A 57,671-nucleotide genomic window follows, 5' to 3' on the forward strand; every position below is an offset into this window, starting at 1 on the left:
CCATGCAGCACCTGTCTCAGTGCTCCCGAAGGCACTAAAGCATCTCTGCAATATTCACTGGATGTCAAGGGATGGTAAGGTTCTTCGCGTTGCATCGAATTAAACCACATGCTCCACCGCTTGTGCGGGCCCCCGTCAATTCCTTTGAGTTTTAGTCTTGCGACCGTACTCCCCAGGCGGTCAACTTAATGCGTTAGCTGCGCCACTAAGAACACAAGGCTCCCAACGGCTAGTTGACATCGTTTACGGCGTGGACTACCGGGGTATCTAATCCCGTTTGCTACCCACGCTTTCGCACCTCAGCGTCAGTTTTGGACCAGAGAGCCGCCTTCGCCACTGGTATTCCTTCAGATCTCTATGCATTTCACCGCTACACCTGAAATTCTACTCTCCTCTTCCAAACTCTAGTTACCCAGTATCAGAGGCAATTCCCAGGTTGAGCCCGGGGCTTTCACATCTGACTTAAATAACCGCCTACGCGCGCTTTACGCCCAGTAATTCCGATTAACGCTTGCACCCTCCGTATTACCGCGGCTGCTGGCACGGAGTTAGCCGGTGCTTCTTCTAAAGTTAACGTCAAGGCTAGCACTATTAATACTAAACCCTTCTTCACAATTGAAAGTGCTTTACAACCCTCAGGCCTTCTTCACACACGCGGCATTGCTGGATCAGACTTTCGTCCATTGTCCAATATTCCCCACTGCTGCCTCCCGTAGGAGTCCGGGCCGTGTCTCAGTCCCGATGTGGCTGATCATCCTCTCAGACCAGCTATAGATCGTAGCCTTGGTGAGCTCTTACCTCACCAACTAGCTAATCTAACGCAGGCTCATCCAATTGCACAAGGTCCGAAGATCCCCTGTTTTCCCCCGTAGGGCGTATGCGGTATTAATCCGGATTTCTCCGGGCTATCCCCCACAACTGGGTAGATTCCTACGCGTTACTCACCCGTCCGCCACTCGTCAGCACTAGCAAGCTAGCCTGTTACCGTTCGACTTGCATGTGTTAAGCATGCCGCCAGCGTTCAATCTGAGCCAGGATCAAACTCTTCAGTTAAATTTGTTCACAACATAAATGCTGTGTAAATCAGGTCGAAGCGTTTAAAACTAACTATATACGTATAATCAAAAATTTAACGTTTTGTTAGGTTCTTTGCTTCTTGCAGTATTTTTTGCAAGCTACAAATTCCCACACAAGTTATTTGGTCTATATTGTTAATGTAGCGCCTGCGATCTCTACCGCAGGAAGGAGGCGAATTATATATAAGCCTCAGATCTTGTCAACGTTTTTTTGAACTTTAATTCGATTAAACACTCAACCGAACCGAACAACAAAACACCGACCTAATACTGATGATCAATCGAGGAAAAACCAAGATCTTTCAATCACTTAAGATGCAGTTCAACTGAACAACTTCCGTCTCAAGAGCGGCGCATTATAGACAGATCTGAGCACCCGTCAACACCTTAATCACGCTTTTATTGAATTAAACTCAACTGGCTTGAAGTTGTACTTTTTATTGCTATAAATCACTTATTATACTCAACTAACGAACAACCTATACTGTAATTCGTTATTACCTAATAAGCTTACTCAATACGCCTTAACACTAGTACATAGCTAAAGCATATAATTCTAAAGTACCTAGCACTCTATATGTATTCATCTATCAGCTACGTGACTTACTGTAACCCCCACAACTAATACATATACAGCAATGTGCCAACGCCCTGTATGTATGTGGCTTTTTCATGTTACATACTTAGGTAGCCACAAAAGGCTACTACCAGATATCTATAAACATCCTTATCTAACCACAGCAAGTTATCCAGCGAGACCTAACCATAGAATACGTAACATCTATAAATAACTAGGTGATAGCAATACTAACTTTCAACGCTTACTCTTAATTTAAACTAGCGTGGCTAACCTATGACAAGTACTAACTTTTAGATTATGGCTTACAGCTTTCCTCTTCCACCTCAATACTACAACCGTCCGTTGCTCGTAATGTAATATCATCTATATCACCCATCTCATGAAATCCAGCATCATCCATATCATCATAGTTTGGGCAGCTATCTTGCTTTATCACGAGCGGGTCAGCAGGGCCTGTCCAACCTTCGGGCTTTTCGATAACCAATCGCTCGAAAACAGCAGTACAACCTTCACCATAAAAAACGGTGTGCGAGACCAGGTCTATAGCCTGTAACCCTGACATAACTGCAGGGTTACCTTGTATGTAACGCAGCATTGTATTGAGATCATCTGAATTTTGGTGCTGAGGGGGTAATGCGGCTTGTGATAGAGAACTGCAGGACAATACTGCAATCGCTAACCATTTAGCCTTCTTACTAACCATCAAACCTTTTGTAGGTTGCATATAGCAAACTCCTTTTGCCAACTAGCGTGTATTACTTAAGATTTAAAATTGTACCCGCTGTTATATCAACATTTCTTTTCAGTTACATGATAAATAAGTATCTTAGCGCTATTTAATTAGGATATACCACTCACGGTGTGACTTAGGGCTCTAATATTTAAAGGTAACTGTGCGATTTATTGACAAGCAAATAGTATGTAAGCCTCTGCAAAGACGACGACATAACCCACCACAAACAGACACTGATGCAAAAAAAGCATGGCGCCGTTTTAATAAGCAGGCAATCCGTAAAACCTGCTACAAACAGCAATTCGGGTTATGTGCATACACCGAGCTTTCTTTAGATGACGAACAGCTAGGCTGTCACTTAGAACATATCGCCCCTCGCAGCCGATATCCTGAACGTACTTTTGAATCCACCAATATCATTTTAGCGTCAATGGATGAGTGCTATTCAGGTCAACTAGAAACACATGAGCAGTTTGGTGGACACTTTAAAAGTGCACTCTATGGCGATGATTGGTTTATTGGACCTTTCGATCCGCGCTGTGAGTTATTTTTCCAATACTGCGCGACGACAGGTCGAGTCTTTGCTAACGACAAGATAGACATAAACGATCAAGCAAACACGGCTAGAACGATTGAAGTACTCAACTTGAATTGTGACTACCTTATCACCAAACGTCGAGACCACTTGCGGGCTTTAACTGAAGCTATTAACTCATTGATGAGTAGAGGGTCGCAAAACTTTAATACAGAAGAAACTAATTTCGAATCACTAAGGAGAGTGACGCTAGAGAAAGTAGGGAAGTCGCTACCTGTCTTTTACAGTGCAAAGAAGCAGCTGTTCGATAAATATAAGAAAGACGGCTTTTCAAAAAACCACCCGCCACTAAATACATAGTGGCGGGTCGATTAAAAACGTGCCAAAGCTAAGATCATGGGCAAATGATAATAGACCAAGGTGGTTCACGCTAAAAAGTTCACACTAGCAATAACGCTATATAGTAAACCTCAGGGCATCACAGTTATTTTATTTATTGTGTGATTTTGTACCGTTGGTAAACATTGTCACTATTGTTGGATAGTGATTTAATTGTCGTCACAAACTTATTTATACCAACCACTGACTGAACAATAAATGAACAAAAACTAACCTAGCTTCAACGGTAGCAAACACAAAAAACTAAGTGTTTGATTCATCTATAATATCTTTATATTGTCACATCAAATATTTTACAAAAAACTTTAAGCTAGCATAAACACTATTCTTCATTTGCTATTGCTATACGCTCCAAACGTTCTTCCTCTTCTCTCGCTGCTTCTTGAATCTGGAGAACAACATCATCAACATCTGCGGCTTCTTCGTTAGCTTCAAACTCACCCGTTAGAATAGTATCTGGTCGTAGCTCACCGTCTTCATACAGTTTCCAGATCTCTTCTCCGAAAAAAGTATCCAGCAAATCAGGACAGAACTGTCCGAAGTAATTAGTCATGTTTTCTACATCACGCAACAACATAGACTTTGCATTGTTATTCGCTGATGCATCTACTGCTTGAGGAAGATCAATAATGACGGGGCCATACTCATCAAGAAGTACATTAAATTCAGACAAATCACCATGTACCAAACCCGCACAGAGCATTCTAACCACGTCTTGCATGATAAATGCATGGTTATGAATGGCTTCATCTTCAGTCATAGTAACGTCGCCTAAACGAGGTGCAACACCACCTTCAGCATTTGTCACTAACTCCATAAGCAATACACCGTCTAAACAGCCGTACGGCTCAGGAACACGCACATTAGCATCCGCTAGGCGATACAAGGCATCGACTTCAGCATTTTGCCAAATCTGCTCTTGCTCCTTACGACCAAACTTAGACCCTTTTTCCATAGCACGGGCACGACGAGAGTTACGTACTTTGCGTCCTTCGGTATATTGAGCAGCCTTTTTAAAACTTCGCTTTGCCGCCTCTTTATATACTTTGGCACAACGAAGCTCTTCACCACTACGCACGACGTAAACGTCAGCCTCTTTACCACTCATTAACCGACTTACAACTTCATCTACCAAGCCATCTTCAACGAGTGGTTGTATTCTCTTAGGAATTTTCATCGCGTCTTTTTACCTTATTTGTTGCGATGATGGAATACTTTCTAAACATTTTATAATTTTCTCTCCCCTTCATCAGACTTTATGAAAGACAACTTAAAAACCATTGTTACCCATATCTACCGCAGCCTATTTATACTTAAAGCATACTAACAAGAGTACTGCGGGAAGCTACCTGTAGTCAAAACCTATCCCTTTAAACGCTTAGCGACTAGGTTTTTAATATTTCCCGTATTTAGAAGATAACTAACAACAAGGAAAATACCAAGGCCCGATATTATTTGGAGCAGTAACCACGACCATCCACGATGATCTTTCAGATAGTACAAGCATACTCCCATTAACACTGCCGCGAGGATAACTTTACTCACCTCTTTAACTGGAAATGGAATTGGAAATACGCGCCGACCAAATATAAAACCAAGACTGACACTCACCATAAACGACAGTAACGTCGCAATAGCTGCACCTTGCATACCCATTTTAGGGATCAACCAGTAATTCAGTAGCAGATTTAATACCGCAACCACACCCGCAATCTTAAATATCCCCATATTATTATTGCCCAGCTGAAAAGGTAGATGCGTATAGAAGGCACCCGCTCCCATAAAGAAAATGGCGCAGGACACCCAAGGTAGTAATAACGTGACTGACTCTCGATACGCATCCCCAATGACCAAGTCGATAATGTTTGGGCCGACCAATGACAGACCGACAACCGCAGGAATTGATACACCAAATAGCAAGACTGCATATGTTTTAAAGTACGCCAAGGCAGCCTCTTTGCCTTTTGTATCAAGTAGCTTAACAATCATAGGATATGCAGCTAAATTAACCGCATTCATGATCATCAATATCGAGTTACCTGCAAGGTCATAACCCACCGCATACTTACCCGCCTCTGCCTCACCTGATAGCCACGCCAGCATGTAACGGTCTGACACATTCGTCACTTGATCCAATAAAAAGGAAGCCGCTAAAGGCATGCCATAAATAACTAACTGCTGTGTTAACTCTGGTGAGAAAAGGGCAGGATTGTAACGAAGCCATATTTTAGTTGTTTGCACCATTGAGGGTATGAGCATACCGATCCCAACACCGAGCAATACTCCAAACGGCCCCCAACCTAAATAGGCAAATAATGCCCCAAAGAATAGTGCCAAAATGGAATAGCTAATAATCATCACTGCATAGCTAGTCGGCTCCATTTGGGCTGACTTAAGCATCAAACCAAAACGATGAGACACAAAGCCCACTAACAGCATTAACCCTGCCAGCACATAACGAATATTGTCTGACTCAACAGTGAAGGTGATGATCACCACCAATAAAATAACAGGCAATGACAGGCAGCGGTACAACATACCCATGGTTGAGATAAACGTATCTTCCGAGTATTTCCCTCCCGGCCAAAAGCGCACCATGCCGACGGGTAACCAATTAAATAAAGTGGCATTCAGAAACATCGCAGCGGCAAAAATGAGGGTATAAACACCATACTGCTCGGGCGTCAGTAAGTGTGTGTACACAGAGAGTGCAGTAAACGCTAGTAAACCAGGGATGATTTTAGCGAGCATGTAGATACCGCTACTTTTAAGTAACATAGCTTGTTTTATCTCAACTATTTAAGGACGACAGCCAACCATATCCACAAGCATCCATATGTCGCTATAGGTAGCGCTGTAATGGCTGTGTACACCAGATAGAGGGATACTAACTTGTTACCTTGAAACGCTCGTTATACCACTTAGTACTGTCCGCAAGGTGAACCTTAGCTTTTTGGATATCTTCTTCAGAAATAGTCGGTACTTTCCCTTCTTTGAAGAAGAACTTTTTAATACCCAACCCCTTAAGAGTGTCGATAACGCCAGACAAGCCGTTTTTAACTAAAAAGCGTGTCACCATGTAAGCACAACGCATAAGTAATGGGTTTCTGCTTGTACTAGTACCCGCAGAGTTCACCTTATGATCAAACTCATAGGTACTACTAAATGGCACACCAATAACATCACATGTTTTTTTCATGAACGATCGAGGGTCTTGCTTTAACTCGCTGTAGTCTAGAAAAAACACATTCTCTTCGCCAAAAGCTTCAACCCACTGATCAACATATTCATCATACTGACTGCCTTGAATAATGCGCGGGTGTTCTGCAAGTAAGTCACTAAAGCCGGTGTAACGATAGCCGTGTCTAATATGATGTTTCACGTGCGAACTGAAGCGTTCAATAGGATCACGCAAGGTCATGATGATTTTTACGTTTGGATTATCTTTCTTGATGCGCATCATCGCGACATCACGAATCATATATGACGGAGCCACATCAATAGTGACTTGGTGCTCAGTACTTACAGGAAAGTGCCTTAAGTACCAATCTTTACCTTTTTCATAATAGTCATCGTAATAAAAAAGCTCTTTGACCGGCTCACTCGTTGCTACATTTGGGTGATGCAAAAAGTAGTCATAGATATAGCTCGTGGCCGTCTTTAAAGGACCAATAAAAATAACATCGGGGAATCTTGCTTCATTATCCATTTCTCTGACCCTTTAAATAGTAACCGACTAGGTTTACTTACAGGGTCATCTTTAAACTTTAGTGTGTGCTCAATATGAACTGAGTATGGAGATAATGTGGAGACTGAGCGTTAGCTAAAAATCACGGTTTTATTACCATCTAAAAACACACGATGTTCAGCATATAGCTTTACTGCTTTTGCAAATGCCACCGTCTCTGTATCTCGTCAGATCGCCGTTAACTCTTTTGGCTCATAGGTATTGTCAACACTTTGAACTGACTGATAGATAATTGGACCTTCATCAAAGCTTCTTCTTGCTCAGGCTTATTCTCTTCATTAACGGGCAAATAGATAAAACGTATATCTTATCGCTCCGCCATAGGACGTAGGGTCAAATGGTTAGACACAATCGCTGTAATCTCTATCGCTAACTCACTAATCTAACAACCTCGACTAGCCAAATAAGTAGCGACACCCGCTACAACACCATTAACCGCGGGAGAGTTATATTTCAAAACAAAGAATGGGCTTTTCAACTTACGCATAACAATCATCAGTTAATGTAAAAATACTATGTTAAACATTTATACAAAATGGGATAGGGGGTTTCTTCTGAAATAGTAATTTGGTCTTATTTATAGGCGTTGGTCGGATAGTTACCCTATATAAACTAAAGTTCATCTTTAAATACTTGTCCTCTATGCTATCTACCGTATATTCTAAAACTATCTCTTATGTTAAATATTGCCTAAGGAGGTGCCCCACCCAAAAAAGTTACAGCTGCTATTGCTCGACAAATAATAAATAGTAAAAAAGCCGGCTCAACATACTAGGGGAATAAAATGAATATTTCAAAAATTGCGATTTTTGTAGATGTAGAAAACTTGACCCATTGGGTTAAAAACAGCGGACCTGATGATCTCTTAGATGAATTAAAATCCAAGGGCTCAACGATTGTGCGCAAAGCGTACGGTAACTGGTCACAACCAAGTATTAGTTCATTGCAGGTCAGCCTCGACCGTTTAGGCTTTGACCTTGTTCACAGTTTTCACCCAGTCAGTGGTAAAAACTCTGCCGATATACAATTAACAATTGATGTCATCGAGTGTGCGCTGAGTAGACCTGACATTGACTGCTTCATACTCGCAACGGGCGACTCTGACTTCTCATCGTTATTCCGTAAGCTACGCAGTATGGGAAAAAATATAATCGGTGTCGGACCTAAATCACCATTAAGCAAAAGTGTCGCGTCCTCTTGCTCACGCTATATTTTTACAGACACGCCTGTACGCTCCAACCGCTTAACCAGCAGTGGTTATAACAAAGCCTCTGCACTAGCGCGCAATACACTCCGTAGCTTAAATGGTTATGCCGGATGTGCTGAACTTAAAAAACGCATGTTAGAGGTCGATCCGACCTTTGATGAAAAAAAACATGGCTTCACAACGTTTCGTAAGTTTCTTGAGCGCATCTCAGCCATCAAAATAACACCAGTGACTGGCAGTAGTGACGTCATGGCTTATATCGAGATCAAAGCCACGCCAGCAAAATCGAACGCTACTCAGGTTGACAGCAATACACCGGTAGTTAGACAGCAGTTACTAGAGAATAAAGAGTCTACGCTTGATATGTATAAGCGCTTTTTGCGCTCACATGAATGGCAAGTCGTCCCTAAGCACCAACTTATCCGTGCTTACCATTTGGTTTCAACAATGGAGCCGATGACTCGCTCAGATATTGAATATCAAGTCGCCAATGACTTAGTGCGTGAGTTAGATATCAATACTGTTCGCCAGTGTATTAATATTTTTGTAAAGTCTGGCCTACTCGATCTAACACTGGAAATAGATGAAGCGGGTAATGACCATAAGTTATTAAGCCTAGAAAAAAATGTTAACTACCTAAAGGATGTGGATTTTTCTATGCTGACTCGCTTACTGCAATCTATTGAGGATAAACAACAGGAAGTGGATGAGGCTGTTATCGCCCAATCTTTGTACAACAATTACTCAGATGAAGTACTCAGTAGTTTAATTGCCGATGCACGCACTAGTTTGTCGTTATTACGCGGTTAATTAAGAACATTTTTCATCTCTAGTTATTAGTAAAATAATGTAGACTAGGTGGCCGGAGTCGTGAGACTCCTCCCCACCAACCTAGGATACGCCCCGTGAGCCAAACCGATTTTTCATCTCTACAACTTCGCCCTGATTTACTAGAAAACCTAAAATCATTAGAATATCTAGAAATGACACCGATCCAAGCACTAAGCTTGCCGAGTATTTTGGAAGGTAAAGATGTTATTGGGCAAGGAAAAACGGGCTCTGGTAAAACGGCAGCGTTTGGCTTAGGACTCCTAAATCGCTTAGAAGTGAAGAAATTTCGCATTCAAGTATTAGTCATGTGCCCTACACGTGAACTAGCGGATCAGGTTGCCAAGGAAATACGCAAACTAGCACGCGCTATTCATAATATTAAAATACTGACGCTATGTGGCGGTATGCCATTTGGCGCTCAAAAAGGCTCCTTGGAGCACGGCGCTCACATCATCATCGGTACGCCTGGGCGTATTGAAGACCACCTACGTCGAAACACTTTGTCACTAGAACATGTGCATACACTGGTACTAGACGAAGCTGACCGTATGCTTGAGATGGGTTTCCAAGACACGATCGATGCAATCATCGAAAAAATGCCGTCACAACGTCAAACTATGTTGTTTAGTGCAACGTTCCCTAAGCAAATCAAGAAAATTGCTAACGCGATCATGGTTGACCCGGTGATGGTTAAAGCACCTGCGCTACATGACAGCACAGTGATCAAACAGCACTTTTACTCTATTACCGAACCTTATCGTCTGACGGGTTTACGTTTGATACTGCAACACTTCCGCCCTGAATCTGCGGTAATTTTCTGTAACACCAAGCATGACACTCAACATGTTGCTGATGCATTAGTCGAAAACGGCTTTAGCGCGATAGCACTTCACGGCGACTTAGAGCAACGTGATCGCGATAAAATGTTAGTACGCTTTGCGAATAAAAGCGCTTCAATCTTAGTTGCAACCGATGTTGCAGCACGTGGTCTAGATATCGATGCGATTGACGTCGTGGTTAATTACCATATTGCGCATGACCCTGAAATACATCTACACCGTATCGGCCGAACAGGTCGTGCAGGTAGTAAAGGTGTCGCTTGCTCACTTTACTCAGATGAAGAAGCGCATCGTGTCGCGATGATTGAAAGTGGCATTGACTCAATAAATGACACCGAAGAATTACCGCCAATTAGCTTGCTAAACCAAGCTCCTGTTACGCCTCTAATGACTACCGTGCTTATCGATGGTGGTAAAAAGCAAAAGATCCGTCCTGGTGACATTTTAGGTGCTTTGACTGGAGACAACGGGATCGAAGGTAAGCAAGTCGGTAAGATTCATATCTTTGATAACTGGTCATATGTTGCTGTCGCTTTAGATGCCGTAAGACCTGCACTACGCAAATTAAGCACGGGTAAGCTAAAAGGCCGTACCTTCCGAGCACGACAAGTCAGAGACTAGGAGCTGAGACCCCAACAATGTTTGTGTACGCAATAAAAATTAGCGGGCTGCCGCTAGAAATTGATGCAAAATCAATCTTAAACCAGCACTTTCCTGACTCCCTAGGTGAATCAGGTGATGCTGTGCTTACTGGCGATCAGATCACCATTAATTTGCCCGAGCGAGATGGTGAGCTATTCTTTAGCAAAACACTGCGAAAAATGGGTGACTCATTTACTGAGTTGTCCCGCAGCGGTTGGTGCTTTCTTGTCTTAAGAAAGCGCTTTGACGAGAAATATAAACTTGTCGCTAGCTACGATGAAAGCCTGAAAATTGGTCGTCGAGCATGGCGTGACGAGCGCCATAGAGTAGAAGCTGCCAGTGAATCGCTTGAGTCGTTTCTGAATAAGAAAGCGACTGCCGAGGACATGGAAGTATTACGCCCGTTATTTCCAAAAAACATTGGTCAACTCCTTCGCAATAAAGGTAAAAGCATCGATGCAGGTGCAGAGGTATTGCAACAAGCACTGCCGACATTAAAGACCTCGGATGGCCAACGCATTTTCTCCCAAATGCAGTCTCTGTATGAAAAGCGCGCGGGAAAATGGAAAAATCGTTTTGGCTGTGCATGGGTATCTGTGTATTTCCTCATGTCAGTGTTTCTCGCATTCGCCATTTTCGATGGGCTAACGAGTGGTTTTTCTTGGTATGGCTTAATCGCAGCACCTATCGCAATGATTATCGCATTGTTGCCCATCATCGGCTCTGCAGCAGCCAGTTTTTCAGCGGTTAATGTTTGGAGCTGGTCGACAGGTTTTTCAGTGCTGATCTTTTTTGGATATTACATACCGATTGCCTACGTCATTGTTCGTATTGGCTTTGCTGCTTTTAAAGGTGAGGGTATTGCTACATGGAACAAACTACTCAGCAAATAAAGTGTCGATGATAAAGAATAGTCTTAGCTAAATGGAGTCAGTCCGATGTCAGAAATCAGTCTCACGAATGCGCAAAAAGATGACTTCGTTGATAAGCTACAGAAGTACTTCGACAAAGAATTAGACCAAGATATTGGTCGTTTTGATGCGGAGTTTTTGGTGGACTTTATTAGTGAGGAGTTTGGCGCTCACTATTATAACCAAGGACTGACTGACGCTCGTGCTGTCGTTGCTAAGCAAGTCGACAGTATTACTGAAGCCATTTACGAGATTGAAAAACCTATCTCATAAGGCTACATTGCCAATTATTCTGTCCTATTTTTAACCAAAAAAGCCTTATTTAACATTACTGTAACAATGCACGTATATGGTCTCAGGGATCAAAAACTACCCCCCAATATACTTATGCAAGCTTCTGTTGAAAAAGAGACTCAATCCATACATGACATCATGGAGCAACTCTCCCGCCACTTAATGAGTTGCCACACCGGCACATTCTTAATAGCGACCAATGATAACCACTCCTGTCGAATGTCACTTACAGCGGGCCGCGTCACGCACTGCTCGTTTGGTCGAACTCATGGAGATGAGGCGCTTCAAAAAATTACTAAGATCAGCGCTGGTAACTGCTCATTCGTAAAGAATGCTAGATATCCTTTCAAAGAACGCTCCGAAGTAAAGAAGAAACATGGGGTTGATCAATTAATTGCCACACTAAACCAATCCTCACACGGCAAATCAGAGTCTTCAAGAAAGCACAAATTACCGTCTGGTTTGACGGATAGACAGATGGAAGTATTGTTCGGTAAGTTTCACTTCGAATAAACGCAACTGGCAAAGATGTGCGTGTCAGCACAAGCTTAGGTATAATGCATACCCCAAACATCAAAAACTATAAGCAATGTCAGAGCCCATCGAACACCATATCAGCACAGTTACCGATGACCAATTAGCCATCGATTGCCTCGCTGAGGCTACTGGCATTTCCAAACAGAAGCTTAAAATGGCCATGCAGAAAGGCTGCGTTTGGTTAGAGAAAAAAGGAGCAGGGAAGCATTATACCCAACGTCTTAGACGCGCCAAGCGGCCATTGTCTCTGGGTGAAACACTGCACATTTATTATGATTTGAAGGTCTTAACCGCAGTGCCACCATCAGCTACTTTAATTAGTGACGAGGGCGCTTATAGTATCTGGAATAAGCCTTCCGGCATGTTATCGCAAGGCTCTAAATGGGGTGATCACTGCACTATTTATCGCTGGGCGGAGCAAAATTTACAGCCCGAGCGACCTGCTTTTATTGTTCATCGACTAGATCGTGCCGCTAATGGACTGATTGTTTTAGCGCATAAAAAACAAGTGGCTGCGCAGTTCTCTAAAATGTTTGAAGAGCATCAGCTTGAGAAGCATTATCGCGCGACAGTCACAGGTAACTTCTCCACGGTTATGGATGGTGAAGGTAATATTGATAGCCTCATAGGCAAGACAAAAACGATTCGCGACAATATCGATGATAAGTCCGCGTGCAGTCACATCACACTACTGAGTTATGATGACGCTCAAGACGAATCAACTGTCGATGTTCTTATCGAGTCAGGTAGAAAACACCAAATTCGTAAACACTTATCAGGCGCAGGCTTTCCGATTATTGGTGATCGTTTATATGGCGCCCCTGAAAAATTAGATGAAAGAGACTTACAACTCAGAGCACACTCACTTGCCTTTAACTGCCCTGTTACGGATGTCGCTAAATACTTTGAGCTATAAAACAAGAGACTCTAGGCCACCTTTTTGATTACGTTATTAGTGACATGCTTTACTGATTACCACTGCTAAGGCAGAATGGTCTTTCATAATACTCACATCAATTAGCAACAATTAGGGATTACTATGGATCGCAAACTGATCTCATCTGGCTCAGATTTTGAATCAAAAATTGGCTACTCGCGCGCTGTCGTTGACGGCGACTATGTCTTTGTTTCTGGCACAACTGGCTACAACTACGACACGATGTCTATTTCTAGTGACGTTGTTGAGCAAGCCGAGCAGTGCTTCAAGAATATTGCAAAAGCACTTGAAGAGGCGGGTACAACGTTAGACAAAGCAGTTAGCGTAACTTATGTGTTTCCTAATAAAGCTGACTTCGAACCTTGCTGGCCAGTATTCAGTAAGTACCTAGGTGAAGCAAAACCTGCTGCAATGGTATTTATCGCAGGCTTGCTTGATGACGAGATGAAGCTTGAGATTCAAATCACCGCACGTATTCACGAGTCTGGTTACTCTTACTAAACACTCGTATAACACCTAAAAGTCTCACTGGCTTCTAGGTGTTTCAGCACGTCTTAAGTCGCTAGACTACCGCAACACCTCCTCATAACCTCAGTCACGGCAATCTTTCCCTTTTATCAATATCATATGACCATTGGTATAAGGCTCTATCTCATTCCTCATCTGCTAAGTTTATAACGTCATCTAAATTATAAAATTAGGCCGCATGGCCAACTCCCCCGAATTGTTGGATGACAATGAAATGAATAAGCGACCTTCTTTAGCATGGCCTCGGCTCTTCGCCTGCCTGATCCCCCTATTTTTAGCATGGAGCGCTGTAAGCTCTGCTGCACAACCTGATGCATTCAACAATTGGGCAAAGACTGCCAAGATTGGTGGTGCTGCTGTTTCAGTTGGCATGAGCAGTACTGAAATCGAAACCATGCTAGATACGCTCCAAGCACAGCACGTGACTGTCATTGAAGCGGATTCTGACCTTTCTAATTACCAATCTGATGCACAGTTTGATCTTGAGCTAGCGTTGATGCGCCAGTTTGCAGACGCTGCACACAAACGTGGCTTACGCGTTGTTTGGTATATACCGGCACTGGAAGTCATTACCCTCAACGGTAAAAATATTGCCAACACAATGGCGAAAGACCATCCGGACTGGGTTCAAATTGGACTTGATGGTCAGGAAAATGTCTTTTACGGCGGTGGCGGTCAAGTATTCTGGGTAGAAGATGATGCAGAAAGCGCATGGATGTCTCCTAGCTCGACTGGCTATCGTGAGTACTTTTTTAGCCGTATCAAACAAATGGTTGCGACAGGCATTGATGGCCTGTGGGCTGATGTTCCAATCTATGCGGACTTCGGTGGCACAAAATGGAGTGGCTTTAATGCAGAAGCAATCACTCGCTTTCAATCAGATACTGGCTTTGCTAAACCTGTCGCTGAAAACTGGGATGACCCAGCATGGCGTCGATGGATTCACTGGCGTCACCAAGAGCTTGCACGTTTCCTAACGGACTTAACCACGGAAGCACGCTCAGTAAACTCTGAGTTTTCAATCTACGCTGAGACACTTCCAACAGACTACAACGGTGGAACAATCTACGGACTAGATGCTGGCTTTATCAAAGGCGTTGAAGGCTTAACCGAAGTGTGGGAAATAGACACCATGAGCAACAACGTAGGAATGCGTAATGCTCAAAGTGATGACTGGATTTCGTTTATCTCAGCATTAAAGTATGCCCGTGGTGCGACAGGCGAAAAACCATCTTGGACATTCACCTATGGTGTTGATGCAGATGATGCTCAGCAGGTTATGGCGCAAGCGATGATTGCGGGTAACAACCCATACGAGCTGAAAGTACCAGAGATGGCAACGACGGTAGGCGATGCTTTCCGTAAGCGTATGTTTAACTGGAGTAAGGTCAACGCGCCATACTTGTTTGAAACAGAGTCAGCCGCTACAACCGGTATTTTGTACTCTTCAGCAAGTCGTGACTATGTAGACAAATTCACTGGCCTAGGTATGTTTGCAACTACCGATGGTGGAAGTGATGAACTTTGGTGGGCAGAAAGCACGATTGATAGCGTGTACTCACGTGACTACCTTGCTGAACACCGTGGTGTATTGAAAGTACTGGTCAATGAACACATTCCATTCAACGTGCTGCTTGTACCAGAGCAAGATGAACTGAATAAATACCAAACGATCTTCCTACCGAATATCGAAGCGATTTCTGATGCAGAAGCTAGCAAGCTGCGTGCATTTGTAAATCAAGGTGGCCACCTCATCGTCACTGGGCCAAACCCAACAGGTATGGATGAGTACGGTAATAACCGTAGCAGCTATGCATTGTCAGACCTACTTGGTTTTGATATTGGTGATACGCAGCCAAACTCAAACGTTCAAAGCTACGGTGCTGGTCAAACACATTACTTCTCAACTCGTTTGGGTAAAGAGTACCTGACTAACAACACGACATCGGCTCGTACACTGCTAGCGAATAAAGTACGCGCCAATAGTAGCGTCAATGTAACAACCAATGCTGATGACCGTATCTATGTAGAAAGCTCACGTATCGGCCAACAGGCTGCGCTACAGTTTACTAACTTCATTGGTTTAGACGGCACGTTCTCAGTTGTCCCTAGTAACATCAATGTCACTTACACTGTACCAACCGGTGAGAGTGTGACTGGCGTTACTTACACGACACCTGATACAACGGATACGTCTAAGACTGCACTAAGTTTTACTCAGTCAGGTTCGACTATTAACTTTAACTTGCCACTAACTCAGTACGCGTTAGTTGTAGTTTCATTTAATGGCGCACAGACACCGAGCAGTAACCATGTACCTGCGGCAGGTAATAACTACTTCCAAACTGACACTGGTACCGCACTTACATTCACTAGTGCAACGTTACTAGCAAATGATGGTGACTTAGACGGCAATACGGTTTCTGTAGCCAATGTATTTGCGACATCAGCAACTAACGGCACAGTCAGTAACTTAGGGGGCGGAAGTTACCGTTACACTCCGACGGCTAACTTTGTGGGTACTGACAACCTGATTTACACCGCGACAGACGGGCAGGGTGGTCAAACGGTTGCTCAGATCAGTATCTATGTTGGTCCTCAGTCGAGCTTTTCTACGCCAAGCTCAGTCACAATTACTCAAGGTATAGAAGACACTACTGAACTCACCAACTTTGCCTCGGTTGATGAAGCGACCTACGACATAACATCTGTCGCATCAGGTTCGCAACACATTGTAGACTGGAATGCGACGACGACAGTCTCTGAAGACATTGCCGATATCAGTGAAATCAAGATAACGCACGTCGGACAGTACTCTATCGCGAACATTACTCAAACTTCGTATATTTATAACTACTCAACCACATCATGGGAGTTATTTGATACGGCGGTTGTGGGTGATGAGTATATGTACCCAGCGGTTAAGCGTATTAATAGTAATATAGATAACTATGTATCAGCGACCAAACAAGTACGTATACGTATTCGTGGCGTAGGAACATCAGGTACGTTTTATAGTTGGACAGATCAGTTAGTCTGGGAAGTTATCCCAGTTGTTACAACAACTATCCCTGTTAATGATAACACCACCAGTAACCCTGTTAACGCTAGTCGTTTTAACATAGATGGTAACTTAGCAGACTGGGCTGGGCTCACTTCATTTGGTCTCGATGGCGATGATATAAGTACTTCTGGCGCTCAAGTTGACTGGTTAGAAGGCTGGATGGCGCACGATGACCAAAACCTTTACCTAGCGTATGAAAATGACGGTCCAATCAACACCGCTACATGGTGGCCTTGGGCAGTTTACTTAGACACAGATACCAACACAGGTACTGGTTTTAAGATTAATAACGCAATGGGTGCTGACTACCTGTTTGATGGCTGGAGTATTTACCGTTACACAGGCACAGGCTCAAACTGGTCGTGGGCTTATGTTGCATCTAACATCCAATCAACCGCGCAAGGTAACTTTGCAGAAGCTGCTATTCCGCGTACTGCGATTGGTAGTCCGAGCAAAGTACATGCCTTCTTCGTGGGTGACAATACGACTTTCGTTGGTACGCAAGTGGTTGATGTTTACCCGAACAGTTGGAATGAGTTCCATGCTTACAACCTAAGTACTGCGGCTCCAGCAACAAGTGTCTTCTCAAACTCATTAACACCAACATTAGACAGCGTACTCAGTGATTGGGCATCTGTTCAATCATTTGGTGATGATGGTGCTGATATGACGGTCGCTGGCGCTCAAGCTGACTGGCGTAATGCGTGGATGGCACACGATAGCAATAATTTTTATCTAGCTTATGAAAATGAAGGCACGATCAATAATAGTCTGCGCTGGGCATGGCAGGTGTTCTTAGATACTGACGCCAATGCTTCAACGGGCTTTATTGTCAGTCCTGCAATGGGCGCAAGTTACATGGTGCAGGGCAATAGTCTGTACCAGTACACCGGTTCTGGCTCAGATTGGAGTTGGACTTACCTAAGTTCAGCGAGCGCATGGAGCACGAGTAATATTGCGGAACTAAACTTCTCTCGTAGCTTACTTGGCGGAGCGACTGACTTGAGGGTTGTCTTTAGAGCGGCTAACTGGCCGTTTAATAACAACTACGACACAGCAGGCTATGACTATTTCCCAAGTAGCGCAGCAACGGATAGCAATAGCTACTTTAGCTATAAAATCCAGTAAAACGTAAGACCTGCACTAGCGGTGATCTTTATCATCGCTAGTGCTCTTTCCTCTAGCTTCTCTCTCAGTGACTCCTCACTTCTCCCTTACATTACTCCTCGCTCATACTAAAACTCTTTTCAAGTCACTCCACACGCTATATGCTAGCTAATCACGATGGCCTCATCTTTAGCCTATCGTTTACCTCCTTCCTCATTTCTACGTAATACTACGTAGTATTTTCCTGAAAATAATAAAAACTAAGTGTTATTACGAATAGTTCAATAATACCGATAAAGGCACAATCCTCCTCGTTCCACCAAAAAATCTATGAGGAAATCAAATGTCTATACGCACTCGCTTGGCAATCGTTGCCAGTGCTGCAGTTCTACTTATCAGTGGTACAGCAACAGCAGCAGATAAAGTCTACCGTCTAAAACTTGCAGAAACATGGGGACCTAACTTCCCTATCTTTGGCGACTCCACTAAAAATATGGCAGCTATGGCAAATAAAATGTCAAATGGCCGTCTAAAAATCACAGTTGATTCAAGCAACAAGCATAAGTCACCGCTTGGTATCTTTGACATGGTAAAAGCAGGTCAGTATGACATGGGTCATTCTGCTTCTTACTACTGGAAAGGAAAGGACATCAACACTTTGTTCTTTACGACTATGCCTTTCGGTATGACAACACCTGAGCAGTATGCATGGTTCTACCACGGTGGTGGAATGGAGCTAATGAAAGAAGCTTATGACAAGCATGGTATTCTTTCATTCCCAGGTGGTAATACTGGTAACCAAATGGGCGGCTGGTTCCGTAAAGAAATCAACACAGTTGAAGACCTTAAAGGTCTGAAAATGCGTATCCCTGGTTTCGCTGGTGAGATCATGGCTAAGCTTGGCGCAAGCCCAACTAACATTCCTTCAGGCGAGCTATACACATCACTTGAGCGTAATACAATTGACGCACTAGAGTGGGTTGGTCCTTCTCTTGATCTACGTATGGGCTTCCACAAGATCGCACCTTACTACTACACTGGTTGGCACGAGCCTGCAACTGAGTTGCAGTTCATGATTAACCAAAAGAAATGGAACAAGCTACCTGAAGATCTACAAGAGATCCTACGTGTTGCAATGCGTACAGCGGCTTACGACATGTACATTCAGTCATACCACGAAAGTGCTGTGAACTGGGAAACTATGCTTACTGACTTTCCTAACATCAAAGTTAAGACTTTCCCTAAGCCAGTAATGGATGCAATGAGAGCAGCAAATGATGAGTTAATCATTGAGCGCGCTAAATCATCACCTCTTGCACAGAAGATTGTTGATTCTCAAGCTGCATACCTTAAGAAAGCACGTGTTTGGACGAATATTTCGGACCGCGCATATCTTGATAGCTTAGACAACTAAGAATCGTCAGCTAACCAAAGCAACAACCCTCACCGGTTGTTGCTTTTTCGTTTTCAGGATTTATAAAAGGAGATAACAATGTTGTCACGCCTTGAAACATGGATTAACAAAATATCAGATGCTTGCGGTGTAATTGCATCTATATTATTTGTTTTACTGTTATTTAACATCTTTTACGACGTTGTTGCCCGATATTTGTTTAGCCAAGTATCGATTGGCATGCAAGAAATGGAATGGCACTTATTCGCAGCAATGTTCCTACTCGCCATCCCTTACACTATTCGTACTGACGGCAATGTTCGCGTTGATTTAATTTACGAGGGCCGTAGTGATCGAGGCAAAGCATTGATCAACCTTTTTGGTACTCTGGTTTTACTACTACCTTTTGTATTACTCATTGCGTGGTTCGGTATCGACTTTGCTTACCAAGCTTTTGACCTTGGCGAAGGTTCAGGTGACCCAGGTGGTCTACCTCACCGTTGGATTATTAAGGCAGTTATTCCCCTATCTTTCTTTATGATGGCGCTCGCTGGAGTTGCTGTTGTAATACGCTCACTTAAAGTACTCAAACAAGGTGATAACTCATGATGGAATATATCGGTGTTATTATGTTTTTTGTGGCACTTGCCGCATTACTACTTGGCTACCCTGTTGCCTTCACATTTGGTGGCGTAGCATTAATATTTGTTCTTATTGCAAAATTTCCAGAACTCGCTGAGTTGATGGATGAAGGCGCATCTACTGGTGAAATTGTCAGTGAGGCGTTTAGTACCTTTGCCTTTATGCCCTATCGTATCGAAAGCATTATGCAAGGTACGACACTGATGGCAGTTCCACTGTTCATCTTTATGGGTATCGTGTTACAGAAGACACGACTAGCTGCTCAGCTGCTTGAAGCAATGGGACGTTTATTTGGTTCAGTACCTGGTGGTCTAGCAGTATCAACAATCTTAGTAGGTACACTACTAGCGGCTTCAACAGGTGTTGTTGGTGCGTCGGTTGTTGCGATGGGTCTTATCTCTCTACCCGTTATGCTTAAATACCAATACGACAAGTCGCTGGCTTGTGGTGTTATTTGTGCATCTGGAACGCTAGGACAAATCATTCCACCTTCGATCGTATTGATTATCTTAGGTGATGTATTAGGTATTCCTGTTGGTGACTTGTTTAAAGCTGCTGTTGGGCCAAGCTTAGTACTTGTCGGTCTGTATGTTGCTTATGTACTTTTCCGTACATGGAGAAACCCACAAGACGCTCCACCAATGCCTCGTGAAAACGATGGTACAAGTAAAGCGGCTTATATTTGGGAAGCACTGAAAGCAATTATCCCACCGCTACTTTTGATTCTAATTGTACTAGGTTCTATCTTTGCTGGTATTGCGACACCAACTGAGTCATCTGCACTAGGTGGTGTTGGTGCTTTAGTACTTGCACTATTATACGGTCAGCTTAACCTAAGAATTCTTTACGATTCATCACAAGAAACGGTCAAGATCACGGCAATGGTATTTGCAATCTTGTTAGGTGCAACAGCATTCTCTATGGCGTTTAGCTATACGGGTGGTGATGCGATCGTTGAAGAGCTTCTACACGGTTTACCGGGTGGTAAGATGGGCTTCTTGATCATGTCCATGTTAGTTATTTTGGTATTGGGCTTCTTCATCGACTTCGTTGAAATCAGCTTTATCATCGTACCGATTCTATATCCAGTTGCTGAAGCAATGGGTATCGCACCGGTTTGGTTTGCTATTTTAGTTGCGATGAACTTACAAAGCTCATTCCTAACCCCTCCGTTTGGATTTGCCTTGTTCTACCTGAAAGGTGTAGCACCAGACTCTATTGCAACAACTGATATCTATAAAGGTGTTGTGCCCTTTATAGTCATTCAAGTTGCTGTTGTATTGAGTATTCTGTTCTTCCCAGCATGGTATGGTTTACTGTAAGAAACTGCATATAGGATACTGAGGAATGAAGTTAAAGATCAAAATATTGCTATTGGCTATCTTGCCAATGTTGCTGGTCACTATTTTGATCGCATTCCTCAGTACCTATCAGATTCATTCGCTTGCAGAGCAAGAGATAAAGACCTTTGAAATAAACCTCGTCGCATCTAAGCGCGAGGAACTCAAAAATTACGTAGATCTAGCACATACCTCGATTAAACCCGTGCTAGAAGATACAAGCTTGACCAAACAACAGGTCGAGTCAAAAGTCAGAAAAACCCTAAACAGCTTAATCTATGACACTGACGGTTACTTTTTTATCTATGATCAAAAAGGGATTAACATCGTCCACCCCATCTCTCCTGAGCTCGTCGGGCAAAATCTCTATAACATCCAAGACCTAAACGGTAATTACCTGATTAGAGGCCTCATTACACAAGCCCAATCTGGTGGTGGATATCATCGTTACCTGTGGAATAAACCATCAGGCATTGGCGTTCAAGATAAAATGAGCTACGCCATTTTAGTTGGCCCTTGGCAGTGGATGATGGGTACTGGTTTATACCTAGATGACATTGAAACTGAAGTCGCTCATATTCGTGATCAAGTTAAACTCAATGTCCGTCAAACTTTTATCAAAACACTGTTCATTGTATTAGTCGCTATCGTCGTGATTACACTCATTGGTTTAGCCATCAACCTGCATGAAACACGACTAGCCGACAAACGCTTGCAGCAACTAGCGCTTAAGTTTGTGCGCTTCCAAGTCAACGAGCGACGCCGTTTTGCACGTGACTTACACGATGGGATTAATCAGCTTTTAGTGGCCGTCAAGTACAAATTAGAATCCGCGACCAACAAAATTAAACGTAACGAACTACTCGCGACTAACGACCTTGAAGGTTGTACTGACGTACTCAATGACACCATCCGTGAAATTCGTCGTATATCTCATGACCTTCGCCCAAGTCTCCTCGATGACCTTGGCCTAGAGCGTGCGATTCTGAATTTACTAGATCAGTTTGAAGAGCGCACCAATATTCATGTGATTGCTGAAATTGACTTGGAAGCAGGGCAAGTGCCTGAAGATATTGAGATCACGCTGTACCGTTTAATTCATGAAGCACTGACCAATATCGAGCGTCATTCACAAGCAACACGCGTTCAATTAATCATGTGGATGGAAAGAAAAAGACTTAAATTTACCCTCTCAGATAACGGTATTGGCTTCTCTCCTAAGAGCATAGAATCAAGCCCATCAGGAATTGGACTCAAAAATATGCAAGAACGTGTAGAATTGATAGGTGGTCACTTCACCATTCGCTCTAAAGAAAACGAGGGGACGACCATTCGTACGGTATTTTTAATCGAGGAATAGGGCTATGCCAGACATTATTCGCATTGTATTAGTTGATGATCATCCACTAGTGCTAGAAGGTATCAGCGCCCGCCTCAGTGAAGAAGAAAACCTCGAAATAGTCGGACAAGCCTGCAATGGTTTAGAAGCGCTCAACGTTGTCAAAGACACACAACCAGATGTTGTCTTGATGGATGTATCGATGCCCGTCATGGATGGCATTGAAGCCATGGAACGAATGGCTCAGGACTACCCAAACATCCGTGTGCTTATCTTAAGCATGCACGACAACCAAGAATACATCATGCGTTTAATGCGTCTAGGCGCATCGGGTTACGTACTGAAAGATGTCCCTTCAAGAGAATTGGTAAGAGCGGTTCGCACTGTTTATAGTGGTAGTACTTATATTAGTTCTCGTGCTTCGAAGCTATTGTTTAGGGATAGGGGCGTCGAACAAACACAGACCAAAAGCATACTTACCAAGCGTGAAATTACAGTGTTAACCATGCTGGCTGAAGGACTTTGTAATAAAGAGATTGCTCACTTTTTAGAGTTATCGGTCAGAACGGTTGAGGCTCATCGCCAAAATATCAAAAGTAAGTTGGGGATTCATACGCCTGCAGGACTGACAAAATATGCGATCGAACATCGTTTTGTGAAAGTCTAAAACGGCCTCACCAGAATCCACACATCCGCCAAAACACCGCCTATCTGTTATCTATAGAATTCCCATGCATTTCCGGACTAGCCGATAGAAGGCTCTATCAAACCTCCCCTATATTTCATTACAATCCTTTCATTAATTAAATTTTATTAACTAATAAAAATATTTTAGATTAAAAAACACACTAAAAGTAATTATAAACCACCAAATAACTCCTTTTTTCGACATTAAATGGAGTAGTAGGGTGCTAGAATTTCTATCACATGGATTATTTTTTAAACAAAAATATATTAAAAATCTAACCAACTGAATGAGGTACCGATGCTTAAAGCAATCAAACCATCTCGTTTCATTGTCGTTATAGTCATCGCAAGCTTTTGCGCTGCCTGTGACTCAAAAGTAGATGTTAGCAATAACTCAGTGGAAAAAAGTACGCAAGAGAGCCCTTTAGCTTCAGGAGCTGCTGATTCCACTCCCCCACCTGAAACAATCTCGGTTGAACAATTAGAACAACAATTATCACCGTTTAGAGCACGTATTCTAGCACTAGAAAATGAGCTCGAAGTAGCCCAACAAGCCACAACAGATACTACTAATAAAAAAGAAGATAAATTATTTGAGCAAAGTTTGATGGAACAAAAGCTCAGTAATTTGTTGGACGAGAATCAAGAACTCACCGATCAGTTAACCGCTCAAGAAGAAACCATTCAGCAGCTGCAAGACGAACTATCAGCAATGAATATCCAGCATCAAGAAGAACTCGCAAAACAAACGATTACCCAATAAACCAACTAATTCACAGAACTGAGTTAATACCTTGGGATTTACAATGAGACCCTCAATGAACTGCGTAACAGTGAACACCCCACGATCACTCGTTAGCCAGTGGCTGATGTTGCTATTTTTAGCCCTACTGAGCTTCCTCCCCTTTTCGCTCCATGCTGATGAAAATAATATTAGTATTACACTGATTGACGGAACAGCGAATAATGCACCGATGCCAGAAACACGCATCGATATTCGAGAGGTATTAGAGGATGGTACAACGGCATGGCGCAAGCGCCTAACAACTGATTCATTGGGTCAAGCATCAACTTTCCTTGAAGGTATTGCAACAAACAGAAAATATCAACTATCAGCACGTAGCAGTTTCAACAACCGCTCTAAAACACTGACCATCAGCACAGAAGGTGACCATACTTTTCAAGTTGGAACACCCTTATTAAATGTAACGGTGCGTAATAGTCACAGTGGTGAGGTCTTTGCTAATACTCGCGTGTATGCATACCAAGTTCAGAGCGATGGCAGTTACAACTACTTAAGTCGTGCAGATAGCGATGAAAATGGTCAATTAACCTTAGACCTACCTGTACTGAGTGACGGTGGCAAGGTACAACTCAAAATAAATAAGCCACTAAGTGATATTGATGCATACAGCGAACTCATCACAACAGCAGGTGACATTAATTTTGATATTGGAAAGCTACAAGTCTCTGTCTTAAATAGTGATAACGAAGAAGCACTCGCTAACCAAGATATCTACATCTACACCCAAGAAGGCGAGACAAGTAAGTGGTATGGCCGTGCTAAAACAGATGATTCAGGTCAATTACACCTTAATTTGAAAGGTCTTTATGACGGCACTAGCAGCCCTCAAGCGTATATGTTCAAAACGCGAAGCCCGTTCAATAATAAATATAAACAAAGCCAAAATATTAATACGTTAGGTGAACATAAATTCCTAGTTGGCACGCCACTGCTACATGTCACACTAAGCAATCAAAATACACAAGCATTCCTCGCCAACACCCGTATCACTGCCTACCAAATTTTAGACGATAACAGTACTAAATACCTTGATCGCGCCACGACTGATACAAACGGACAGCTATCTCTAGACCTTCCCACTCTAAGTGACGGTGGTTCTGTACAGCTAGTGGCAACCAAACCACTTAGTAATATCGATGCTTACAGTAGTATTATCTCTAACTCAGGAAAGATTGATTTCAAGGTTGGTGTACTACAAGTTAAAGTGCTTAATAACGACACTCAACAAGCGATTGCCGACCAAGATGTCTACATCTACTCACAGTCAGCTGAAGGGGAAAATAAGTGGTACGGAAAGTCTAAAACAGATGCCGATGGGCGACTGCAACTTAACTTGAAAGGGTTAAATAGCAACGCTGATACTGCAGATACTGCGCAATCGTATGTACTACGCACTCGCAGCCCATTTAACAACCAGTATAAATACAGTCAACTCATTGAAAAAAATGGTGAGTATATATTTTCAGTGGGTGAGCCACTGCTACATGCCACACTTAAAGACGCATCCAACGACAATGCCATCATCGCTGATGCCGAAGTAAGAGCCTACCAACTTGTTGATGGCAAACTTAAAGGCCTTGGAAAAGCAACAACAGATGAACAAGGTATGGTGTCATTTGATATCCCTGCACTTGCTGAAGAAGACACCGTTGTCCAGCTATGGACGAAAGTATTTAACTCAAAGATGTGGGCTAAGAGTCAATATATTAGCTCATCAGGGTCAGTCGACTTTCCTCTAGGAACAACCACAGTAACTGTCATTGATGGCTCTGTTATAGATGGTGAAGCACTAGCAGACCTTCGCGTTAATATCCGTGAGATAACAGGTGATGACACAACCAAATATGTTAGCTATACAACCACCGATAGCGAAGGACTTTTACGCTTGACCCTACCGGAACTAAGCCAAGGTAAGTCATACAAACTAGACGCAAGCAATCCAAGTGCATTGGTTCGCCAACGTAAATACAGCCAAGCGATCACTACAACTGGGGAGCATACCTTTGTACTTGGTACACAGCTACTTCAAATCACACTGAAAAATGCACTTAACCAGCTACCTGTCACCGATAAAAAAGTGACTGTTTATCAAAACACTGATGATGGCGCGCAATGGCGTGGCTCTATTACCACTGACAGCAATGGTCAAGCTTCCTTAGACCTGCCTCAACTAGCTGATGCCGGAAACTCCTTCTACCTTCGTGCTAGAAAGCCTTATGATGCCAATGACACTTTCAGTGAAGACTTCGCTACAGGTACATTTACCTTTGATTTTCCCGTTGGTAAAACTCCCGTCACTTTAACGGATAAAAACACAGGCTCGCCTATTGCCAACATCAAAATCCATAGCTATGAGATACTTTCAACAGGCTCTCGAAAGTGGCAAGGATGGGGACTAACAGACGCTAATGGTACAGCACATTTTGACTTACCTAGCTTAGCCGAAGGCAACCGCCATACATTTAGAGCAATTAACCCTTTTGCTAATAACAAACATCATTACAGTGAAATTGTCACTGCTGAAGGTCCTGTTAACTTTGCCGTTGGTATTGGTGAAGATGGCTCACTGGACCTTGTTGCGCCTGAACTCGTTGTTACTTCACCTGCCGATAGCAGTGACGTTGGTAATTTAGGGTTTATGCTGATAGGTACAGCTAGTGATAACAAACAGCTAGGCTCCATTAGTGTCTCATACGGTGGTAACAACTACCCTACTAGCATAGATACGACAACCTCAATTTGGCAGTTAAGTGTTCCTGCTGAGCATTTGACAGCTGATAGTGAGTTAGCAGTAACTATTACTGCTACTGACGCCATGAATAACCAAACAGTCGTCGAGGCACGCTATAACGTTATCGCTGATGCAAGCGCTCCAACAATTGTAATCAGTTCGCCTAGTGACAATGGCTTTGTTCCAAAAACAGGTTTCCTCGCCACAGGAACGGTCACTGACGATACTGGCATCAAAATGCTATTTGCGACCTTAGAAGACAGTAATTTAGGTACGGTTATGGAGCGAGAGATCGATGTTTCAAGCAGTGGCAACTGGGCACTTGCTGTTAATAACGGCCAGCTGACTGAATCTGGTACGGCTAAGTTAACCTTAGTCGCGACAGATATCGCCGAGCGTCAAAGCACTATTGAGGTTACCGTCAATATTACCGCCGCAGAGTATGAACTGCGACATATGATCAATCGCATTACTTTCGGTGCAAACGATGCCTTAATTAATGATGTGAGATCAATCGGCGCTAGCGCATTCCTTGAGCAACAACTCGCACCTGATGAGATTGATGATGAAGCGCTAGCGATCAAACTTACTGAAGTAGGCACTCCTAGCAGTATCAGCGAGTTACAACGCTATCAGCTCAACCATATGATTTATTCAAAACGTCAGCTGCGTGAAGTCATGGCATGGTTCTGGGAAAATCACTTCAACACCTTTATCAAGAAGTCTGGAAATACGGTTGCTTACGAACTTGCAGAGCACGACTCTTTCAGAGCAAACGCACTGGGTAACTTCCGAACGTTATTAAACATTAGTGCTAAAAGCCCAGCAATGCTGATTTACCTCGACAATATTCTTAACGTAAGTGATGACGCTAACGAGAACTACGCACGTGAAGTAATGGAGTTATCCACCTGTGGTGTCGATGCTTGTTATACGCAAACTGACGTAGAAGAACTTGCGGAGATATTGACCGGTTGGCAGGTAAAAGATGATACTTTCTTCTTTAATGATGATCAGCACACCAAAGGTTCAAAGCTATTCCAAGGTGTAACAATTGCTGAAGCAGGTGTAGAAGAGGGTAATCAAGCACTCGACATGCTGGCAACTCATGAAGCTACCGCAAACTATATTTGCGGCAAACTGATCAATGTCTTTATTAGCGATGAAGCCATACCGAGCTTAAATGAGCGCTGTACCAACACCTTCCAAGCAGCCGCTTATGATGATGACCAGATGTCTCAGGTCGTTCGAGGCTTATTGACCTCTCCAGAGTTCAATGATTCTGAAAACTTCAACAACAAGATCAAAACGCCGGTGGAATTTGCAGTAGCAGTGACAAGAGCATTGGACGCACAAGGTACTCATGCTGACATCCCCAGCTACACTGACCGCATGGGTCTTAGCCTCTTCTTCAACCCAGTCCCTACGGGCTGGAGTGAGTTAGGTAGCACCTGGATTAACTCGGGCACATTACTTGAACGCACTCGTTTTGCTAACCAAATCGCTGCTGCTGATATTGGGAGTCAAACCTATATTGACCCAGTGACCTTTTTCAAAGACAAAAATATCGAAACGCCTGAAGGCATTACAGCCTATCTATTTGACTTATTAGGTGGCGACATCTGGAGTGACCTAGAGCGTGCAATTGCACTAGAAATCCTAAACGATGAAGACACCTTTGATATGGAAGCAGAGAATGCAGATGCAAAGCTACGTGAGCTCATCGGCACCATTCAAAGCTATCCTGAATATCACTACCAATAAAGCGTGGATATAACTATGAAAAGACGTGATTTTTTAAAGTTCATGCTGGCAGGTACAGCAGCTGGAATATATGCAGGCCCTGCAATGGCAGCTGCGCCTAAAAGGCTCATCGTGATTTTCCAACGCGGAGGCTGTGACGGATTAAATGTAGCAGTACCTTATGGCGATGATGAGTATTACAACCTCAGGCCCACCATTGCTATTCCAAAACCAGGAAATGACGGTGGCGCACTTGCGCTAGACGATTTCTTTGGCTTACACCCCTCCATGTCAGCACTGCATGATATTTATCAAGCGGGTAATGTTGCCGTATTCCCCGCAGTGCATTACACAGGGGCTTCTCGGTCTCACTTTGACAGCCAACAATATATCGAAAGTGCTCAAATTAGCCGTAATGCCGATGGCTGGCTAAACCGTCATCTAGCTACACAATGGAACGACTTGGCAATGCGCGGTGTTAGCTTTGGAAGCAGCGTCGCTCACTCTCTCACAGGCTTGGTGCCCGTTTCCTCTTTCAGTAAACTGAGTCAATTTGATCTAGACCTTGATAGCAGTGCTGAAGATAAACTGGTTAATAGGCTGACAGAGGTTTATAGCGAAACCTCAAATGAGAACATTAACTATGATTCGTTAATTCGTCAGTCGGGTCACACGCTATTCCAAGACCTACAAGCAACGTCCGAACTAAGTTCCTCTGAAAGTACGGCTAGCTACCCCAATAATACCTATGGACAACAACTAGCAAATATCGCGACAATCATCAAAGAAGGCGCTGGTTTAGAGCTTGCGACAGTCTCTATTGGCGGCTGGGACACCCATCAAAATCAAGGTGGAGCTGAGGGAGCACAGGCCAATAACTTAAAGAATTTTTCTGATGGTATCGCCGCTTTCTATCAAGACATGGGTAGCCATATGCAAGACACCATGATCCTAACCATGACTGAGTTTGGTCGTACCGCCCAAGAAAATGGTAGTTTTGGTACCGACCATGGCCATGCTTCAACATGGTTTGCGCTAGGTGGAGGCGTGCAACAGGGCATTTATGGCGAATGGCCTGGGTTGCAGGAGTCTCAACTTGAAAATGGTCGGTATCTTGCACAAGCAACGGACTTTAGAGATATTTTCTCTGAAATAGTCACTCAGCACTTAGGGAATAATGATGAGTCCATTATTCCTAACTATGCTGCTAACGCTATCGGCTTTTTGTAAAAGCAAATATCCGTGTCAGGCCAGAAGCTATTATTACATCTGGTCTGACCTTTCAAAATACCCGTTAAATTTACTCAATTGGCGGCAACCGCTACACTGGTATCAGAATCTAACTCTAATCGTCACCTACCTTATTGCCATAGGATTTAATATGCCTTTTCACGGAATCCGCGCTGACAGGCGTTACTTGTTCAGCCCTGAGCCTATTACCAATATTGGTGTAAATGACACAAATACTTGGCGTTTAAACCCTGATCACCGCCATGTTTATAACAAACTCCACATAGCCTTATCCCAAGGTCTTATCGCCGCACCCAGCGGTGTCAGCCCACTAGCAATGCAACTTTCACCGGAACAAGCTTGTTTTGTAAAACCCATTACCAACCTTGGTGGTATGTCCCTCAATAGCTTTGCCAGCACCGCTCAAAAAATTGCAGATGCCAGCATCAATTCAGCGGAAAACAACAATGAAAACTGCGCAGCAGGCAGCTTTTGGTGTGAGTTTTTAGAAGGCTCGCAAACCAGTACCGACATACTTATATTAAACGGCCAACCAAAATGGTATGGGCATACCAAAGCAGCAGATGAGAAAAACAAGAACCGCCCTATCTACTGGAAATTAGGTTATAATTGTCAGCAATTAGAACCACTTATTGAAAGTTTCATTCATCGCGAACTGAAAGGTTACACGGGACTGTGTAACGTAGAAATGATTGGCGATTTTATTATCGAAGCCCACTTGCGAGGCTCAAACGCATTTTTTGACTACTACCCAAAGCAGTTCATACAAACATGGGTTAATGTAGTCGATCTAAAACAATGGACAACAATCACCCCGCTAAAACAAGGCTGCGTCTACTCAATGTTTGGGGGTTGGTCACTCAATGATGGCTCCGAGCAACTGGTTGAGTCACTCGGCGCTAAGTTATATCGCGATGGCATGATTGAGGACCGTGTTGCCATCTTATTTACCGATACCGTTGAGCAAGCAAAATCAATCGAAATGCTGCTCAAAGCCAAGACTAGCGCTATTTAACGTAGCGTCCATAGAGCATTTGCAACATAGCGATTTCATCGTCTTCTGGCTTACACCACGACTCCATACCTAAGTCTTTAAGTACGCGTGAGCCTTGTGCATCATCTTGCAAATTAAAGAACTCATTGGTTAGCTGTGTTTGCAGGTCAGCAAAGCGTGGCGACAGTAGCAGCATATGATATGCAATCCCCGTTTCACTCTCTTCCAATACATTCGTTCCGGCACGACTCAGCTCTAATAGCAGGTGATAATTCTCTTTCAACATAAACAGCATATCGACGTCTTTCTCAAGCAAACGTCGCATCGCAGTCAGCTGGTTACCGGTAAACTGATAACTCAACGCTGACGAGTCTAATTCATACTCATCACAAAAGAAGCGCCCTAATAAAAATACAAAGCTCTCTTTTGCCGATGTTGCAACGGCGGCACCTTCAAAGTCTTTAATCGACTTTTCACTGTCCTCAGTACGCACCACAATACTCACTTCAACGCTGTCATTCGCTGGTCGAGCAATCGGAATATAATTGTGGTTTGCAATCAACGAACACGCATCGAATGGTTTAGCAAAGACAATCGCATTTTCATGTAGTGCAACCTCTTGCCCAAACTGGGTAATATCCATTGAAATAGTGCGATCAAGACGGCGCTGCAACAAGGTATTTAAAAAGTACCATCCCGTCAGTTGCTGGTTATTTTGTAAGCTCACTGAAAATGTCATTTTATCCGTATCAGAAGCCAACTCAACCGGCTTAGCAGCAGGCTTTTCACTAGCCGCTGAAGCTACTGGCGTTTCCTCAGTGTCTGCATCAGTGCCACGGTTACGCTTCACTCGCCTAAACTGTGGCGAGCGATTACGAGCAGGCTTACCGCCTTTAGCAGGCACAGCCTCTGCAGGTTCTACATCCGCGATATCTTGTCCCGCACCACCAAAATAACGATTCAAACCGGTCATTTTGAACAGCATACTCACCATACGATTTAGGTTAATCGCTTCAGTTGCTGTGCCACTCTTCTTCCAACTTTCTAGGCAACGCATCAACTGCGCTAGCCCCATCGAGTTAACGCGAACCACTTCTTCAAAGTTAAGAATCACCTTATGGTCAGCGAGCACCTCAGGCAAAGTATCAAACACCTCACCTGCGGTAACATCAATATCGCCCTTTAATAGTAAAGTCAGTGTTTTCGCTTCACTATCGACAACATTATCGATGTATAAATTGGCCTTTCCGGTCATGCAGCAACCTCGTCAGACAATATCTGATTGTCGATAATCGTTTCGTTGAACTCTGAGTGATACAAGAACTGGAAACCACTGTCAGAGTCAAAATCTTGCTCTTGTGTGAGCGACCAAAGCAACGTGACCTGCGTTTTGCTATTCGGTAAAACACGCACCTGAAGGTAATCACTGATGCGCCACATTAAGTACATCCCTGTTCCACCTACACCCGCTTCCATGCCCCCTTCAGGGTTAACCGTGTTTAGGTACAAACGGTTAAGGAATGTAGATGGTGTAAAGGTACCCCAATGATCCGTAATGGAGATACCAAGAACATCTTTATTCTGCTTTACGCGCATGCTGATATTTTCGTAACAGGCAACAATACGCTCATCACCTTTCTTAAATAACGCGTTATTACGACGGCCTCTAGGCGCACCATAGAAGCTATTTTCAATCAGCTCATCCGCCATCAAGCAAACAACATCCTGCAAGCCTTCACCCAAGTCAGACATACCCGACAAAGCTTCATTTAACTGAGCCATCGCCGTGATTTTTTCATCGCTATGGTGAAAGTCCCAAGTCTGATCAACTGTAGGTTGAGTAACCCACTGGTCAATATCATCGCCCTCAGGTATGAGATGCTGATTAAGTAAACCCTGCCAACCCAAGTCATGTAAGAACGCTTGATCATTGAGTAGTACACGACGAATACCCTGCTGACATAAGAATGGTAGCAATGCAGCCACCTCATTATCTTCACAGGTAACCACACTAAACTGACGTGAGACATAGCTATCAATTTGGCGCTCACCTGACAGCAAGTTTTCCGCTTTAAGCTGAATGACTTGGCTCTTGGCTAGAATATCTTTTGGCAGCCTCGTCACTGAGAAGTTGTTCACCACTCGCTCTGTATGAGACACCATCATCAGTGTCACATCATCACTAAACACCTGCTTACCACAATGTGCTTCCAAGCTCGCAAACATTGCCGTATTTGCCTCATCAACAGACAACTTTGACACCTCGTACAACAAATTTTCCAACCGATCAAAACCAAACTGCTCACCCGTGGATGACTCTTCTTCGATGATACCGTCCGTATAAACAAACAGCTTGTCATCAATCTCAAGATCAAAACTAATCGCCTCGTACTCCGGCGTTTCCACTTTACCCAGCGGCACACCTTCACACTCGATCATGCACCAATCCCCTTCATCTGCAATCCAGATATAAGGGAAAACATGGCCCGCATTAGCCACTTGTACATGACCTGTTCGACTGTCGATACTGAAACAAATCATCGTCATGAACATACTTTCGTGACTCGCCGTTAGTAGCGACTCATTAATATGCTCCAACATCACTGCAGGATCAGTCTCTTTTAAATTTTCTAGCTGGTGAACAGCCATTTTAGCGGCACTTACCAAGGTACCAGACGCAACACCATGACCACTCACATCACCCACTAAGAACACCGAGTGGTACTCTCCAACCTTATAGTAGTCGTAGTAATCACCACCCACTTCAGTAGAGGTAGTCAGACGCGCCATTCCTTCAATACCCGGTAATTTAAACGCTGGTTCAGGCAATAACGCCTTCTGAAGAATAGCGGCGTGAGACACTTCATCCTGCAAACGAGTGCTCAGTGCTTCCGTCTTAGACAAAGCATTCGCTAATGCAGTCGTTGATTTTTTACGCTCAGTAATATCAACACCTGTCGCGATCAACATCGACGGTTCACCGGTGATTGGGTCCAACAACATGGTGTTTGACCACTCAATACTCAGCATCTCACCTGTTTTAGTGCTCAGGTTTGTTTCAAGCTTTTTCGCAGCCTTACCTTCAAACAAGCCGTTATAGGTCTCGACCAAAGACAGTCTTTCATTTTCAGGGATAAACGCGCCCATAAAGTTCTGCCCCAAAATCTGATCTTTACTCCAACCTGTCAGATCTTCACTATGCTTATTAAACATCTGCACCTCACCCGCTTTATCAATACCGATGATAAGTGCCTGAGAGGTGTTAATAATCCCGTCACTGAACTGCTGTTGGCCCAGTAAGTTAGTTGCAAAGCGTTTGATCATATTCACCAGTGGGCGATAGATCAGAAAACCCTCCAAAACCAATACAAGCAAGGTAAGGAAATAGATGATGTTTTCACGCTGGACGTTATTTTTTGCCGCTATTTCAGCATCCATCTCATACTGTCTAACCGCAGTATCCAGAGAGCGCAACAACGGCAACTGAGAGGCTGCTAAGACTTGCTGCAAATGGTAATCATCCGCTGAAATAGGGCCAATATCACCTTTACTCAACAGCAAGTTAATGTTGTCTACAAACAAGCGAACATTAGCATCTAGCTCATGCGGCTTATCATAGTAAATAGCTCTAGCCGCTTCAGACATTGTGCTGGGGAGCTTACGTTTTTCATCACCTTCCGTTAAACCAACGTGAGAGTTAAAAATCTCATCAGCCACCGCTTTTAATGAAGCCTGTGCAGCTTTACGCTCCTCAGTGGTTTGCGCAGCACGCATGGCTAACGCAAAACGTCCCGCACGCTGCGACAACATACGCTGCTTACCACTGATATTAATCACGATGTGACTACTCTCATTAATAGATAACATGTGCGAACCCAGTAGGAACGCCGCTGTCGACAGCAAGGCAATAAGAAGAAGTGCAACAATAGAACGCGTCCACACTCCACGTGTCAGCGAAGCAACATTGATTGAACCTTCCTGTTTATCAGTCGTGTTAGATACATTTTTTTTCGACTCAGCCGAGGCACCAGCAGTCGAACTCGCAAAAGAATATGTTTGGGTCCTGTCGATCATGTTTCATCCTTAAACACACGATTCAGTTTGTTACCCCTATTACAAACGAGAAACCTCGGGGGAGGCATTTAGGCGAAGCTACAAGTATGGAATAGCCTTTATACTCTATTAAAATCGACCCCATAACATAAGGGGGTACGTTATGAAGTGTTTTTATGGCCTGATTTTATTGAATATCCATACCAGTCTCCATACTTACAGAACTATAAGTTTCAATAAAGTACTTTTTATGAATTTTTTATGATCATTTATGATGCAAACTAATTATCACCACTCTGGTGAGAGAAAATTTGCATTTCGCGGCCTTGCGCACCAAGAGTATGCGCAAGGGGACCGCTTAATCGGTAATGAAATACTCTGGTGTATGGCCTAGCTCACAAACAACACTCATCTGAAGACGCTCTAAATCCATATGAACATTCATAGCATAGACTGCCAATTTAGGGTCTTTAAGCTCAATCGCATCCACGATTTTGGTGTGCTCTACATGCGTTGATCGTAAGTTTTTACGTTCCTGCATGGTCAAATGTCGGTATCTATCTACCTGCAACTTCACTTGCTGAATTAGCGTCCAAATACCAGGGTAACCCGCTACTTCTGCGATCAATGCATGAAAATTATCATCTTCTTTATAGAACGTTGCGTGATCTGCTGACTCAATCGCCCGATGTTGCACTGCCAGTGACTCTCTCAACCGCTCTATATCAGCAGGGGTAGCAAACTCACTTGCCGCTTTTACATTGACAATTTCAAGTGCTTGGCGCGCTACTCTTGACTCAGGTAGCGTCGATAATGGAATACGACCAACATACGTACCTGATTTAGAAACAACTTCAACCAATTGATTTTTAGATAGCCTAAGAACCGCTTCACGAACTGGCGTACGACTAACACCTTCAGCTAGCGCAATTTCTTGCTCTGAAATAGGCGTACCGGGTTTTAGCTTTACCGAGACGATCTCCTCAAACAGACGCTGATAAATCATGTCGGCTATTGTTCCACTATCCGCGCTGTCAACAAAACGTGGACTACCTGTTGGTGGAGAATTAGGTGAGCGTTTCTTTCTTTTAACTATTTTCTTATCAATTGTCATAGGTGTTCATTTATAGAGGTGTAAGGCAAATACGTGTTTTCACGTCAGTCAGTTTAAAAACATACAACTGAAACGAATAAATAGCAAAAATATTAGTTAATTCGTAATAAAATCGGTCAAAACACTTATAATAATTTAGTAAAACACGAGTAATTGTAAAATAAAAACCCACTTAGAAACATCAAAGGTATAAATATACCTGACTCTGAGTGCAACGGAGTAGACATGAAACATACATTTGACCTAAGTGGTAAGACCGCATTAGTGACTGGCTGCAAACGAGGCATCGGTAAAGCGATGGCCGTTGCATTGGCAGAAGCGGGCGCAGATATTATCGGTGTGAGCGCAAGCTTAGAAAAAGAAGGTAGCCAAGTCGAAAAAGACGTGATTGCACTGGGTAAAACGTTCTCAAGCTATCAATGTGATTTTTCAAATCGTGAAGCACTTCACTCGTTTATTCAACAACTTAAAGCTGACGGTCACAAACCAGATATCTTGGTAAATAACGCAGGCACGATCAAACGCGCCCCTGCTGCTGAACACCCAGATGACATGTGGGACGAAGTGATTGAGATTAACCTCAACGCACAATTCATACTAAGCCGAGAGATTGGCCGAGGCATGGTTAAACGGGGTAGCGGCAAGATAGTATTTACGGCATCGCTACTCACATTTCAAGGTGGTATTACCGTTCCGGGTTACGCAGCATCAAAAGGCGGCATCGGTCAGCTAACCAAAGCACTGGCCAATGAATGGGCGTCTAAAGGCGTTAACGTCAATGCGATTGCACCAGGTTATATTGCCACTGACAACACAGAAGCATTGCGCAATGACAAAGAGCGTCACGATGCGATTTTAGGACGTATCCCTGCTGGACGCTGGGGCCAACCTGAAGACTTTGCTGGGCCAGTTTTATTCTTAGCATCTTCTGCATCTGACTATGTTCATGGCACAGTGTTGACAGTCGATGGCGGCTGGATGGGTCGATAATATTTTATAATAAAGATTATTTCTTGCACTAAGGTAGATTTACTAGTTTGAAAGATCAGCCACAACTAGTATAGTGGTTATTTTTAACGTTCCGTGGCTGGTAAATCCCTAAAGGATAAGCGTTAAAAATAAAATCACTTTTTATTGTATTTTCTTGGAGGAAGATCATGTTAAAGAAGTTTATCACGTCAGTAGCGGTCGCTACCTGTGTCAGCGTATTAACAACATCAACTGCACTAGCTGCAGAAACTCTAAAATGGGCTCACGTCTACGAGACAGGTTCTAACTACCACAAAGCAGCACTATGGGCTGCAGACGAAGTTAAAAAGCGTACCGAAGGCCGTGTCGAGATCAAAGTATTCCCAGCATCATCGCTCGGTAAAGAAGTTGAAATCAACGAAGGTATGGGTATCGGCTCTGTCGACATCATTTACACAGGCCCTAGTTTTGCTGAACGTTACTATGGCCCTATCGCCATTTCTGACTATCCATTCATCATGCGTGACTATGATCATTGGCAAAAGTACCGTGACAGCGGGCTATTTGCTGAGCTGTCAGAAGGCTACAAGGGGGCAACAGGTCACACAGTATCAACATTGGGCTACTACGGTCAGCGCCACGTCACATCAAACAAGCCAATCCTAAAGCCTGCTGATATGAAAGGGTTGAAGATTCGTGTACCAAACTCTCCACTAATGTTGATGTTCCCTCGCGCAGTGGATGCAAACCCAACACCCATGGCATTCTCTGAAGTATATTTAGCACTACAGCAAGGTGTGGTTGATGCTCAGGAAAATCCACTTCCAACGATCAAGTTCAAGAAGTTCCACGAAGTACAGTCAAACATCAACCTAACTGGTCACATTGTTAACTCACTGTTGACGATTGTCTCTGAGACAGCCGTTGGCAAAGTGGGTAAAGACTTCGATACCGTTAATACGGTACTGAAAGAGTCAGCGGCTAACTACTCAGATGAGATTTATCAAGCAGAACAAGACTTGGTCGCATGGTTTCGCGAGCAGGGTACTAAGGTTAACGAGTTAGACAAAAAACCATTTAAAGATGCTGTTACACCGATGCTTACGGCAAAAGGCGTTCCATACACATTGGATCACTTCAATCGTTTAGGTGCGATCAAGTAATAGGCTTTAAGGATTCTTTAAATGATGTCTTCAAAAGACAGCCTAGCGGGCGATGCGCATGACGCACCGCCCGTCATAGACTTTAAATGGGTAGACCTACCGGGTTTGTTAGCACTATGGCTGCTAGCGATCATCGTGTTTACCCAGTTTTTCACCCGCTATGTGTTAAATGACAGCTTGGCGTGGACCGAAGAAATTGCGCGCTATGTCCTGATTTTAGTCGCGTTTTTAGGTGCCGTTACTGTCAGCCGTAAGGGAACACATATTTTCTTAGAATTTTTTTACCGCTATCTATCCCCCGCCTTAGGTCGCTATCTGTCGATGTTGATGGACGTGATCAGTGCCGGTTTCTACGGGTATTTGACGATCACGGCTGTTCAACTGGCCCTGAAAACCAGAACCAAAATGGCGTCCGTCGAAATTCCAAAAAGCTTGTTGTACTGGTGCGTTGCAGTTGGTTTAGCAGCGATTACCGTGTATTCCGTTATTTGGTTAATACGTAAGTATCGCCAAACACCCGAAGAACTCATCGAAGAGCTAGAAAGACGCGCGCTCTCAGAAGCCATGGAATAGGTAGGAACTATGTCAATTTTATACTTATTTCTCGTTTTATTTATACTGCTGATCGCAGGTGCGCCTGTTGCAGTCGCGCTAGGTCTGGCATCCTTAGTATTTATACTGCTGGATGGTATGCCAAGCCTTGTGGTACTGCATAACATGGTAGGAGGGATTAACTCATTCCCGCTCATCGCCGTGCCATTTTTCATCATGGCTGGTCACTTGATGAACACCTCAGGCATCACTACCAAAATATTCGCCTTTGCACGTGCGGCAGTGGGTTGGATGTATGGTGGTCTGGGTCATGTCAATGTGGGCGCGAGTGTGATTTTTGCAGGGATGTCTGGCGCAGCAGTTGCTGATGCCGGTGGCCTTGGCAATATCGAAATTCGTGCAATGAAAGATGCCGGGTACGACACCGATTTTTCAGTGGGTATCACCGCCGCCTCATCCACCATCGGCCCGATCATTCCACCGTCATTGCCACTGGTTGTTTACGGGGTCATTGCTGATACGTCTATTGGTCAGTTATTTGCCGCAGGGCTGATACCAGGCTTGTTAATGGCAACGGCATTGATGATTATGGTCTCAGTGTTCTCGCGCATTCGTAAGTATCCTCGTGACGAGCGCTTCAGCTTGAGCATCTTCATCAGCTCATTTGGTCATGCAATATTACCGCTAATGACACCCATCATTATTGTAGGTGGTATTTTAACGGGCGTATTCACACCCACAGAAGCGGCTATCGCTGCGGTGGCTTACTCATTATGTTTGGGTTTATTTGTTTACCGCACCTTGAGCTGGAAGCAGATTTTGAAAGTGTCGCAAGACACGGTTGAAACGACCGCATCGATCATGATGATTGTGGCAGCCTCTTCCATTTTTGCTTGGATTTTAACGGCTAACCAAGTTGCCCAAGCCTTTGCGACCGAGCTACTGAGCTTCACTCAAGATAAAACTGCGATTTTGCTGATTATTATGCTGATCGTGTTAGTGGTAGGTTGCTTCATGGAAACCATCGCTGCCATCACTATCTTGACGCCGGTGTTACTACCTGTTGCCATGCAATTTGGCATCGACCCTGTTCACTTCGGCATTATCTTGATCCTAAACCTAATGATTGGCTTGCTGACGCCACCAGTTGGGATGGTGCTGTACGTACTCTCCAAAGTCTCCGGCGTGCCCTTTGAGCGTTGCGTGATTGCGACTGCACCCTTTTTAGTGCCTCTCATAATCGTCTTAGTACTACTGACCTTTATTCCTGCGCTATCCATGTGGTTACCAACACTGATTTACCGCTAGAAAATGGTAGGGTTGAGGTTAGTCTTCCTAGCCTCAACCTACTCTGCTTTGATCCTTAGGCATAACTATCCAATTTTTTGTACAAGGTTCGTCTAAACGGATAGAACTTGAGTGCCTCATCCAACAAAATCACACTAAAGACCAATAACAGTGGTGCGTTAAAGTAAATCAACAACGCACACATTGGTATCGCAATCACCCATTGTGTGATCAAGTTAATCCGCACAATCAGGTAGCTCTCACCCATCGCACGAATCATATTGCCGCAGAACATATTATTCACACGGAAGATTGGGATAAGGATGTAAGAGGGCGCAATGATCGCCAATGCCGTGATCGTTTCTGCTGATAAGTTTGTATACAACTGCGGGATAAACAGACTGAAAATATAAAAAGTCGTCACCATTACTGCGCACATCATCCATGTCACTAGCTTCGTTTGTCTCACTAAGTTCGGAATGGACTTATAGTCTTCTTTACCCAGCGTTTGACTCACCAAAATCGTACTAGAGTGCGTCCAAGAGTTAACAAACATCGAGACTATTTTAACCCAAGGCAAAATAAGCGTAATCGCTGCATAAGAGGAAACGGGCAACTGGGCAAACAGCGCCTGAATCATGAGTAGCCCACCAAACATCACCGCGAAGTTTGCAACTATCGGGAGCACTTCATGAAAGTGCGCCACCACCGACGTACGACTCACCCGCATAAACCCTGCGATATGACCGTTAATGCGCTCTTTATTAAGCTGAATGGCGAGGTAAACAAAACGCACAATGATTGCTACCGCACTACCCCAAGCAGCTCCGACTAAACCTAGCTCTGGCGCGCCCCATAAACCATAAATAAGCGCCGCACTGCACACTATATTTAATGGTATTTCAATCATAAAACCGTAGAGTGGGATACGCGTCTTTTTGGAGGAGTTGAAGTACGACACGATGACTTTAGTCAGTGACGAAAACAGCACTACGATCAGTGAAATGGTGACGTATTCGATCGCTAGTAGCGCGACATTATCATCATGCGTAATCAGGTGAATAAGCGCATCTACACCAAACCATAAAGCAATGATGGTAAATAGACCAAAGCCTACGCTAATAATCCAACCCGACGTTGCCTCAAGCCCAACCTTGTTTATATCACCCGCGCCCACCGCTCGCGATAGCACTAGCTGCGTACCGTTACCAATCGCCATTTGAATACTGACCAAGAAAGCGATTAGCGCACCACCGATACCAAACGCAGCCACAGGAATGTCGCCTAAGGCCGCTATAAGCAACAGGTCAACAATGGTGATTGATTGCATAAGCACTGCATTTATCGCCATTGGCCATGCGACAGAGGCAATACCCCACAAGGTTTTTTTATCTAAGTTTTTAAAGATTTGCATTTGCCACTTCTACAGAAAGGGGTCTGTTCGAGCGTAGTCGCTCCAGATAGAAGGCGATTATAGCTTATATGCTAGCTATAGTTTGTATTGGGAGTTATTTGCTGGGCTTCCTGTCACTCCAAACATTCCGCAGCATGGCGCCAGTAGCGAACCCAAAAGGAAACCGCAGAGATAGTTGTACACCCAGCCGACCTATTTGCGATGACTCATCGCGTAGCAAAATTGAACCAATATGGTGCAGCACTGCAGGGGATATTTGACTCATCAACGCATTTTGTCCATCATCAGTGGGTGGTCTTGTGTTTACAGGTACAGCACAGGCCTCCGTTAAGCATATCTACGAGTTGTTGAATCTGGCATGATAAATGTATAAAACCTTGTTGATGATTTAATTTATGTGCAGTATTGGTTAATACTTAGTACGTACATAGCGGGAAAGCGAAAATACTTATGACAGCAATTTTAGATGTTCAGAACATTCATAAACACTTTGGGCAACTTGAAGTATTACGCGGAATATCACTGACAGCGAATGCAGGAGACGTCATTTCAGTGATCGGTTCCTCTGGGTCCGGTAAGTCGACATTCTTACGCTGCATTAATTTATTAGAAATGCCAGACCAAGGCTCTGTCAGTTTGCATGGTAAAGCCATCACACTGAAAGAGAATAAAAAAGGCGAGCGCATCGCTACCAACGCAAAACAAGTCCAAGAACTACGTACTAAAGTAGGAATGGTGTTCCAGCAATTCAATTTGTGGGCACACTTAACCATTCTTGAAAATGTCATGGAAGCACCCGTCCGTGTATTAGGCGTATCAAAAGCAGAAGCAAATGATATAGCCATGACCTATCTAGAGCAGGTAGGAATCGTCGATAAAGCCGATTCCTACCCTTCGTTCCTATCCGGCGGCCAACAGCAACGTGTGGCTATCGCACGCTCTTTAGCGATGCAACCAGACGCTATCCTGTTTGATGAGCCAACCTCAGCACTTGACCCTGAGCTAGTGGGCGAAGTACTGGGTGTTATGCGCAAACTTGCCGACGATGGAATGACCATGGTCGTGGTTACTCACGAAATGGCGTTTGCCAGAGACGTTTCAAACCGAGCAGTCTTTTTGCACGAAGGACTGATTGAAGAGCAAGGCAACCCTACCGACCTGTTTGGCTCGCCACAGTCGGAACGTTTACAACAGTTTTTATCAAATACTGTTTATTGATCGCTTATTTACAAAGTAAATATTTAAAAACCAACGGAGTAGAGAAAATGACTAAAAAATGGTTATTGTCAGTAGCATTAAGCGCAACACTTTTAAGTGGTTCTGTATTAGCAGCGGATACCTTACGTATCGGAACGGAAGGCGCATATGCACCTTACAACTTCGTCAATGATGACGGCAAGCTAGCAGGTTTTGAGATCGACCTAGGTAACGCGTTGTGTAAAGAAGTTGATATGGAATGTGAGTTCGTCAAAAATGATTGGGATTCAATCATTCCAAACCTAATCGCAGGTAACTACGACATCATCATGGCAGGTATGTCGATTACTGATGAGCGTAAAAAGACAATCGCATTTAGTGATGAATACAAAGCGGTAGATCCTTCAATCTACGCAGCACTAAAAGACACTAAAGTCGATTTCGAAAAGCTAGATGGCAAGAGCATCGGTGTTCAAGGCTCAACTATTCAAGCCTCTTTCCTTGAAGAGAAATATGGCAAAACTAGCACTATCAAGTCATATGGCAAGCCAGACCAAGCCGTTGCTGATTTAGCCGCTGGTAACGTTGATATTATGCTAGCTGATGGCGAGTTTGTAAGAACAGTCACGGATGGTTCTAATGGCATGTTAGTGGTTGTTGGCCCAGAAGAAATGATCGGTGGTGGTATCGGTATTGGTATGCGTCAAGATGCAGAAAAGCTGAAAGACACACTAAACGCAGGTATTGCAGCAATGAAAGCTGACGGCCGTCTAGATGAGATCATGGTTAAATACTTTAAAGATGTTAAGCCTTACAAGACAAACTAATTTACGCTGACACCTAGGTAAATAACTGCCTTTGCTCTGTTGGTTACACAATAGGGCAAGGGCAGACTAGTTGCATTACTTCCTCTTACAAGGCACACCCATGATAGAACTTATTCCCGATTGGCTGGGTAACTGGCTTGGTCAAGATGGTCTAGACACCATCAAATATTTGACCAATGGCAAGCACATGGCTTGGTACAGCAGTGTTAAGTTCACGCTGATTGCGGCTGTTCTTGGTGGCGTGTTAGCCGTATTCTTCGGTTTAATGGGCGCTGCAATGAAGCAATCTAAAATTGCACCATTGCGTTGGATTGGAAATATTTACACCACCATGGTTCGGGGTATTCCCGACGTATTATTCCTACTCTTTTTTCCGCTAGCCCTTGAGCAACTCGCTGAGCTAGTGATGGCCTATATGTACTGCTCACCAGAACAGTGGAGCAACGCGACAGGCTGGCCCGTGTGCAGAGAAGCACAGTGGCTACTATCCACCAACGAATACTTACTGATGGCCTGTCTATCGTTTGGTATCGTGTTTGGCGCGTTTGCCGCCAACGTCATTTATGGCGCAATGCAAGCCGTACCAAAAGGCCAACTCGAAGCTGCAGAAGCGTTTGGCTTTACAGAAAAACAAATTTTATGGCGTTTTCAAATCCGTCAAATGTGGGTTTATGCACTTCCCGGACTGTCTAACGTCTGGCTACTATTGCTGAAAGCCACCTCGCTATTGTCCTTACTACAAATCACCGATATCGTGTCCTGGGCAGATCGCTTAGGCGCACCTAACTACCTTTCGATGGCTGGTTTAGTCCACCCCGATTGGCGTTGGAAGTACTACTTGGTGTTATTTATATTCTATATTTTACTAACGATGATATCCGAACGCTTCTTTGCCTTTTTGCAAGTGCGCGCGAGTCGCGGCATGGCGAGGAGTAACTAATGGATTGGTTAATGAGTACGCCGTTTGTACAAGACATTGTCATCCTATTTAAGCCTGCGCTCTATAACATTTACTTTGCGCTGGTATCGATCCCGTTTGGCTTTCCTTTAGCTATTTTATTAGCCCTCGGTAAAAACAGCCGCAACCGCCTAATTGCTTCGTTTTCAAAAGTGTATATCTACGCTTTTCGAGGATCGCCGTTGTTCATCCAGTTCTTTATGTTTTACTCCATATCGCTGGCGTGTAACCAGTCGCTTTGGAAACCATTAGGACTCGATGGGTTGATGTTGAACCCACTGTTTATTGGCCCGCTGGTGTTGATTTTAAATACTAGTGCCTACGCCGCTGAAATATTTTACGGTGCACTACAGACGATTCCAAAAGGCGAGATTGAAGCATCACGCGCCTTAGGAATGACTAAGTGGCAAGAATTTCGTACCACAACATGGCCCAACATGTTACGACTCGCGTGGCCTGGTTACACCAATGAAGTGGTGTTTTTATTCCATGCGACAGCCATTGTCTACTTCACACTACCCGTGATTAATGACCAAAAAGACCTATTGAATAAAGCAGGCGAGCTCTTTGAAAAAGACTACAACTTGTTCCTACACTTCTCCGTGGCGGCGTTGTACTTCCTCGTAATTTCGATGATATTGTTTTACCTGCTTAACTTGGTTAATAAGTACTTAAACCGACACCTAAAAGTCCGTAGTAACTTAAAAATTAAGCCTAGTTACATTCGTTAAATACTGAGATTTACCATGTCATTTGAAAAGATTACTCACACCATTCGTGGTGACGCACCCGGCAACTCCACTGAGTTAACCTACTTTCGAATAGGGCCTGAAAACGCTGAGCGTAAAGTGTTTTTACAAGCGGCACTTCATGCGGATGAGCAACCGGGTATTTTGGTGCTTCACCACCTACTCAAGCTGCTTAAACAAGCCGACAGTGACGGTCAGTTAGCCGCAGAGTTTGTTGTTTTCCCGATGGTAAATCCATTGGGTATGACTGATATTGGTTTCCGTCAACACCAAGGTCGTTACGACCGAGCAACAGGCGTTAACTACAACCGCAACTGGCCAGACTTGTATCAAGTCATCGAAGATAAAGTCGCTGATGTGCTGAGTGACGACACAACTAAAAACATCCAAGCAGTGCGACAGTTACTGGCTGAATGGTTGGAAACGAGTCAGCCTTGTAGTGCCTTAGAACACCAGCGTCATTGCGTTATGCAGCAAGCGTTTAATGCAGACTACGTGCTGGATTTGCACTGTGACAATGATGCGTTGGCACATATCTTTACCGCACCTCAGTCAGTTGACGTGATGCAGTCGTTATCTGACTGGATGGGCGCGGCAGCAACACTAACGACAGAAGATAGCGGTGGTGGCTCGTTTGACGAAGTGTGGTCACTGCTTTGGAACAAATTAGCCAAGGCGTATCCTGATAAAAATATCCCGATGGCCTGTCACTCAGCAACACTAGAGTACCGTGGACTCTCTGATGTATTTGACCCGCTGAATAAAGACGATGCAGAGCGCTTATATGGCTTCTTACAGGGTCAGTCGTTGATCAGTGGCGAGCTAATACGCCCTTGCCCACCTGCGACAGCTAAAGCGACCGACTTAGCGGCTACGGAGATGACTCGCGTCACTGAAGCAGGTTTACTAGCTTATAAAGTTGAGCTGGGTGATGTCGTTAAGAAAGGTGACGTGCTGGCTGACTTGATTGCGCTGGATGGTGAAGAAGCTTTTGTGAAGCGTACGCCTATTTTAGCGGGTACTGATGGGGTCATTTTATCGCGCAATAATCAGAAATATGTATGGCCGGGAAGCTCTATTGCTAAGGTTGTTGGTACAGAGGTTTTAGACTCTCGTACGGGTAGTTTGTTGGTTGACTGAGTAGTTGCTTCTGAAGCAACTTCATTAAGAACAACAAAAATAGCACCGCCACCTCAAATATCCAGTGACTCCTGACTCAATAGTAACTTAACGCTGAAAATGTCTTAAAATAAAAAGTTTGCAGACAAATATGTATCAGATTAATAGCTGGAAAATCTATAAACGCCCTTCTTATATTGCAATTAGACGGGGCTGTAGATAGCAATTGGACGCTATACTAGATAGCAATTGGACGCTATACTAGATAGCAATCGGACGACAGTCTGGCAAAAAAATTACCGTAGCTATGAATTCAAAATTTCTACCTCGATACCTACAATCAAAGCTAAAGATAGCGCTGAGTGACACCCCTGTAGTATGTATATTAGGTGCTAGGCAGTGCGGTAAAACAACACTCGCACAACAGTTCGACAGCCAAAGGACATACATAAACTTTGACGACAACGCGATTCTTACTGCCGCAAAGCAAGACCCTACAGGCTTCATCGCTGGACTTCCTGAGAAAGTTATACTTGATGAAATTCAACGTATACCTGAGTTAATGCCTGCAATAAAAGCCAGTGTTGATCAGCAACGCACACCAGGTCGTTTCTTGCTAACAGGTTCGGCTAACCTACTTTTATTACCACGAGTGCAAGAGTCACTGGCTGGACGTATGGAAGTTCTCAACCTACAACCTCTCACCGAACAAGAAAAACATAGGAGCCAACATAGTTTTCTAGCAAGGCTATTGGATAGACCACTAACGGCTAAAATCATTGGTGAGCAAGCAGGTATCAATGGCGTTGCAGAAGCCGTTTGTAGAGGCGGTTACCCTGAAGCTAACTCACGTAATGAAGTCCGATCTCGCCAATGGCATACGCAGTACCTTAAAGCCATCATTCAGCGTGATGTGAAAGACATAGCCAATATTCGTGACGAAAACGAGTTACTCCGTGTCACACAAGTTTTAGCGTTACGTACAGGAACATTGCTAAATATCAGCAGCCTGTCTAATGAGTTAGATATAAGTAGAGCAACAGTTGATAAGTACATCACCGTACTAGAGCGTCTTTTCTTAGTAAAGCGACTACCAGCATGGCATAAAAACCAAGTTAAGCGATTAGTCAAAACACCTAAAATTCATTGGGTGGATAGTGGCTTAGCCTCAACTTTACACTCTGTTAAAACCTCTGACTGGTTCGACCACAAAGTTAACTTTGGCGCACTACTGGAAAGCTTTGTTGTTCAACAAATCATTGCACAGGCGGGTTGGCTAGAAGAACCACCACGGTTTAGTCACTATCGCGATAAGGATCAGGTAGAAGTTGACCTTGTCATTGAACAAGGAAGAAAGGTTTGGGGAATTGAAGTCAAAAAGGCTGCGAGTATTCAAGCGAAGGATGGCCTCGGGCTATATAGACTTGCAGCACAATACGGTGATCAATTTCAGGGTGGTATTTTGTTTTACTGTGGGAATAACTGCTTACCACTTGCGGAGAAGAATTGCTTTGCAGTGCCTATAAGTTGGCTTTGGGAATTGCCTACGAATTACTGAATTACATTCATACATCTATTGGTATCAAAAAAGGTTCTATCATATCAACAAAACAGCAGCTATACAGTGACAAAAGAAACTCACAGGTTGTTTAAATTAATTAAAAAGAAACCTATAGGTTTCTTTTTTGGAATATAATGAAACCTATAGCTATCTAAAAAGGTTTTATTATGTCTTCCATATTCCAAGTATTAAAGCGCCAACAGACTGAAAAATCACTTGAAATATGGCGCTCAACACAACTTTCAAGGACACCTAATCAAGGCTGGGTTCGCACAATAAGAGAAGCACTGGGAATGACAGTGGACTCTTTAGCTGTGCGCCTTGGCATCACTCCTACTGGAGTCCGAAAGGTTGAGAACTCAGAAGCCGCCAACACCATAACTTTAAAATCTCTAATGAAAGCAGCTGAAGCGCTAGACTGTGAACTACGATACTCCTTAGTACCAAAGTATTCATTAGAAGAAATGCGCGATAGGCAAGCCACAAGAAAAGCGAAAGAACAAATACAGTCAATTGGACACTCCATGAAACTGGAAGACCAAGAAGTCGATAGTGCATCACAAAAATTACTACTAGAAGAACTAAAGAAAAGCTTGCTTGAAGGTAACGGAAAGGAGCTTTGGAAATGATATTTGAATACCCTGAAGGCTCTACACCACTCAACGCTGATGAGTCTGCTGGCTTAATTCCTCAACACATCACCATCCAGAGCGAGTTAAACACTTGGGAAGAAGCCAATATCATTGAAGGTGAACGTTGGGCTTTGCGCCAAAAGAAAGCACAGCTATTAACTGAAGGCTTTGTTAGATCGCTTCATAAAAAGATGTTTGATCAAACGTGGGAATGGGCAGGCACCTTTCGCTCAAGTAATAAAAATATCGGTGTTGAGTGGTCTCAAGTATCAATGCAGCTACGCAACCTACTAGACAACGCTCAATACCAACTTGATAACGACGTTTACCCTGAACACGAATTAGCCGTTCGCCTTCATCACCAACTAGTCTTTATTCACCCTTTTCCAAACGGCAATGGAAGACGTGCCAGATTACTTGCTGATTTATTATTGGTTAATCATGGAGAGCCAAGGTTAACTTGGGGAAGTCGCACAACTCTGACTGCATCTGGGGATGTACGGAAACAATATATTGAAGCTTTGCGTGCAGCTGATCGAGGTGATATTACGATGCTATTAGAGTTTTCATCAACTTAAAGTCAGATCCATGTCCGAGCGCTTAACGTCATCAAAAAAGCCGCCCCTTGGTTACAAGGAGCGGCTTTTTGTTAGCAACAGTCTTTGTTACTTATGAGCATCGAATGCTTTGTTTTCATGTTTCATGATAGAGGCTATCAGCGCTACAACAATAGCGCCGCAGCCAAAAGCAAAGATGGTCAATGCCGCTGGATTATCAGCAAACGTAAAGTAGGCTGAAACATCTTCCCAAGAGGTAATAGAGGTTCCCATAATTAAGCTCCTTGTGGTTCTGGGTTAGCGAGTTTGTTTGGTACTTCACCAGCCGCACTTGCTGGTACACCTGCCTCAGGATAAGGCTTAGCTAGGATTTCAACTTCATCAATACCGATGTCTTCGCACTTCTCAGGTACACGTAATGCGTTGAATTTCTTCAGTAGGAAAGAAAGCCCATATCCCGGAAGGAAACCGACCACTACCATTACTGCTGCTGAGATCAATTGACCGCTAAAGCTGATTGCAGGATGGCCTTCTACATTAGGTGTGCCGCCAGCAAATACGCCGACTAGAATAACTGCAATAACACCTGTGAAGCCGTGAACTGATACCGCACCCACAGCGTCATCAACGCCCATTTTCTCAAGCATTTTAGCGAAGTAAACCGCTGCGATACCCATGCACGTTGCGATGATAAATGCTAATCCCGGATCGTAAAGGTCAAGACCTGCAGCAACCGAGATGATACCGACCAGTCCACCAGACATCGTCCAGAAAGGATCACGAGAAGCGATGTAGCAACCGATGATTCCACCAGCGAAGCCCATTAACGTATTGAAGGCAAATGCCGATAAGTTAGTTGGATTACCGTAGATGGTAGTCCAGCCTGTCTCTCCACCGTTGAAGATGATGCAGCCGCCAAGGAAGCCGAAGAAACCAACAATGATCAGCATCAAACCGATCAAGGTCATTGGTAAGCTATGTGGTGCAATGGTTTGAGCAACGCCATTAATGAACTTACCTTTACGTGCGCCAAGGTTCAGCAATACACCCAAAGTAAAGAAGCCTGCGACTGCATGTACCACGCCTGACGCACCTACGTCATGGTAGCCCAGCTTAGTCAGCAACCAACCATCTGGATGCCATCCCCAAGCACCAGCAAGAATCCATACGCCGCTACCTAAAACAACCGTCAAGATTAGGAAAGCACTTACACGGATACGCTCAATCACTGCGCCAGAAAGAATAGAACCGGTGGTCGCACCAAACAATGCAAAGGCCGCCCAGAAAACACCCGTGCCTAAGTCTTTTACATCAGGCCCCATGCTTTGTGCCCATGGTAAGGCAGCCGAAGCATCAACCGGGATAAGACCACCTGGGAATGCGTTATAGATCCACCAGCCAAACAGGTAGAACGTCGGAATAATTACCGCTAGCGCAAGAATGTTTTTGATACCTGCTGCTAATGCGTTTTTAGCGCGAGATGCGCCCATTTCATAGGCCAGAAAGCCAGCGTGTATTAAAAACATAATGCCAGTACACCACCAATAGAACACTTCCATGTTCATTGATTGGTGCATTTCAAAAACCTTTTGCTGAGCCTCAAGCGCGGCTTGCAAGGATTCTAGGGTTGGTGTTTCAGTCATTTGAATACCCTCAGTGTGTTGGTTTGGTTGGTTTAGGAATAAGGAAGTTGCGGTGTGTTTCTGCTCCATCAATGACGGGGTCTTGGGAGCGTTCTTTCAGCTGCACACCAGACAGTTGGCGTGAGCGTGATTCTTTAAGCAGGTAAATTGCCTTGCGCACAGCGTCGGGGTAAATCAGGCCTGCTTTTCGGATATTGGAAATACAGTTGCGGCTAGCGTCAGTCAGTCCGACACGAGGAGACCACGTCAGGTAGAGTCCTAAGCTATCGGGAGAGCTAAGGCCGGGGCGTTCGCCGATTAATACCAGCACAGTGCGCGCATTGAGTAGTTCACCGACCTCATCGCCAATGGCAACACGCCCTTGTTGGACGACGGTTAGCGGAGCGATAGACCACTCTTGCTTGTCTTGTTTTAAGGCGCTGAGTAACTCAGTCAAAAACGGGGAAATATTTTCGCTGATGGCACGTGATGACAATCCATCAACAATCACAATAGCCAAGTCAACGTCACTTTGAATTTCTGAAACGCGACCTCTTAATAAATCTGCTGATGATGCGTCGAGGCGACGGCCAAAGTCAGGCCGTTGCAAATAAGTTTTTCTATCGCTAGCCTGACTGTGTATTTGTAGTGTGTCCGCCAATTCAAAGGTTTCAGCGAGCGGCTTTAGCTGTTCTTCTAGTACTTGCACATCCAATGGCGTATGAACCGCATCTTGCGCTTGAGCATGTGCCAGTTGAAAATCGAGCAAAGCATTAGTTGGCAAGCTCACGCCTGCGCGGCCAAGCCCAATGCGCGCATCGGTATAAACACGCAAGGACTGCCAAAGGTTGTTGGTGACGATGTCAGGCGTTTTGTTATCACTCATCAGAGGTTTCCCTCATGTGCTAATTTCAAAGAGCCCGCGAAAGAGGCGGGTAGCGCGTTATTCAAGGTAAAACGACTGTTCTCTTCGATGATTTGCATTTTTGCTAGCCACTGCTCGAACTCTGGCGCAGGGCTAGACCCCAATGCACGACGCAGATAAAGCGCATCGTGAAAGGAGGTGGTTTGGTAGTTGAGCATGATGTCGTCAGAGCCAGGAATGCCCATAATGAAAGTACAGCCAGCAACACCTAACAAGGTCAGCAAGTTGTCCATATCATTTTGATCAGCCTCTGCGTGGTTGGTGTAGCAGATGTCACAGCCCATAGGCAGTCCGAGTAGCTTGCCGCAGAAGTGATCTTCGAGACCTGCACGGATAATTTCTTTACCGTCAAACAAGTATTCAGGGCCAATGAAACCAACCACGGTATTGACCAATAGCGGTGAAAACTTCCGTGCGACAGCATAGGCTCTAACTTCGCAGGTTTGTTGGTCTAGTCCGTGGTGTGCATTGGCCGACAACGAGCTACCTTGGCCCGTTTCGAAATACATGACGTTATCGCCAACCGTGCCACGCTCTAGCGATAGTGCTGCATCTTGTGCCTCTGCCAGTGTTGAGAGGTTGAAGCCAAAGCTACTATTAGTGGCTTCAGTACCGCCAATGGATTGGAAAACAAGGTCAACAGGTGCGCCTTGTTCGATCGCTTCTAAGGTGTTGGTGACGTGAGTGAGTACGCAAGATTGTGTTGGTATCTCATACTCTTGAATGACTGAGTCCATCAGTTTCATTAGGTTTACTGCTTGCGCGACATTGTCAGTAGCGGGGTTGATACCAATGACCGCATCACCACTGCCATAGAGCAAACCATCCAAAATACTAGCGGCAATGCCCGTGACATCATCCGTTGGGTGGTTAGGCTGCAAGCGCGTTGAGAGGTTACCGGGCAAGCCAAGCGTGTTACGAAATGCGGTGGTGATATGGCATTTTTGCGCGACCAAAATCAAATCCTGATTGCGCATGATTTTGCAGACTGCTGCCACCATTTCTGGAGTAATACCTGCTCGAATTGACGTTAAACTGTCAGACGTTGCCGCGTCACTGAGTAGCCAGTTACGGAAGTCACCAACTGTCAAATGGGAGATCGGTGAAAAGGCATCTAGATCGTGTTCGTCCATGATGAGGCGAGTCACCTCATCCTCCTCATAAGGTATTAGCGCTTCGCTTAGGAATGTTTTTAAAGGCACTTCTGCGAGCACCTGTTGCGCGACAGCGCGTTCCTCTGAAGACTCTGCGGCAACACCTGCAAGATAGTCACCAGAGCGAGCGGGTGTCGCCTTAGCCATTACATCAGCGAGATTGCTAAAGCTGTAGGTGCGCGTCCCGAGTACGTAGCGGTAACTCGAGCGTCCTGTGCTTGTTTGATGTAATGAATCTTGCATAGTTTTCCTTATATTCTGGAATGAATATTGCTTGTTAATAAAGTATCAAAGAGCCGTTTTCGGTGGTTATCGAAAATTGGCAAAACTGAATAGTGTAATAAATTCAGTTATTTAGGTTATATATTGATGATTTTTTGTTAAATCTGATAATACTAGGCGCACACATGAAGCACCCCCATTTCACCCCCGATGCACCAATCAAGCGCAACTCAATGACCACGGCAACAGCCGATGATGCGAATGAACACGCCAGTAATTTGACCAATTGGGAGCAGTGTTACGACCAGATTAGCTCAGGCCAATTTCATGGCAGCATCACTGAGATAGCGTTTAATGGCTTGCAGGTATTTCATGAATTCACGAGTCATCAGCTACACCAAAACTGTAATGTTTGGCCAGATAGTATTTGGCTGGGTATCGCGGCAAATAAAGGCTCGGACAGTCGTATTAATGGTATTAGCTTAGGCGATAATGACTTGATGTGCCGTCCGGGTAATCGTGAATTTGAGCTAATTACACCGCAAAATCATGATATTTACGGGATAGTGGTGCGTAAGGAAGAGATGATGTGTAGCGCTGATAGTCAGGGTATGGATATAAATTGGAGTGACTTTGCTACCTATGAGCGCTTGGCGATTCCAGAAAGCTTCATGGCGAATTTACGATTTCTACTTCATCGGTTGCTGCGTGAAACAACGGTATTACCCGGTGCAAAATTGCAGCAGGACATTATTACCATGGCTTTGCTAGAGATTTTGCAGAGTCAGCAACCTTGTGCAGAAACCGCGCAGAGTTATACGCGACGCAAGCAGGTGGTAGACAGAATCACTGATTATTTAGAGGCGAATAAAGATAGGCCGATTCAAATTACCGAACTGTGCAAAGCAGTGGGTGCGAGCCGTCGAACGTTGCAATATAGCTTTGAGTCTATTGTGGGGATTAGTCCGATACAGTACTTACGTGCGACCCGACTTAATGGGGCGCGACGTAGCTTGTTGGTTGCTCGTGCGGAGACAACTGTGGCGGATGTTGCGGCTGACTGGGGCTTTTTACACTTAAGCCAATTCACTAAAGATTATCGAGAGTTATTTGGTGAGCGGCCTTCTGAAACGCGGGAGCGTTGGGCGGCGTAGTTTCTTAAAGTGGCGTTTTCTAAGTGATCACTACAAGCCACCTATGTTTCCCATGAAACATATTTCAGAGATTAAACTACGGCTTTTCAGATAATCTATATCCGTTCGTCATCGGTTAACCCACCAATTCGTCGATAGCACTCAAGTCTTCTTCTAGGTCATAGTCTGCGATTGCAACACCTAGAAAGCCTAATAGCTTCATGGTCTCCCGCTGACTTTTTCCTAATGAACGACTGAGTTGACCTAAGCTAAGGTCACCGTTTTGGAAGCCTTTTACGGAGCACCAAGTCTTTAAACCTTGATCCATAACGCTGTCAGTGAAAGGTAGCGCTAACCCTACTGGCTGGCCGTGCTTAGTTATGAGTGCGTAGTCATTTTGCCTGAAAGTTTTAGAAAGCTTATCGGGATTGGTTTGGAGTTCTTTTATTTCTATGACTTGCATTGGTTATACTCCTTTTAAGAGGTACAGCTATATCTTTGGTATGATCACAAAGGTAATATCTGGGAAGGGTTATAAAATGAAATACGCCTGCAAATACAATATCATCCGCTTTCAGCCCTATGCTGAAACGCAAGAGTTCGCCAATATTGGTGTCGTACTCTTTGTGCCTAAAACTGGCAAATTCATTTTCAAATTACTGCCTCAAAATACTTACGGTAGAGTTACTAGCTTCTTTTCAAAGCTAGATAAAACAATCCTTCAAAATACCTTAAGCATCCTAAAGGATGAGCTTACACGCATACAAAAAATGGCTAACGACTATCATAACTTCGAACAAATTTATGATGAGTTGGTTAGATCAAGAGAAGGCGTTATTCAATACAGTGATCATTTTGCACGATTAGCTGAAGACCCTCAAAGCACGACTGATGCCCTATTTGAACACTATGTTCATCATGCATTTACCAATGAAACTGGGCATGAAGAAAAAATGCGAGCGAGTATTACTCAGCTTTTGAGAACTCATAAATTAGTGGGCAGATATAAAAAGGCTTCTTTGGGCTCTGACTACTATGAAGTTAATTTGCCATTTGTTCACGATAATGGTGATAGGCCAGCTGTAATCAAACCTATTCATTTTAAACATGCTGACTCAACAAAGCTGTTTGATCATGGCTTACAGTGGCTAACCAAAATGGACCAACTGTTTCGCATGAAGGTGACTACACCTGACAACGTGCTATTTACTTTCCAAGCACCAGCTCATAAGAAAGGTAAGATTTACGACGCCTATGAGAAGGTTAGCGAGCAGATCAAAGAGTCTGGTATTACTATGCTAGATATTGAAGACAAAGCTAATATTGCTGAGTTCGCTCAACATCATTAAAACAACTAGCTGTATCACTGACAGTTAGGAGTTTTGCTGAGTTATAGTCTAGCTATGGATAAAAAACAATTGCCAGCTACGACGCTAACTACCAAGCAGTAGCAAAGCTACACCACTTACTGTCGCCTACTTGGTTGTATGAACTCATCACCAAGCACTTCTCAAAAGGCAATGTGGTACTTGATGTCGGTTGTGGTACAGGCAGGGACTGCGATTGGCTATCTCTCAACGGCTATTTAACCACTGGTGTTGATGCATCGACTGGCATGCTTAACCTAGCCAAAGACAGCTACCCCAACATCAGCTTCATACAAGACTCACTACCCAAGTTAACCACTATAAAAACCGAGCAGTTCGCGAATGTGTTGTGTTCGGCTGTCATCATGCACTTGCCAGAAGATCAACTAGAAGAAACCGCTACTAACTTGCTTCGTGTTACCGAAATAGGTGGCTGCGTACTCATTACCTACCGTGGCTCGCCTTCTGACGATAATAGAGAGTCTGGAAAGCTGTATACGCCATTAGCACCCAACACACTCATTCAAACCTTTGAGCGCCTTGGTGCAACGCTTGTCAGTCATGCGCAAAACACCGAGGAAGAGCGCGGGCATGTTTGGAATAACTTGGTGTTTAGAAAGTAGTGGTAACGCCTAATGTTTCCCATGAAACATGCGCACTTGCCATCTATCGCTTTGAGTATTAATCTGACATAACAGCTTGCTAGTTTTCTCTTCGGAAGTATCACTCCACATAATGTCATCATACTCACCACAGCTTCCACAACACTCAAAACTAGACGTCGCAGCACTCTCGCGCTTATTTAAAAGTACCTCGACTTCCTACAAGTTTCTCTTCTTTTTAGCGATTTTAAACACACTTCAAAGCACACACAGAAAAGAAGGCGAACCTGTTCGCTTTGCTTTGGAAGATCTCGCGGTCGAAATGGCACTGCTTAGCTGGTATCCAATACAGTTTTATAAGCTCTCATTCGGTTGGCAAGATCAAGTCGCTAAGATCATTAGTCAATTGCAGTTTGACCCGTCGTTTAAAGCCATCACTAGTACAAGAGGGCAAACGCAGCTAAGAGCGGCAATCAAGGAACAAGCTAAAGACATTGGGCTTTACTCATTACTGAGATTTGTCCCGTACCGTCTGCTATCACCTTTTTATAGTGCTGAGTTAAGCGGTATTCCTGAGAAGAGAAAGAATGATGCGATTGCTGATCTAGCAAGCCAATACAACACTCAAACTATTCCACTCTACAGTTTCGTTCAAGATCAAGACCAAGCCTGTATACAGATACACCCTGAGTGGGTTAACTACCTGCTACAAGCGGGGAACATCACCATAGTTAAAGACTGGACGCTGATGGGCTGGATTAGCTATCTACAAAAGCGTAACCCAAATACACCTGCCATTATCAACAAAGTATTGCCGCCGATTAAGCGCTCGTCGTTGAGTTCGCAAACCAGCTTCTGGAAGAAAATCATCGAGGCCGATGCTGGCCAAGACTTACGCTGTATATATTCGAATGAGCCGTTGCTCAATCAATCATTCTCGCTAGATCACTTTCTGCCGTGGACTTTTATCTGTCACGACCAGATCTGGAACCTTTGTCCTGTGACTCCATCATCAAATTCGTCAAAAGGGAATAAGCTGCCTGCGGATGACTATGTTGAGAAGTTTATTCAGCAGCAGATTCAGGCGTTAGAGGTTAGCTCGAAAGTAATGTCAGCTAAGAGTTGGGATAAGATCACAGAGTCTTATGCGATGGATTTGCGCCTAGATCCTAAGTTGTTGCTGGACGAGAACGCAGTTCGGGATGCTTATACAGGTGTTTTAATGCCGATGATGACACTGGCTAAGACGAGTGGGTTTGAGGCGAGTTGGCTTTATAAGAACGAACCTCACTCATCAGAAAATAACATTTAAAAAGACAGCTTATTTCACACTGGTACTATCAGGTTTGAAAATAAACTCTTTATTGAATCCTCATTAAATTCAATTTCAGATGATTTATAAGTTGGTACATTTTCAATAATTTCTTCAGCAACCTCTTCTTCTTCCAAATTATTAATTCGATCTTCAATTACTGTTTCAGCATCATCATATGAGTACTCCGAAACACTAGAAAGAGTTTTTAGTGACTCCAAATACTCTAATAATTCATCCTTTGTTTCATAGTTATCAATATGACTTTCAACTAATTCAAATTCTTGAG

General features: G+C 44.0%; 48 protein-coding genes and 1 rRNA gene (1 of these 49 running past the window's edge). 34 read left to right on the forward strand and 15 right to left on the reverse strand.

The window, feature by feature from the left end; genetic code table 11:
* Positions 1-1,053, reverse strand: a 16S ribosomal RNA gene (locus DKT75_RS06885); the annotation flags it as partial.
* 898 nt (positions 1,054-1,951) lie between these two features.
* Positions 1,952-2,380 (reverse strand): ssr3402 family protein, encoded by a 429-nt coding sequence (locus DKT75_RS06890; protein ID WP_109822688.1) that lies wholly within the window; start codon positions 2,378-2,380, stop codon positions 1,952-1,954.
* 169 nt (positions 2,381-2,549) lie between these two features.
* Here DKT75_RS06890 and DKT75_RS06895 point away from each other — a divergent pair, with 169 nt between their 5' ends.
* On the forward strand, positions 2,550-3,284 hold the full coding sequence (locus DKT75_RS06895) for a retron system putative HNH endonuclease (RefSeq protein WP_109822689.1): 735 nt from the start codon (positions 2,550-2,552) through the stop codon (positions 3,282-3,284).
* A 361-nt stretch (positions 3,285-3,645) separates the two neighbouring features.
* Here DKT75_RS06895 and DKT75_RS06900 read toward each other — a convergent pair whose 3' ends face one another.
* From DKT75_RS06900 to DKT75_RS06910, 3 genes are all read right to left on the reverse strand, one after another.
* Positions 3,646-4,500, reverse strand: a complete 855-nt coding sequence (locus DKT75_RS06900; RefSeq protein WP_109822690.1) for a PA4780 family RIO1-like protein kinase — start codon at positions 4,498-4,500, stop codon at positions 3,646-3,648.
* Between the two features lie 185 nt (positions 4,501-4,685).
* On the reverse strand, positions 4,686-6,101 hold the full coding sequence (locus DKT75_RS06905; protein WP_109822691.1) for a lipopolysaccharide biosynthesis protein: 1,416 nt from the start codon (positions 6,099-6,101) through the stop codon (positions 4,686-4,688).
* Between the two features lie 109 nt (positions 6,102-6,210).
* Positions 6,211-7,032: a sulfotransferase domain-containing protein gene (locus DKT75_RS06910; RefSeq protein ID WP_109822692.1), complete on the reverse strand. Its 822-nt coding sequence runs from the start codon at positions 7,030-7,032 to the stop codon at positions 6,211-6,213.
* A gap of 823 nt (positions 7,033-7,855) precedes the next feature.
* Between DKT75_RS06910 and DKT75_RS06920 the strand changes: the two genes are divergently transcribed.
* From DKT75_RS06920 to DKT75_RS07000, 17 genes are all read left to right on the forward strand, one after another.
* Positions 7,856-9,088, forward strand: coding sequence for an NYN domain-containing protein (locus DKT75_RS06920; RefSeq protein ID WP_109822693.1), 1,233 nt, complete (start codon positions 7,856-7,858; stop codon positions 9,086-9,088).
* Between the two features lie 95 nt (positions 9,089-9,183).
* Positions 9,184-10,569 carry an ATP-dependent RNA helicase DbpA gene (dbpA, locus tag DKT75_RS06925; protein WP_109822694.1) on the forward strand — a complete coding sequence of 462 codons (1,386 nt, stop codon included), beginning with the start codon at positions 9,184-9,186 and terminating at the stop codon, positions 10,567-10,569.
* Positions 10,570-10,586: 17 nt separating this feature from the next.
* Complete coding sequence (locus tag DKT75_RS06930) at positions 10,587-11,483, forward strand: hypothetical protein (protein ID WP_109822695.1); 897 nt, start codon at positions 10,587-10,589, stop codon at positions 11,481-11,483.
* 45 nt (positions 11,484-11,528) lie between these two features.
* The gene (locus DKT75_RS06935) at positions 11,529-11,774 is read left to right on the forward strand and encodes a DUF2164 domain-containing protein (RefSeq protein WP_109822696.1); all 246 of its coding nucleotides are present in this window, start codon (positions 11,529-11,531) and stop codon (positions 11,772-11,774) included.
* A 114-nt stretch (positions 11,775-11,888) separates the two neighbouring features.
* A complete protein-coding gene (locus DKT75_RS06940; RefSeq protein ID WP_146201331.1) occupies positions 11,889-12,308 on the forward strand; it encodes a hypothetical protein in 420 nt (139 codons plus the stop codon).
* Between the two features lie 76 nt (positions 12,309-12,384).
* Positions 12,385-13,248 (forward strand): pseudouridine synthase family protein, encoded by an 864-nt coding sequence (locus DKT75_RS06945; RefSeq protein ID WP_109822698.1) that lies wholly within the window; start codon positions 12,385-12,387, stop codon positions 13,246-13,248.
* Between the two features lie 123 nt (positions 13,249-13,371).
* Positions 13,372-13,770 (forward strand): RidA family protein, encoded by a 399-nt coding sequence (locus DKT75_RS06950; RefSeq protein ID WP_109822699.1) that lies wholly within the window; start codon positions 13,372-13,374, stop codon positions 13,768-13,770.
* Between the two features lie 205 nt (positions 13,771-13,975).
* Positions 13,976-17,989, forward strand: a complete 4,014-nt coding sequence (locus tag DKT75_RS06955; protein WP_109822700.1) for a cadherin-like domain-containing protein — start codon at positions 13,976-13,978, stop codon at positions 17,987-17,989.
* Positions 17,990-18,311: 322 nt separating this feature from the next.
* Positions 18,312-19,382 carry a TRAP transporter substrate-binding protein gene (locus tag DKT75_RS06960; RefSeq protein ID WP_109822701.1) on the forward strand — a complete coding sequence of 357 codons (1,071 nt, stop codon included), beginning with the start codon at positions 18,312-18,314 and terminating at the stop codon, positions 19,380-19,382.
* A 78-nt stretch (positions 19,383-19,460) separates the two neighbouring features.
* The gene (locus tag DKT75_RS06965) at positions 19,461-19,970 is read left to right on the forward strand and encodes a TRAP transporter small permease subunit (protein WP_109822702.1); all 510 of its coding nucleotides are present in this window, start codon (positions 19,461-19,463) and stop codon (positions 19,968-19,970) included.
* Positions 19,967-21,325 carry a TRAP transporter large permease gene (locus DKT75_RS06970; RefSeq protein ID WP_342767323.1) on the forward strand — a complete coding sequence of 453 codons (1,359 nt, stop codon included), beginning with the start codon at positions 19,967-19,969 and terminating at the stop codon, positions 21,323-21,325. Before DKT75_RS06965 ends, DKT75_RS06970 begins: the two co-directional genes overlap by 4 nt.
* Positions 21,326-21,350: 25 nt before the next feature.
* Positions 21,351-22,703, forward strand: coding sequence for a cache domain-containing protein (locus tag DKT75_RS06975; RefSeq protein ID WP_109822703.1), 1,353 nt, complete (start codon positions 21,351-21,353; stop codon positions 22,701-22,703).
* Positions 22,704-22,707: 4 nt separating this feature from the next.
* Entirely contained in the window at positions 22,708-23,349 is a 642-nt protein-coding gene (locus DKT75_RS06980) for a response regulator transcription factor (RefSeq protein ID WP_109822704.1), read from the forward strand.
* A gap of 318 nt (positions 23,350-23,667) precedes the next feature.
* A complete protein-coding gene (locus tag DKT75_RS06985) occupies positions 23,668-24,132 on the forward strand; it encodes a hypothetical protein (RefSeq protein ID WP_109822705.1) in 465 nt (154 codons plus the stop codon).
* Between the two features lie 43 nt (positions 24,133-24,175).
* Entirely contained in the window at positions 24,176-28,669 is a 4,494-nt protein-coding gene (locus tag DKT75_RS06990) for a DUF1800 family protein (protein WP_109822706.1), read from the forward strand.
* Positions 28,670-28,684: 15 nt separating this feature from the next.
* A complete protein-coding gene (locus tag DKT75_RS06995; protein WP_109822707.1) occupies positions 28,685-29,878 on the forward strand; it encodes a DUF1501 domain-containing protein in 1,194 nt (397 codons plus the stop codon).
* A 151-nt stretch (positions 29,879-30,029) separates the two neighbouring features.
* Positions 30,030-30,914: a hypothetical protein gene (locus tag DKT75_RS07000; protein ID WP_109822708.1), complete on the forward strand. Its 885-nt coding sequence runs from the start codon at positions 30,030-30,032 to the stop codon at positions 30,912-30,914.
* Here DKT75_RS07000 and DKT75_RS07005 read toward each other — a convergent pair.
* The 3 genes from DKT75_RS07005 to DKT75_RS07015 all read right to left on the reverse strand — a co-directional run bounded on the left by DKT75_RS07005 (position 30,907) and on the right by DKT75_RS07015 (position 36,060).
* Positions 30,907-32,148, reverse strand: a complete 1,242-nt coding sequence (locus tag DKT75_RS07005; RefSeq protein ID WP_109822709.1) for a PhnD/SsuA/transferrin family substrate-binding protein — start codon at positions 32,146-32,148, stop codon at positions 30,907-30,909. The two genes, DKT75_RS07000 and DKT75_RS07005, sit on opposite strands and share 8 nt — an antisense overlap.
* Positions 32,145-34,967 (reverse strand): SpoIIE family protein phosphatase, encoded by a 2,823-nt coding sequence (locus DKT75_RS07010; protein ID WP_109822710.1) that lies wholly within the window; start codon positions 34,965-34,967, stop codon positions 32,145-32,147. The genes DKT75_RS07005 and DKT75_RS07010 overlap by 4 nt, the downstream gene beginning before the upstream one ends.
* A gap of 337 nt (positions 34,968-35,304) precedes the next feature.
* Positions 35,305-36,060 (reverse strand): GntR family transcriptional regulator, encoded by a 756-nt coding sequence (locus tag DKT75_RS07015; RefSeq protein ID WP_109822711.1) that lies wholly within the window; start codon positions 36,058-36,060, stop codon positions 35,305-35,307.
* A 225-nt stretch (positions 36,061-36,285) separates the two neighbouring features.
* Between DKT75_RS07015 and DKT75_RS07020 the strand changes: the two genes are divergently transcribed.
* The 4 genes from DKT75_RS07020 (at position 36,286) to DKT75_RS07035 (ending at position 40,052) form a co-directional block, all read left to right on the forward strand.
* Positions 36,286-37,050 (forward strand): SDR family oxidoreductase, encoded by a 765-nt coding sequence (locus DKT75_RS07020; RefSeq protein WP_109822712.1) that lies wholly within the window; start codon positions 36,286-36,288, stop codon positions 37,048-37,050.
* Positions 37,051-37,217: 167 nt separating this feature from the next.
* Positions 37,218-38,192, forward strand: coding sequence for a sialic acid TRAP transporter substrate-binding protein SiaP (locus DKT75_RS07025; RefSeq protein ID WP_109822713.1), 975 nt, complete (start codon positions 37,218-37,220; stop codon positions 38,190-38,192).
* A gap of 21 nt (positions 38,193-38,213) precedes the next feature.
* A complete protein-coding gene (locus DKT75_RS07030; RefSeq protein ID WP_109822714.1) occupies positions 38,214-38,765 on the forward strand; it encodes a TRAP transporter small permease in 552 nt (183 codons plus the stop codon).
* A 9-nt stretch (positions 38,766-38,774) separates the two neighbouring features.
* Positions 38,775-40,052: a TRAP transporter large permease gene (locus DKT75_RS07035; protein ID WP_109822715.1), complete on the forward strand. Its 1,278-nt coding sequence runs from the start codon at positions 38,775-38,777 to the stop codon at positions 40,050-40,052.
* Between the two features lie 55 nt (positions 40,053-40,107).
* On the opposite strand, the gene DKT75_RS07040 is transcribed toward DKT75_RS07035, so the two are convergent.
* Entirely contained in the window at positions 40,108-41,445 is a 1,338-nt protein-coding gene (locus tag DKT75_RS07040) for an MATE family efflux transporter (RefSeq protein ID WP_109822716.1), read from the reverse strand.
* Between the two features lie 450 nt (positions 41,446-41,895).
* On the opposite strand from DKT75_RS07040, the gene DKT75_RS07045 reads away from it, so the two are divergent.
* The 8 genes from DKT75_RS07045 (at position 41,896) to DKT75_RS07080 (ending at position 49,066) form a co-directional block, all read left to right on the forward strand.
* On the forward strand, positions 41,896-42,663 hold the full coding sequence (locus tag DKT75_RS07045; protein ID WP_109822717.1) for an ABC transporter ATP-binding protein: 768 nt from the start codon (positions 41,896-41,898) through the stop codon (positions 42,661-42,663).
* A gap of 47 nt (positions 42,664-42,710) precedes the next feature.
* Complete coding sequence (locus DKT75_RS07050; RefSeq protein ID WP_109822718.1) at positions 42,711-43,469, forward strand: transporter substrate-binding domain-containing protein; 759 nt, start codon at positions 42,711-42,713, stop codon at positions 43,467-43,469.
* A gap of 100 nt (positions 43,470-43,569) precedes the next feature.
* Positions 43,570-44,409 (forward strand): ABC transporter permease subunit, encoded by an 840-nt coding sequence (locus tag DKT75_RS07055; RefSeq protein ID WP_109822719.1) that lies wholly within the window; start codon positions 43,570-43,572, stop codon positions 44,407-44,409.
* On the forward strand, positions 44,409-45,158 hold the full coding sequence (locus tag DKT75_RS07060) for an ABC transporter permease subunit (protein WP_109822720.1): 750 nt from the start codon (positions 44,409-44,411) through the stop codon (positions 45,156-45,158). The genes DKT75_RS07055 and DKT75_RS07060 overlap by 1 nt, the downstream gene beginning before the upstream one ends.
* Positions 45,159-45,173: 15 nt before the next feature.
* Positions 45,174-46,316, forward strand: a complete 1,143-nt coding sequence (locus DKT75_RS07065; RefSeq protein ID WP_109822721.1) for a succinylglutamate desuccinylase/aspartoacylase family protein — start codon at positions 45,174-45,176, stop codon at positions 46,314-46,316.
* A 286-nt stretch (positions 46,317-46,602) separates the two neighbouring features.
* Complete coding sequence (locus tag DKT75_RS07070) at positions 46,603-47,853, forward strand: ATP-binding protein (protein ID WP_109822722.1); 1,251 nt, start codon at positions 46,603-46,605, stop codon at positions 47,851-47,853.
* A gap of 170 nt (positions 47,854-48,023) precedes the next feature.
* Positions 48,024-48,485: a mobile mystery protein A gene (locus tag DKT75_RS07075; RefSeq protein ID WP_109822723.1), complete on the forward strand. Its 462-nt coding sequence runs from the start codon at positions 48,024-48,026 to the stop codon at positions 48,483-48,485.
* Complete coding sequence (locus tag DKT75_RS07080; protein WP_109822724.1) at positions 48,482-49,066, forward strand: mobile mystery protein B; 585 nt, start codon at positions 48,482-48,484, stop codon at positions 49,064-49,066. The genes DKT75_RS07075 and DKT75_RS07080 overlap by 4 nt, the downstream gene beginning before the upstream one ends.
* A gap of 87 nt (positions 49,067-49,153) precedes the next feature.
* Here DKT75_RS07080 and DKT75_RS21880 read toward each other — a convergent pair whose 3' ends face one another.
* The 4 genes from DKT75_RS21880 to DKT75_RS07095 are packed head-to-tail and all read right to left on the reverse strand — an operon-like array spanning position 49,154 to position 52,989.
* The gene (locus tag DKT75_RS21880; protein WP_170310660.1) at positions 49,154-49,318 is read right to left on the reverse strand and encodes a hypothetical protein; all 165 of its coding nucleotides are present in this window, start codon (positions 49,316-49,318) and stop codon (positions 49,154-49,156) included.
* Positions 49,319-49,320: 2 nt separating this feature from the next.
* A complete protein-coding gene (locus tag DKT75_RS07085; RefSeq protein ID WP_109822725.1) occupies positions 49,321-50,688 on the reverse strand; it encodes an ammonium transporter in 1,368 nt (455 codons plus the stop codon).
* 10 nt (positions 50,689-50,698) lie between these two features.
* Positions 50,699-51,553, reverse strand: coding sequence for an ethanolamine ammonia-lyase subunit EutC (gene eutC / locus DKT75_RS07090; protein ID WP_109822726.1), 855 nt, complete (start codon positions 51,551-51,553; stop codon positions 50,699-50,701).
* Positions 51,553-52,989, reverse strand: a complete 1,437-nt coding sequence (locus DKT75_RS07095; protein WP_109822727.1) for an ethanolamine ammonia-lyase subunit EutB — start codon at positions 52,987-52,989, stop codon at positions 51,553-51,555. Before DKT75_RS07095 ends, eutC begins: the two co-directional genes overlap by 1 nt.
* 164 nt (positions 52,990-53,153) lie before the next feature.
* Here DKT75_RS07095 and DKT75_RS07100 point away from each other — a divergent pair, with 164 nt between their 5' ends.
* Positions 53,154-54,122 carry a helix-turn-helix domain-containing protein gene (locus tag DKT75_RS07100; RefSeq protein ID WP_109822728.1) on the forward strand — a complete coding sequence of 323 codons (969 nt, stop codon included), beginning with the start codon at positions 53,154-53,156 and terminating at the stop codon, positions 54,120-54,122.
* Between the two features lie 115 nt (positions 54,123-54,237).
* On the opposite strand, the gene DKT75_RS07105 is transcribed toward DKT75_RS07100, so the two are convergent.
* Entirely contained in the window at positions 54,238-54,564 is a 327-nt protein-coding gene (locus tag DKT75_RS07105) for a hypothetical protein (RefSeq protein WP_109822729.1), read from the reverse strand.
* A gap of 76 nt (positions 54,565-54,640) precedes the next feature.
* Here DKT75_RS07105 and DKT75_RS07110 point away from each other — a divergent pair, with 76 nt between their 5' ends.
* The 3 genes from DKT75_RS07110 to DKT75_RS07120 all read left to right on the forward strand — a co-directional run bounded on the left by DKT75_RS07110 (position 54,641) and on the right by DKT75_RS07120 (position 57,382).
* On the forward strand, positions 54,641-55,450 hold the full coding sequence (locus DKT75_RS07110; RefSeq protein ID WP_158278807.1) for a DUF3037 domain-containing protein: 810 nt from the start codon (positions 54,641-54,643) through the stop codon (positions 55,448-55,450).
* A gap of 134 nt (positions 55,451-55,584) precedes the next feature.
* Positions 55,585-56,091 carry a class I SAM-dependent methyltransferase gene (locus DKT75_RS07115; RefSeq protein ID WP_158278808.1) on the forward strand — a complete coding sequence of 169 codons (507 nt, stop codon included), beginning with the start codon at positions 55,585-55,587 and terminating at the stop codon, positions 56,089-56,091.
* Positions 56,092-56,203: 112 nt separating this feature from the next.
* Entirely contained in the window at positions 56,204-57,382 is a 1,179-nt protein-coding gene (locus DKT75_RS07120) for an HNH endonuclease domain-containing protein (protein WP_109822732.1), read from the forward strand.
* 14 nt (positions 57,383-57,396) lie between these two features.
* On the opposite strand, the gene DKT75_RS07125 is transcribed toward DKT75_RS07120, so the two are convergent.
* Positions 57,397-57,671, reverse strand: the end of a protein-coding gene (locus tag DKT75_RS07125; RefSeq protein WP_109822733.1) for an nSTAND3 domain-containing NTPase. The gene runs 2,062 nt beyond the window's last position; 275 of the gene's 2,337 nt are visible here — the last part of the coding sequence; its start codon lies beyond the right edge, outside the window; it ends in the stop codon at positions 57,397-57,399.

This window comes from Leucothrix arctica, from assembly GCF_003172895.1.
Classification (GTDB): Bacteria; Pseudomonadota; Gammaproteobacteria; order Thiotrichales; family Thiotrichaceae; genus Leucothrix; species Leucothrix arctica.

Coding starts and splice junctions, on each gene's coding strand:
- DKT75_RS06955 (WP_109822700.1), top strand. CDS start 13,976: ATGGCCAACTCCCCCGAATTGTTGGATGACAATGAAATGAATAAGCGA.
- DKT75_RS07025 (WP_109822713.1), top strand. CDS start 37,218: ATGTTAAAGAAGTTTATCACGTCAGTAGCGGTCGCTACCTGTGTCAGC.
- eutC (WP_109822726.1), bottom strand. CDS start 51,553: ATGAGTGATAACAAAACGCCTGACATCGTCACCAACAACCTTTGGCAG.
- DKT75_RS07005 (WP_109822709.1), bottom strand. CDS start 32,148: ATGACCGGAAAGGCCAATTTATACATCGATAATGTTGTCGATAGTGAA.
- DKT75_RS06935 (WP_109822696.1), top strand. CDS start 11,529: ATGTCAGAAATCAGTCTCACGAATGCGCAAAAAGATGACTTCGTTGAT.
- DKT75_RS06950 (WP_109822699.1), top strand. CDS start 13,372: ATGGATCGCAAACTGATCTCATCTGGCTCAGATTTTGAATCAAAAATT.
- DKT75_RS07020 (WP_109822712.1), top strand. CDS start 36,286: ATGAAACATACATTTGACCTAAGTGGTAAGACCGCATTAGTGACTGGC.
- DKT75_RS07030 (WP_109822714.1), top strand. CDS start 38,214: ATGATGTCTTCAAAAGACAGCCTAGCGGGCGATGCGCATGACGCACCG.
- DKT75_RS06940 (WP_146201331.1), top strand. CDS start 11,889: ATGCAAGCTTCTGTTGAAAAAGAGACTCAATCCATACATGACATCATG.
- DKT75_RS06980 (WP_109822704.1), top strand. CDS start 22,708: ATGCCAGACATTATTCGCATTGTATTAGTTGATGATCATCCACTAGTG.
- DKT75_RS06985 (WP_109822705.1), top strand. CDS start 23,668: ATGCTTAAAGCAATCAAACCATCTCGTTTCATTGTCGTTATAGTCATC.
- DKT75_RS07010 (WP_109822710.1), bottom strand. CDS start 34,967: ATGATCGACAGGACCCAAACATATTCTTTTGCGAGTTCGACTGCTGGT.
- DKT75_RS06910 (WP_109822692.1), bottom strand. CDS start 7,032: ATGGATAATGAAGCAAGATTCCCCGATGTTATTTTTATTGGTCCTTTA.
- DKT75_RS06995 (WP_109822707.1), top strand. CDS start 28,685: ATGAAAAGACGTGATTTTTTAAAGTTCATGCTGGCAGGTACAGCAGCT.
- DKT75_RS07110 (WP_158278807.1), top strand. CDS start 54,641: ATGAAATACGCCTGCAAATACAATATCATCCGCTTTCAGCCCTATGCT.
- DKT75_RS06990 (WP_109822706.1), top strand. CDS start 24,176: ATGAGACCCTCAATGAACTGCGTAACAGTGAACACCCCACGATCACTC.
- DKT75_RS21880 (WP_170310660.1), bottom strand. CDS start 49,318: ATGGGAACCTCTATTACCTCTTGGGAAGATGTTTCAGCCTACTTTACG.
- DKT75_RS07065 (WP_109822721.1), top strand. CDS start 45,174: ATGTCATTTGAAAAGATTACTCACACCATTCGTGGTGACGCACCCGGC.
- DKT75_RS07045 (WP_109822717.1), top strand. CDS start 41,896: ATGACAGCAATTTTAGATGTTCAGAACATTCATAAACACTTTGGGCAA.
- DKT75_RS07060 (WP_109822720.1), top strand. CDS start 44,409: ATGGATTGGTTAATGAGTACGCCGTTTGTACAAGACATTGTCATCCTA.
- DKT75_RS06960 (WP_109822701.1), top strand. CDS start 18,312: ATGTCTATACGCACTCGCTTGGCAATCGTTGCCAGTGCTGCAGTTCTA.
- DKT75_RS07100 (WP_109822728.1), top strand. CDS start 53,154: ATGAAGCACCCCCATTTCACCCCCGATGCACCAATCAAGCGCAACTCA.
- DKT75_RS06945 (WP_109822698.1), top strand. CDS start 12,385: ATGTCAGAGCCCATCGAACACCATATCAGCACAGTTACCGATGACCAA.
- DKT75_RS07000 (WP_109822708.1), top strand. CDS start 30,030: ATGCCTTTTCACGGAATCCGCGCTGACAGGCGTTACTTGTTCAGCCCT.
- DKT75_RS06930 (WP_109822695.1), top strand. CDS start 10,587: ATGTTTGTGTACGCAATAAAAATTAGCGGGCTGCCGCTAGAAATTGAT.
- DKT75_RS06920 (WP_109822693.1), top strand. CDS start 7,856: ATGAATATTTCAAAAATTGCGATTTTTGTAGATGTAGAAAACTTGACC.
- DKT75_RS07085 (WP_109822725.1), bottom strand. CDS start 50,688: ATGACTGAAACACCAACCCTAGAATCCTTGCAAGCCGCGCTTGAGGCT.
- DKT75_RS07080 (WP_109822724.1), top strand. CDS start 48,482: ATGATATTTGAATACCCTGAAGGCTCTACACCACTCAACGCTGATGAG.
- DKT75_RS07120 (WP_109822732.1), top strand. CDS start 56,204: ATGTCATCATACTCACCACAGCTTCCACAACACTCAAAACTAGACGTC.
- DKT75_RS07095 (WP_109822727.1), bottom strand. CDS start 52,989: ATGCAAGATTCATTACATCAAACAAGCACAGGACGCTCGAGTTACCGC.
- DKT75_RS07105 (WP_109822729.1), bottom strand. CDS start 54,564: ATGCAAGTCATAGAAATAAAAGAACTCCAAACCAATCCCGATAAGCTT.
- DKT75_RS07050 (WP_109822718.1), top strand. CDS start 42,711: ATGACTAAAAAATGGTTATTGTCAGTAGCATTAAGCGCAACACTTTTA.
- DKT75_RS06890 (WP_109822688.1), bottom strand. CDS start 2,380: ATGCAACCTACAAAAGGTTTGATGGTTAGTAAGAAGGCTAAATGGTTA.
- DKT75_RS07015 (WP_109822711.1), bottom strand. CDS start 36,060: ATGACAATTGATAAGAAAATAGTTAAAAGAAAGAAACGCTCACCTAAT.
- DKT75_RS06965 (WP_109822702.1), top strand. CDS start 19,461: ATGTTGTCACGCCTTGAAACATGGATTAACAAAATATCAGATGCTTGC.
- DKT75_RS07070 (WP_109822722.1), top strand. CDS start 46,603: ATGAATTCAAAATTTCTACCTCGATACCTACAATCAAAGCTAAAGATA.
- DKT75_RS06905 (WP_109822691.1), bottom strand. CDS start 6,101: ATGTTACTTAAAAGTAGCGGTATCTACATGCTCGCTAAAATCATCCCT.
- DKT75_RS07055 (WP_109822719.1), top strand. CDS start 43,570: ATGATAGAACTTATTCCCGATTGGCTGGGTAACTGGCTTGGTCAAGAT.
- DKT75_RS07075 (WP_109822723.1), top strand. CDS start 48,024: ATGTCTTCCATATTCCAAGTATTAAAGCGCCAACAGACTGAAAAATCA.
- DKT75_RS06900 (WP_109822690.1), bottom strand. CDS start 4,500: ATGAAAATTCCTAAGAGAATACAACCACTCGTTGAAGATGGCTTGGTA.
- DKT75_RS06970 (WP_342767323.1), top strand. CDS start 19,967: ATGATGGAATATATCGGTGTTATTATGTTTTTTGTGGCACTTGCCGCA.
- DKT75_RS07040 (WP_109822716.1), bottom strand. CDS start 41,445: ATGCAAATCTTTAAAAACTTAGATAAAAAAACCTTGTGGGGTATTGCC.
- DKT75_RS07035 (WP_109822715.1), top strand. CDS start 38,775: ATGTCAATTTTATACTTATTTCTCGTTTTATTTATACTGCTGATCGCA.
- DKT75_RS06975 (WP_109822703.1), top strand. CDS start 21,351: ATGAAGTTAAAGATCAAAATATTGCTATTGGCTATCTTGCCAATGTTG.